Here is a 42,310-nt window from a genome sequence, read left to right as displayed (position 1 = left end):
TTGTGATACCAGAGAAGCAGGGAACATGAAGTGAACGGAACAACTACCAGAGCCGTATGTGCCTCTCACCCGCCGGGAAGGAATGGTCAATCCTCCCCCCGCTTACTCTCCCGGTGCTTCAGCCACAGCCTCACCGCGATCACCCCCACAACCACCAGAATCAGCCACGCCCAGTGCTTAACGTGCTGATCAAAATTGTGCAGCCACGGCCCAATCACCTCGCCGCCGACGTAGCCCAGCGTGGTAAAAATCAGCGCCCAGGCGATCGCGCCAAGAATATTCAGCGGCAGGAAAATTTTTGGCGGCAGGCGGCTCGCGCCAATCAGGATCGGCCCGATAATGCGAAAGCCGTACATAAAGCGCGTCCCAATCACGAACAGATAGGGATGGCGCTGGATGAGCTTCTGGGCGCGGTTGATCTTTTTGCGATGCTTAGAGAAGCGTTTGAGTAGGGTCGGCCCGAATCGCAGCCCCAGGAAGTAGAGCAGCTGGTCGCCAATCATGCCGCCCAGCGCAACGGCGGCCACCACCAGCGGAAAACGCAGCAGCCCCTGATGCGCCGCGACGCCGCCCAGCAGGGTAATGGTTTCCCCCTCCGCCACGCTGCCAACCACCAGCGCCGCGTATCCGTATTGTTCAATCAGACCGTTGATATCCATAAAGTAAGCGTAGTCTCCCTGCGAATGCCTGTACTAATCATATACCCCATGAATAAACATCGCGGCAATCAACGGAAATTTCCCACTGTACAGAAAATAATCTAAAGCCTGCATTATACTTAAGACATCGCTGACGGGCCGACAACAAGGGGGCGCTATGAACCATGTCTGGGGACTTTTCTCCCATCCCGATCGGGAAATGCACGTAATCAGAAGCGAGAACGAAACGGTCGCGCATCACTACACTCACCACGTGCTGCTCATGGCGGCGGTGCCGGTGATTTGCGCATTTATTGGCACAACGCAAATTGGCTGGAACTTCGGTGATGGCACCGTCGTAAAACTCTCCTGGTTTACCGGGCTGTATCTGGCCATCCTGTTCTACGGCGTCATGCTGGCAGGGGGGGCGGTGATGGGGCGCGTTATTCACTGGATGGCGCGTAACTACCCGCAGCGTCCGTCGCTGGCGCACTGTATGGTCTTCGCCGGATACGTCGCGACCCCGCTGTTCTTAAGCGGTATTGTCGCGCTCTATCCCCTGGTCTGGCTGTGCGCGCTGATCGGTACCGTGGCGCTCTTTTACACCGGCTATCTGCTGTATCTGGGCGTCCCGACCTTCCTCAATATCAACAAAGAAGAGGGCCTGAGCTTCTCCAGCTCTACGCTCGCGATCGGCGTGCTGGTGCTGGAGGCGCTACTGGCGCTGACAGTCATTCTTTGGGGTTATGGATATCGCCTCTTTTAAGTTCATTGCATTGCTGGCGTAAATGCCAGCAATGCAGCATCTGTTCACTATTCTTCGCTGGCGACAACGCATTGAGGCGGCTATGATGCCGAAGCCAGCCTGCGTTTACACCTTCCCGCAGGCGGTGTACGTCATTACGTGCGTGAATAATTACCAGAAGCCTCACCATGCTGAAATTCCGAGTTTCTTTACTTAGCCTTGCGCTGATCCTGGGGGCAAACGTTGCCGCGCCAGCGATCGCAAAAACGCCCGCTGCGACCACCGCCGCACAGCCGCAAATTGCCTCCGGCAGTGCGATGATTGTTGATCTGAATACCAACAAGGTGATCTACGCCAGCCACCCGGATCTGGTTCGCCCGATAGCCTCTATTACCAAATTAATGACCGCGATGGTGGTGCTTGACGCGCGACTGCCGCTGGATGAAAAACTGAAGGTCGACATTAGCCATACGCCAGAAATGAAGGGCATTTATTCTCGCGTGCGCCTGAACAGCGAGATCAGCCGTAAAGACATGCTGCTGCTGGCGCTGATGTCCTCAGAGAACCGCGCGGCGGCGAGCCTGGCCCACCACTATCCCGGCGGTTATGACGCGTTTATCCGTGCGATGAACGCGAAGGCCAAATCCCTCGGTATGACCAACACCCGCTACGTCGAGCCAACCGGCCTGTCGATCCATAACGTGTCTACCGCCCGCGACTTGTCGAAGATGCTGATTGCCACTAAGCAGTATCCGCTGATCGGCCAGCTGAGCACCACGCGAGAAGAGATGGCGACCTTCGCGAACCCGGCGTATACCCTGCCGTTTCGCAATACCAACCATCTGGTCTATCGCGAGAACTGGAACATCCAGTTAACCAAGACCGGTTTTACCAACGCGGCGGGTCATTGTCTGGTGATGCGTACCGTGTTCAACGGCAAGCCGGTGGCGCTGGTGGTGATGGATGCCTTCGGCAAATACACCCACTTCGCGGACGCGAGCCGTCTGCGGACCTGGATTGAAACCGGGAAAGTGCAGCCCGTTCCGGCTGCCGCGCTGAGCTATAAAAAGCAGAAAGCCGAGCAGATGGCGACGGCGCAGAACGACTGAGCCGCCTGTTTGTGCCGGGTGGCGGCGTAGCCTTACCCGGCCTACAAATAAAAAAACGGTAACATAAGTTACCGTTTTTTTATTTTCTCCCTCTCCCCGTGGGAGAGGGGCGGGGTGAGGGCACCAGACCGCACAGAACTTATTCCGGCAGCGTCCAGTCACCGTCATTCAGCGGTCGCTGCATAATCAGCGTATCCCGCCAGTCGCCTTTCTTGTATCCCACGCTGCGAAGCTGCCCGACAATCTCGAAGCCGTGCTTTTTATGCAGGCGCAGGGAGCCCGAGTTGTTATGCCCGTCGCCGACCACGGCGATCATCTGTCGCCACTGGCCCTCTTCGCAGCGGGCAATCAGCGCGTTCATTAGCGCCGAGCCAAAGCCGCGCCCGGTGGTGCTGGCATCGACATAGATAGACTCTTCAATGGTGTAGCGATAGGCAGGGCGGGGGCGATAGGGCGTTGCATAGCAATAGCCGACCACGATCCCGCGATACAGCGCAACCAGCCACGGCAACCCCTTGTCCACGACATTTTTCATTCGCTGACGCATCTCGTCAACGGTAGGGGGAACTTCCTCGAAGGAGGCGCGACCGTGCAGCACATGCCAGGCATAGATTGCCGCGATAGCATGCACATCGTCGGGCACGGCATCGCGCACTTCAACTTCGGTTTCGGATAACGTATCAACAGCCGACATGATGTGCTGGCTCCTCGTCTAAAAAAGCCGGAGAAACGTTTCTCCGGCGACAGGCAGTTACTCTAGTACGATTGAGGAGCGCTTAACAATCTCTTAAATATGGCTGTAGGGTTCAATCAGAGGCTTGCATATCCCGCTGCTCGGTCTGCTCGCTCTCTTTCCAGTATTTATGCCGCGTAGTCTTGCCAATTCCGGGATTCATACTGTTTGTAGGGTCATTTTCGCGATAAAAACGCTTAAGCGTTTCCGGGGCTTTATACAGATGCCCGACGTTGTGTTCCGCCGGATATTGTGCACCGCGCGCGTGCAGCAGCTCGAGCATCTGCTCCTTCAGCGCGTGGGCATCCACCCCTTTTTTAACGATGTAATCCTGGTGGAAGACGTAGCACATGAAATGCCCGTAGTAGAGCTTATGCACCAGCTTGCTGTCGATCTCCGGCGGCAGGTGTTCAAACCACTCGGTGTCGTTCCGGCGCAGGGCGATATCCAGCGCCAGAATATCTTCCACCTCATCCGCATGAACCGCCTGGTAACGGATCGCCGCGCCCGCCGCCGCAAAGCGGTGCAGAAAGGCTTTGCTGCCTTCTTCAGGCGTACAGGCAAAGAAATCGCCCTCGGCGGTTTTGAAGAACTCGGTCAGCCAGGCCTGCGCTTCGTCGATGCCGTCCCCGGCCATTTTCAGCAGCAGGTGATGCTCATACTTGTCGCGCCAGGTTTTCATTCGCTCCGGTAAGTGCGCCGGGAAGACGTTGCCCAGCTTCTGCATAAAGCGGTCGGTGAAGTGCGGCTTAAACAGCGGCACCTTTTCCAGCATCGCGTCGGTACGCCCCTTCACGGTAAAGAAGAACGGCATTTTGTCGGTGCCGAGCTTGTCGATCATGAGGAAAGTGTCTTTGCCGTAGCGCTCGGCGATGTCGTAGATATCCCGGTGCATATACTCGCCCGCCACCGGCAGGTGCGTGAACTCGCCGAGGATATGGCGACGAATTTCGGTCAACACCTCCGGCTGATTGGTGCCGATATAAAACACCTGCTGCTTCTTCTCTGCCGGGAAGGTGTCCAGGCGCACCGCGAAGACCGCCAGCTTGCCCGCGCAGCCGGAGGATTCGAACAGGCGATCCGGGTCGGCGTTGTAGCGCGCCGGGGTATCGGCCTCGATGTCGCGCACGCGGGTGATGTAGTCGTGATCGTGGGCGTGGCGGCCGTCGTGCTGAACGTCCGCGTCATTCACGCGGTCATCGTCCAGCTTGCTTAAAATCTGTTCCGGCGTTACGCCGAGGTCAATTCCCAGATGGTTTACCAGCGTCAGCTTGCCGTTTTCATCGATGCGGGCGAAAAGGGACATCTCGGTATAGGCCGGGCCGCGCTGCACCAGCGAGCCGCCGGAGTTATTGCAAATCCCCCCGATGACCGAGGCGCCAATGCAGGAGGAGCCAATGACCGAATGCGGCTCGCGGCCCAGCGGCTTAAGGGCTTTTTCCAGCGAATAGAGCGTGGTGCCGGGGAAGGCGAGAACCTGTTCGCCTTTATCCAGAAGGTGCAGCTTGTCGAGGCGCAGGGTGCTGATAATCACGATGTCACGATCGTAATCGTTGCCGTTCGGCGTGGAGCCCTCGGTCAGGCCGGTATTGGCGGCCTGCATCAGAATAATTTTGTCGGCGGCGACGCAGGCGCTCAGCACGCGCCACAGCTCCAGCAGCGTGCCGGGAAACACCACCGCCAGCGCATCCCCCTGGCCGGAACGAAAGCCCTTGCGGTAGCGGGCGGTTTTCGCCGGGTCGGTAAGCAGGTGAGAGGAGCCAACCAGGCGCGACAGTTCGTGAATAAAAGTATTGTTATCGTCAGTTCGAACAGAAGACATCTTCCACTCCTTGTGGTGGGGCAAATTTCTCGCTGTAAAGCATAGCGCGATTAGCCGTTAAGCGGTCGGGTATTCATCAGAAAAATCAGAGAATAACCCTGCAACGAAAGGAGGGTTTGTGGCACACTGCGCTTTTCGCACGGTCTGGCCGAGATCTTCCGACGGTTATTGATGAGAGAGTAAAAAACATGAAATGGCTTTGTTCTGTGGGTGTCGCCGTCAGCCTGGCGTTACAACCTGCACTGGCAGATGATTTGTTTGGCAATCACCCGCTAACGCCTGAGGCTCGCGACGCGTTCGTCACCGAATTACTCAAAAAGATGACGGTCGATGAGAAGATCGGCCAGCTTCGTCTTATCAGCGTCGGCCCGGATAACCCGAAAGAGGCGATCCGCGAGATGATCAAAGACGGGCAGGTGGGCGCGATCTTTAACACCGTCACCCGCCAGGATATCCGCAAAATGCAGGATCAGGTGATGGAACTGAGCCGCCTGAAAATTCCGCTGTTCTTTGCCTACGACGTGCTGCACGGTCAGCGCACCGTCTTCCCGATTAGCCTCGGCTTAGCCTCCTCCTTTAACCTCGACGCGGTGAAAACCGTCGGGCGCGTGTCTGCCTATGAAGCGGCTGACGACGGCCTGAACATGACCTGGGCGCCGATGGTCGACGTGTCCCGCGACCCGCGCTGGGGCCGCGCCTCGGAAGGCTTCGGTGAAGATACCTACCTCACGTCTACGATGGGTAAAACCATGGTTGAAGCGATGCAGGGCAAAAGCCCGGCGGATCGCTATTCGGTCATGACCAGCGTAAAACACTTCGCGGCCTACGGCGCGGTGGAAGGCGGTAAAGAGTACAACACCGTCGACATGAGCCCGCAGCGCCTGTTCAACGACTACATGCCGCCGTACAAAGCGGGCCTGGATGCGGGCAGCGGCGCGGTAATGGTGGCGCTGAACTCCCTCAACGGCACGCCGGCCACCTCGGATGCCTGGCTGCTGAAAGACGTGCTGCGCGACCAGTGGGGCTTTAAGGGCATCACCGTGTCCGATCACGGCGCTATCAAAGAGCTGATTAAACACGGCACGGCCTCCGACCCGGAAGACGCGGTGCGCGTGGCGCTCAAGTCCGGCATCAACATGAGCATGAGCGACGAGTACTACAGCAAATACCTGCCGGGGCTGGTGAAAAGCGGCAAGGTGACGATGGCGGAGCTGGACGACGCCACCCGCCACGTGCTGAACGTGAAATACGACATGGGCCTGTTCAACGATCCGTACAGCCATCTGGGGCCGAAGGACTCTGACCCGGCGGACACCAACGCCGAAAGCCGCCTGCACCGTAAAGAAGCGCGTGAAGTGGCGCGCGAGAGCCTCGTGCTGCTGAAAAACCGCCTCGACACGCTGCCGCTGAAAAAATCCGCCAGCATTGCCGTGGTCGGCCCGCTGGCGGACAGCAAGCGCGACGTGATGGGAAGCTGGTCGGCGGCGGGCGTGGCGGATCAGTCCGTCACCGTGCTGACCGGGATTAAAAACGCGGTGGGCGAAAATGGCAAAGTGGTGTACGCCAAAGGCGCCAACGTCACCGACGATAAAGACATTGTTACCTTCCTGAACCAGTACGAAGAGGCGGTGAAGGTCGATCCGCGTCCGGCAAAAGAGATGATTGACGAAGCCGTCAGCGCCGCGAAGCAGGCCGACGTGGTGGTGGCCGTGGTCGGCGAAGCGCAGGGCATGGCGCACGAAGCCTCCAGCCGTACCGATATCACTATCCCGCAAAGCCAGCGCGACCTGATTGCCGCGCTGAAAGCCACCGGCAAGCCGCTGGTGCTGGTGCTGATGAACGGCCGTCCGCTGGCGCTGGTGAAAGAAGATCAGCAGGCTGACGCGATTCTGGAAACCTGGTTCGCCGGGACCGAAGGCGGGAACGCCATCGCCGACGTGCTGTTTGGCGACTACAACCCGTCCGGCAAGCTGCCGATGTCCTTCCCGCGCTCTGTCGGGCAGATCCCGGTGTACTACAGCCACCTGAACACCGGTCGTCCGTATAACGCCGACAAGCCGAACAAGTACACCTCGCGCTACTTCGACGAAGCCAACGGCCCGCTGTATCCGTTCGGTTACGGCCTGAGCTACACCACCTTTAAGGTGTCCGACGTGAAAATGTCCGCGCCGACTATGAAGCGTGACGGCAAGGTGACCGCCAGCGTGGACGTCACCAACACCGGCAAGCGCGAAGGGGCGACCGTTATGCAGATGTACGTGCAGGACGTGACAGCCTCGATGAGCCGTCCGGTGAAACAGCTGCGCGGCTTCGAGAAAGTGACCCTCAAGCCGGGTGAAACCAAAACCGTCAGCTTCCCGATTGATATCGATGCGCTGAAGTTCTGGAACCAGCAGATGAAATACGATGCCGAGCCGGGCAAGTTCAACGTGTTTATCGGCGTGGATTCCGCCCGCGTGAATAAAGCAGAGTTCGAACTGCAGTAATCGTCCCACCTCACCATCCCCCGCCAGCCGGGGGATGCGTCTTACCTTATGCTAAAAAGGCATTTTGCCGGGTAAACCCGCTGTTTTAAGCTACGCTTTTGTCTCAAGCCTCTGAAAAAGGCGATAAAAAAATGAGGATAGCGGAATGACGATTAAAACGGGGATAGGGGTTTCTGCGGCGTTGCTGGCGGCGCTGAGCCTGCCGCTTCAGGCCGCGGAGCCGGTCAAAGTGGGATCCAAAATTGATACCGAAGGGGCGCTGCTCGGCAACATTATTTTGCAGGTGCTGGAAAGCCACGGCGTTAAAACAGTCAATAAAGTTCAGCTTGGCACCACGCCCGTGGTGCGCGGGGCAATAACCTCCGGCGAGCTGGATATCTACCCGGAATACACCGGCAACGGTGCGTTCTTCTTCAAAGATGAAAACGATCCGGCCTGGAAAAACGCCAAAGCCGGATACGAGAAGGTCAAAAAGCTCGATGCTGATCAAAACAAGCTGATCTGGCTTACGCCTGCGCCCGCCAACAACACCTGGACCATCGCGGTTCGCAAAGACATTGCCGAAAAGGGCAAGCTGACCTCCCTTGAGGATCTCAGCCGCTATCTGAAAGAGAAGGGTGAATTCAAGCTGGCGGCCTCCGCCGAGTTTATCGAGCGTACCGACGCGCTGCCTGCGTTTGAAAAAGCCTACGACTTCAAGCTCGACCAGAGCCAGCTGCTCTCTCTGGCCGGGGGCGATACCGCGGTGACCATCAAGGCCGCCGCTCAGCAAACGTCCGGCGTGAATGCGGCGATGGCCTACGGAACCGACGGCCCGGTGGCGGCGCTCGGTCTGCAAACCCTGACCGATCCGAAAGGCGTACAGCCGATTTACGCCCCAACCCCGGTGGTGCGGGAAGCGACCCTGAAGGCGTATCCGGAACTCGACGCGTGGCTCAAGCCGGTCTTTGAAAAGCTGGATGAGAAAACGCTGCAGCAGCTTAACGCCAGTATTGCGGTTGAAGGGCTGGATGCCAAAAAAGTGGCAGCCGACTTCCTTAAGCAACAAGGGCTTGTGAAGTAACAGGACAGGATGTGCCGATAAAATGTCATAACCGCGTGCTCCTGCTGCTGGCGATTATCGCCGCGGCAGCCGCTGCGCTGCCGTTTGTTAACGTTGCGCCCAACCGCCTGGTCTCCGGGGAAGGGCGCACGCTCTGGCAGCTCTGGTCATTTACCCCCGCGCTGCTGGCGGGGGTGTTCTTCGCGCTGGTGCTGCTTGCCTTTCGGCAGGGCCAGCTCTCGCGCTGGCTGACGCTCATTCTCTTTGAAGGGCTGTTTATTGCGCTGTTCTGGAGCGCGGGGCTGGCGGCAACGAAAATGGTGTCTGTCGAAAGCCCGCTGGCGCGCACGTCCGTCGGCAGCGGTTTGTGGCTGTGGCTCGCCCTGTGCCTGCTGGCCAGCAGCGACGCCATTCGCCGCCTGACGCAAAATGCCGTCTGGCGCTGGGTGCTGAACGCGCAAATCTGGTGCGTTCCGCTGTTTCTGCTGTTCAGCGGCGAGCTGAACGCGCTTTCGCTGCTAAAAGAGTACGCCAACCGCCAGGAGATTTTTGACAGCGCGCTGGCGCAGCATCTGACGATCCTGTTCGGCACCCTCGTACCGGCGCTGCTCCTCGGCGTGCCGCTGGGGATCTGGTGCTATCGCCATCCCGCCCGGCAGGGGAGCGTTTTCGCCCTGCTGAACGTCATTCAGACCATCCCGTCCGTGGCGCTGTTCGGCCTGCTGATTGCCCCGCTGGCGGGGCTGGTTAAGTCGTTTCCGTTTCTCTCCACGCTCGGCATTGCCGGCACGGGGCTAACCCCCGCGCTCATCGCGCTGGTGCTCTACGCGCTGCTGCCGCTGGTGCGCGGCATGGTGGCGGGGCTGGGGCAGGTTTCCGCAGACGTGCTGGAGAGCGCAAAGGCGATGGGCATGAGCGCCCGGCAGTGCTTCTGGAAGGTGCAGCTGCCCCTTGCGCTTCCCCTGCTGCTGCGAAGCCTTCGGGTTGTGGCGGTACAAACCGTGGGCATGGCGGTGATTGCGGCGCTGATTGGCGCGGGCGGGTTCGGTGCGCTGGTGTTCCAGGGATTGCTCAGCAGCGCCCTTGATTTAGTGCTGTTAGGCGTGGTGCCTGCCATTGCGCTGGCGGTGGTGGTGGATGCGCTGTTTGCCCTGTGGCTCGCGCTGCTCGGGAGAGAAGGACAATGATTGAATTTCACGATGTGAGTAAAAACTTTGCCGGGCTCCCGGCGGTCAGCAACCTGAATCTGCACTTCGAGGAGGGCGAATTCGCCGTGCTGATCGGCACCTCGGGGTCGGGCAAATCCACCACGCTTAAAATGATCAACCGGCTGGTGGAGCACGACAGCGGCCTGATCCGCTTTGCCGGAGAGGAGATCCGCAGCCTTCCGGTGCTGGAGCTGCGCCGCCGGATGGGATACGCCATCCAGTCCATCGGCCTGTTTCCGCACTGGACGGTGGCGCAGAATATCGCCACGGTGCCGCAGCTGGAGAAATGGTCGCGACAAAAAACGAACGCCCGCGTGGACGAACTCATGGCGCTGCTGGGGCTCGATCCCGCCCTGCGCGAGCGCTACCCGCACCAGCTTTCCGGCGGGCAGCAGCAGCGCGTCGGCGTGGCGCGCGCGCTGGCGGCGAATCCGCAGGTGCTGCTTATGGACGAGCCGTTCGGGGCGCTGGATCCGGTGACGCGCAGCGCGCTCCAGGCGGAGATGACGCGCATCCACCGCATCCTCGGGCGCACTATTGTTCTGGTCACCCACGATATTGACGAGGCGCTGCGGCTTGCGGACAGGCTGGTGCTGATGGACAACGGCGAGGTGGTGCAGCAGGGCACGCCGCTGGAGATCCTTACCCGCCCGGCGAACGATTTCGTGCGCGAGTTTTTCGGCCGCAGCGAGCTGGGCGTGCGTTTGCTGTCCCTGCGCACCGTCGGGGACTATATGCGCCGGGAAGGGGCTGCGCTACACGGCGAGCCGCTGCGGGAGCAGATGAATCTGCGCGATGCGCTGTCGGCGTTTGTGGCGCGCCAGTGCGAGGCGCTGCCGGTGGCGGACGCCCAGGGCGCGCCCTGCGGCACGCTCTATTTCCGCGATCTGCTGGCCGGGGAGGTGACGCGTGAAGTGGATGCGTGATCCGCTGCTCTGGCTGGTGCTGCTGTTTATTGCGCTGCTGTTCCTGATGCCCTACAGCGGCGGGCTGTTCAGCTCGCTCTTTCCGGGGCTGCCGCGCCCGGTCTATCAGCAGGAAAGCTTTATTAACCTCACTCTGGCGCACCTCTGGCTGGTGGCCGTGTCCAGCGCCTTCGCCATCGTGCTGGGCGTCGGGGCAGGGATTGCGGTGACGCGTCCGTCCGGGCGGGAGTTTCGTCCGCTGATCGAAACCATCGCCGCCGTCGGCCAGACGTTTCCGCCCGTGGCGGTGCTGGCGATTGCGGTGCCGGTCATCGGTTTTGGTCAGCAGCCTGCGATTATTGCGCTGATTTTGTACGGCGTGCTGCCCATCCTGCAGGGCACGCTGGCCGGAATATCGGCCGTCCCCGCGTCGGTGACGAGCGTGGCGGAAGGGATGGGGATGAGCGCCTGGCAGCGGCTGCGCAACGTGGAGCTGCCGTTGGCCGCACCGGTGATTATCGCGGGGATCCGCACGTCGGTGATTATCAACATCGGTACAGCGACCATCGCGTCGACGGTTGGCGCCAGCACGCTGGGAACGCCGATCATTATCGGCCTAAGCGGATTTAATACGGCCTATATCGTTCAGGGGGCGATTCTGGTGGCGCTGGCCGCTATCGTGGTTGACCGCGGGTTTGAGCGCCTGATGCGCTTGCTCAGCCGACACCGCCGCGAACAATAAACGAGTAGCCTGCCAGCATCACGCCGCCGATCCCGCTGACGGCCATCAGAACAAAAAGGGTAATTACGGCCAGTTTCGTTGCCTTCATCATGTGCTCCTGTTGTTAACGGAACAATTATACGGTGAAGCGCAGCTGTTAATGAACCATTAAATGCCGTTACGGCGCATTCGGGCCAAGGGGATAAACCGGGTAGCCGTGCTCGCGCCATTCCGTGAGCAGCTGCTGCTGCGAGGCCGACGGCACTTCGCCGCACCACACCAGCAGCGTCTGGCCGTCAAAAAATTCCGGGCGCAGCTGGGCAAGCGAGTGCGCCAGCACGTCCACGCGCCAGCCTTTCTGGGTGGCAATCCACGCTTCCAGCCACAGGCGGGTGGTGTCGTGAACGTTCCAGCCCACCACCAGCGCATCTTTGACGTTCTTGTTCCTCGCCGAGGCAAGGCAGACGGAAATGTAGTTGATCAGCACCCCGTCGAGCATGCTCAGCAGCGCCTGCAGGGTGGACTGCTGGCACTGCAGACGGCGGCGTAAGGGAATAAAAAGATGGGTGATCAGGGTTTGCGCAGGGTGATCGCGCCCTTGCTCTTTGATCCACCCGCGCAGGCGCTGCAGGTTACCCGCCTGCAATAGCCGCAGCAGAGTCTCCTGCTGTTCGCGCCAGGCGTGCTGCGTTTCAGGATCGTCCTGGCTCAGCAGCGATTTCACCTTCCCGACCTGAACGCCGTTGTCGATCCAGCTCTTAATCTCGCGGATCCGGTCGATATCCGCTTCGTTGAACAGGCGGTGACCCCCGTCCGTCCTCTGCGGTTTAAGTAATCCGTACCGTCGCTGCCACGCCCGTAGGGTAACGGGATTGATATCACAAAGGAGTGCCACTTCACCGATTGTGTAAAGCGCCATATTCGCCCCCTGGCTTACGCGTCCCCAGCTTAACTGTAGACGGACTTTGTCGAACCAGGAAATATTGGCGACTTTTTGCACAAATTATGCGAAGCATGGGTTATGTTCGGCAAAAGGTGTGATTGCGGACACGAATTACACCTTTTTTGGTGCGCTTCAAAGAAAGTTTAACCGCTTCAGTGTATGTTACGCGTTTTTAGATTGTGCGGTTTATGTATGTACGAGTTTAACCTGGTGTTACTGCTTCTCCAGCAGATGTGCGTGTTCCTGGTCATCGCCTGGTTGATGAGTAAAACCCGCCTGTTTATTCCGCTGATGCAGGTCACCGTCCGGCTGCCGCACAAGCTGCTTTGCTACGTCACCTTCTCCATTTTCTGCATTCTCGGCACCTATCTTGGTCTGCATATCGAAGATTCCATCGCCAACACGCGCGCCATTGGCGCGGTGATGGGCGGGCTGCTCGGCGGCCCGGTGGTCGGCGGGCTTGTCGGGTTAACCGGCGGGTTGCACCGCTACTCGATGGGCGGCATGACGGCGCTCAGCTGCATGATCTCAACCATCGTTGAAGGGCTGCTCGGCGGGCTGGTGCACAGCTACATGATTAAGCGCGGGCGCACCGATAAGGTCTTTAGCCCGCTGACGGCGGGGGCGATCACCTTCGTGGCGGAGCTGGTGCAGATGATGATCATCCTGCTGATCGCCCGCCCGTTCGAGGACGCGCTGCATCTGGTCGGCAGCATTGCCGCGCCGATGATGGTCACCAACACCGTGGGCGCGGCGCTGTTTATGCGCATCCTGCTCGACAAGCGCGCGATGTTTGAAAAATACACCTCGGCGTTTTCCGCCACCGCGCTGAAGGTGGCGGCCTCTACGGAAGGCATTTTGCGCCAGGGGTTCAACGAAGAGAACAGCATGAAGGTCGCCCAGGTGCTGTATCAGGAGCTGGATATCGGCGCGGTGGCGATAACCGATCGCGAGAAATTGCTGGCGTTTACCGGCACCGGGGACGATCACCATCTGCCCGGCAGACCGATTTCGTCCGCCTATACGCTACGCGCCATCGAAACGGGTGAGGTCGTCTACGCCGACGGAAACGAAGTGCCGTACCGCTGCTCGCTGCATCCGCAGTGCAAGCTGGGCTCGACGCTGGTTATCCCCCTGCGCGGTGAAAACCAGCACGTGATGGGCACCATCAAGCTGTACGAAGCGAAAAACCGCCTGTTCAGCTCCATCAACCGCACGCTGGGGGAGGGGATTGCGCAGCTGCTGTCGGCGCAGATTCTGGCCGGGCAATACGAGCGGCAAAAGGCGCTGCTCACCCAGTCGGAGATCAAGCTGCTGCACGCTCAGGTGAACCCGCACTTCCTGTTTAACGCGCTGAATACGCTCAAGGCGGTGATCCGCCGCGACAGCGACCAGGCGGCGCAGCTGGTGCAGTTTTTATCGACGTTCTTTCGCAAGAACCTCAAGCGCCCGTCGGAAATTGTCACCCTGGCCGATGAGGTGGAGCACGTGAACGCCTATCTGCAAATCGAGCAGGCGCGTTTTCAGTCGCGTTTGCAGGTGTCGCTGTCGGTGCCGGACGAGCTGGCGTTCCAGCATCTTCCGGCATTTACCCTACAGCCGATTGTGGAGAACGCCATCAAGCACGGCACGTCGCAGCTGCTGGGAACCGGGGAGATCACCATTTCGGCCAGCCGCTTTAATCACCATCTGGTGCTGGATATTGAAGACAACGCCGGGCTGTATCAGCCGACCGCCTCGGGCGGGTTAGGCATGAGCCTGGTGGATAAACGCCTTCGCGCCCACTTCGGCGACGACTGCGGCATTACCGTGGCCTGCGAGCCGGACAGATTTACCCGCATTACTTTACGATTACCGCTGGAGGAGAACGCATGTTGAAAGTGCTGATTGTTGACGACGAGCCGTTAGCACGGGAAAACCTGCGCATTCTGTTGCAGGAGCAGAGCGACATTGAGGTGGTGGGCGAGTGCGCGAACGCCATTGAAGCCATTGGCGCGGTGCACAAGCTGCGCCCGGACGTGCTGTTCCTCGACATCCAGATGCCGCGCATCAGCGGCCTGGAGATGGTGGGAATGCTCGACCCGGAGCATCGTCCGTACATCGTGTTTCTCACCGCCTTTGACGAGTACGCGGTGAAAGCCTTTGAGGAGAACGCCTTCGATTATCTGCTCAAGCCAATCGAAGAGCAGCGGCTGGAAAAGACGCTCGCCCGCCTGCGCCAGGAGCGCACGGTGCAGGACGTGACCCTGCTGCCGGAAAACCAGCAGCCGCTGAAATTTATTCCCTGCACCGGACACAGCCGCATTTATCTGCTGCAAATGGACGACGTGGCCTTCGTCAGCAGTCGCCTCAGCGGGGTGTTCGTTACCAGCGCGGAGGGCAACGAAGGCTTTACCGAGCTGACGCTGCGCACCCTGGAGAGCCGAACGCCGCTGATCCGCTGTCACCGCCAGTACCTGGTGAACATGGCGCACCTGAAAGAGATCCGCCTGGAGGATAACGGCCAGGCCGAGCTGGTGCTGCGCGCCGGGCAAACCGTCCCGGTCAGCCGTCGCTATCTGAAAAGTTTGAAAGAGGCGATTGGCCTGTAAAACTGGTACACTGCGCGCCATTGCATCACCGACAGTTGAAGGCTCTATGCTTAGTAACGATATTCTCCGTAGCCTGCGCTACACCCTGAAAGCAAACAATAACGACATGGTGCGCATTCTGGCGCTCTCCGACATGGAGTCCACGTCTGCCGGGTTCGATACCTGGATGACGAAAGAGGACGAAGAGGGGTTTGTTCGCTGCCCGGACATTATCCTGTCCGGCTTTTTGAACGGCCTTATCTACCACAAGCGCGGCAAAGACGAGTCTGCGCCCGAGCTGGCTCTGGAGCGTCGGGTGAACAACAACACGGTGCTGAAAAAGCTGCGCATCGCGTTTTCGCTGAAAACCGACGATATTCTGGCAATCATGACCGAGCAGAAATTCCGCGTGTCGATGCCGGAAATCACCGCCATGATGCGCGCGCCGGATCATAAAAATTACCGCGAGTGCGGCGACCAGTTTCTGCGTAATTTTCTGCGCGGGCTGACCCACCGGGTGCATAACCCGAAGGCATAAAGGCGGTAAGGTGCGGCCTGATGCCCTCACCCCGACCCTCTCCCACGGGGAGAGGGAGAAAATAAAATGCCATAAAAAAAGCCGGAGATAATCTCCGGCTTTTTTGTTATTTCACCTGCTGGCCAGGCTTCGCGCCTTCGTCAGGGCTTAACAGGAAGATATCCTTCCCGCCAGGGCCTGCCGCCATCACCATGCCTTCGGAAATGCCGAAGCGCATTTTGCGCGGCGCGAGGTTAGCCACCATCACCGTCTGGCGGCCGATCAGCACCTGCGGATCGGGATACGCGGAACGGATGCCGGAGAAGACGTTGCGCTTCTCACCGCCCAGATCCAGCGTCAGGCGCAGCAGCTTGTCGGAGCCTTCCACGAATTCAGCGTTTTCGATCAGCGCCACGCGCAGGTCAACTTTCGCGAAGTCATCAAAGGTGATGGTTTCCTGAATCGGATCGTCCGCCAGCGGGCCCGTGACCGGCGCCGCCGCCGCTTTCACCTCTTCTTTAGAGGCTTCAACCAGCGCGTCAACCTGCTTCATCTCGATACGGTTGTAGAGCGCCTTGAAGGTGTTCACCTTATGGCCGAGCAGCGGCTGGGAAATGGCGTCCCAGGTCAGTTCGGTATTCAGGAAAGCTTCAGCACGCTCTGCAAGCTGCGGCAGAACCGGCTTCAGGTAGGTCATCAGCACGCGGAATAGGTTAATGCCCATAGAGCAGATAGCCTGCAGATCGGCATCGCGGCCTTCCTGCTTCGCCACCACCCACGGAGCCTGTTCGTCAACGTAGCGGTTTGCCAGGTCGGCCAGCGCCATGATTTCACGCACCGCTTTACCGAATTCGCGCGCTTCCCACGCTTCGCCGATGGTGGCTGCCGCGTCGGTGAAGGTTTTGTACAGCGCCGGGTCAGCCAGCTCGTCTGTCATCACGCCGTCAAAACGTTTGGCGATAAAGCCCGCGTTACGGGACGCCAGGTTCACCACCTTGTTCACGATGTCGGCGTTCACGCGCTGCACGAAATCTTCCAGGTTCAGGTCGATATCGTCGATGCGGGAAGAGAGCTTCGCGGTGTAATAGTAGCGCAGGCTGTCCGCGTCGAAGTGGTTCAGCCAGGTGCTCGCTTTGATGAAAGTACCGCGAGATTTGGACATCTTCGCGCCGTTCACTGTCACGTAGCCGTGAACGAACAGGTTGGTCGGCTTGCGGAAGTTACTGCCTTCCAGCATCGCAGGCCAGAACAGGCTGTGGAAGTAAACGATGTCTTTACCGATGAAGTGATACAGCTCGGCGTCAGAATCTTTTTTCCAGTATTCATCGAAGCTGGTGGTGTCGCCGCGCTTGTCGCACAGGTTCTTGAACGAGCCCATGTAGCCGATTGGCGCATCCAGCCAGACGTAGAAATATTTGCCCGGCGCGTTCGGGATTTCGAAGCCGAAGTACGGCGCATCGCGGGAGATATCCCACTGCTGCAGGCCCGATTCAAACCACTCCTGCATTTTGTTCGCAACCTGCTCCTGCAGCGCGCCGCTGCGGGTCCACGCCTGCAGCATTTCGCTGAAGGACGGCAGGTCGAAGAAGAAGTGCTCGGAGTCGCGCATCACAGGCGTTGCGCCAGACACCACGGATTTAGGGTCGATAAGCTCGGTTGGGCTGTAGGTCGCGCCGCACACTTCGCAGTTATCGCCGTACTGATCCGGCGATTTACATTTCGGGCAGGTGCCTTTAACGAAGCGGTCTGGCAGGAACATGCCTTTTTCCGGATCGTACAGCTGAGAGATGGTGCGGTTTTTAATAAAACCGTTCTCTTTCAGACGGGTGTAGATAAGCTCCGACAGCTCGCGGTTTTCGTCGCTATGCGTGGAGTGATAGTTGTCGTAGCTGATGTCAAAGCCAGCAAAATCCGTCTGATGCTCCTGACTCATTTCGGCAATCATCTGCTCAGGCGAAACGCCCAGCTGCTGGGCTTTCAGCATAATCGGCGTGCCGTGGGCATCGTCCGCGCAGATGAAATTGACCTCGTGGCCGCGCATTCGCTGGTAACGGACCCAGACATCAGCCTGGATATGCTCCAGCATGTGGCCGAGGTGGATTGAGCCGTTGGCGTACGGCAGTGCGCACGTTACCAGAATTTTTTTCGCGACTTGAGTCATAGTAGGCATTACTTCTTTTAACTGTGAAAAGGGTTTTCGATGTTACCCGAAAGGGAATAACTACGCCAAGTGATAAGGGCATTAATCCGTAAATGAATAATTGTCATCTCTGGGGTAAACTTGGTGATTACACGTCTTTCCAGAACAACGACAAAGGAGTCGGGATGAGTTCGCAATCCCAGGCCAAATCACCGGAAGCCTTACGCGCAATGGTCGCCGGAACGCTGGCTAATTTTCAGCATCCAACCCTGAAACACAATCTCACCACGCTGAAAGCGCTGCACCACGTGGCCTGGCTGGACGACACGCTGCACATCGAGCTGCAGATTCCGTTTGTCTGGACAAGCGCCTTCGACGCGCTGAAAGAGCAGACCAGCTCTGAGCTGCTGCGCATCACCGGGGCGAAAGCCATCGACTGGAAGCTCAGCCACAGCATCGCCACGCTGAAGCGCGTGAAGAATCAGCCCGGCGTGAACGGCGTGAAAAATATCATTGCCGTCAGCTCTGGCAAGGGCGGGGTGGGGAAATCCTCTACCGCGGTCAACCTGGCGCTGGCGCTGGCCGCCGAAGGGGCGAAGGTCGGTATTCTTGATGCCGATATCTACGGCCCGTCTATCCCGAATATGCTGGGTGCCGAAAACCAGCGTCCAACCTCGCCGGACGGCACGCACATGGCGCCGATTATGGCTCACGGTCTGGCGACCAACTCCATTGGCTATCTGGTGACGGACGATAACGCCATGGTCTGGCGCGGCCCGATGGCCAGCAAAGCGCTGATGCAGATGCTGCAGGAGACCATGTGGCCGGATCTCGATTATCTGGTGCTGGATATGCCGCCGGGCACCGGTGACATTCAGTTGACCCTGGCGCAAAACATCCCGGTAACGGGTGCGGTCGTGGTCACTACCCCGCAGGACATCGCGCTGATCGACGCCAAAAAAGGCATCGTGATGTTCGAGAAAGTGGAAGTGCCGGTGCTCGGCATCGTCGAAAACATGAGCATGCATATTTGCAGCAACTGCGGTCACCACGAGCCGATCTTCGGCACCGGCGGCGCGGAGAAGCTGGCGGCGCAGTATCGCACTCAGCTGCTCGGCCAGATGCCGCTGCACATCACGCTGCGTGAAGACCTGGACAGCGGCAGGCCAACCGTGGTGAGCCGTCCGGAGAGTGAATTTGCCCAGATGTACCGCCAGCTGGCAGGGCGCGTTGCGGCGCAGCTCTACTGGGAAGGTGAAGTGATCCCGAGCGAAATCGCGTTCCGCGCGGTCTGATTCTCAGCGTGACATTGCCGGGCGGCGGTTTCGCCCGGCAACAGTCAGCACTGTCGCGCAGGTCGGGTGCGTAGACGCCGCCAGGCGTTAGCGCAGTCGATAGTGCATCAAATAGTAATCGCCGTCCGGCGAGCTTCCCGTCGCTTCTATATGCCAGCCGTTGCGCTTATAGAACGCCACTGCACGTTCATTCCTGATCAAACACTTCAGCGCCCCGGTGCTGGTAAACGTTCTGTGAACCTGCTCCAGCAGGGCGTGGCCGACGCCCGCGCTCTGATACTGCGGGTCGACAAACAGATTGTGCAGGAAATTATCATTGGCCCAGACGGAGGCAAACCCCACGCGGTGCCCGTTCTGAACGGCGACCCAGATCTGCTCATCAAGGGTCGCGGCGTCAAAATCCTCGAGCTGCCACTGGGCGCTATCGAGCCAGGGCCAGGCGTCGCGTCGGGCGTGCAGGAACAGCGTGCGCAGGAAAGGGCGATCGCTTTCCTGCCACGGACGAACGGTAATGGGATTAGCGGTGATAGAAGATATCCCCGTTGTAGGCTTTATAAATTTTGCCGTCGGCATCGCCAATCAGGACGTAGTTCTCGCCCATGTAGGTCCAGTGCGTGCCCGCGTCAGGCGCCGGAAGGTTACGCAGCTGATACTGCTTGATGGTGTATTCCGGGGTCTGGTACAGCGCGGGCGCCGTGTCGCCAATCTTGAACTTAGTGAAATCGGCAATGAATTCCTGTTCAGCGTAAGCCTGGATACCTGAAGGTGCCGCTGTCGGCTGAGGCGCGGCAGCCGCGACTCCCGCAACGGACATCAGTGCGCCCAGAATCAGTAATTTACCTTTAGTCATTGTTTCTCCGATTTTTTTTGTTGAGTATCAGGCTGGCCTTCGGTTCCGCGACCAGCAAAAAACAGTCTATCTTATGACTGGCGGTCTGGCCTGGTTAAGAAAAAATGTAACAAATTTTTGTATTTCGTCTTATTCCTGGAGTGTGAAGTGAAGGAGTGGCCTGCAAAGCCATGATGAATTCATCTTTCTTTTTTGTTGTTAAATGATTTTCAGAAATATTGTGTGAAGTGAACTTTTTATTATGGGTTGTGCGCAAGGCGCTTCCCGTGCGGATGATTTCCTTAATTCTTAATGCTTTTATTATTTTGAATGTGTACTGAAATACATCATAAATAAGGGCTGATATCATCTTTACTCAATTTTTTGTTTTGTCGGGTAAAACCCTTGAGGTAACGTGCCTTCTCGCATAGGATGCGGCTTTTACAGGCCGTCAGGTCGCTGTATTTATTTCCTGAGCGGTCGGGCGAATAACCGATGGCTATTACCAATATAAAAATGAAATTAATAAGAATTGCTCTGCTTATGTCAGCCGTATTTATTACGGGCTGCCAAATGGCTCCCGGCCAGCATTTAACGACGGCAGGAAAAAATAAACCGCCGGTGGCTGACGATAAATTCGATCTGAATAAAATGGTCGACATATTTCCCCTTACGCCTTCGGTTATTGAAAGCCTCCGCGCCGCGCCGGTAAAGTCCCAGGCTAACCCCGGCCTGGATGAACAGATAAGGCGCTGGCAATACCGTATCGGGCCCGGGGATGTGCTGATGATTACGGTCTGGGATCACCCGGAACTCACCACGCCCGCGGGCCAGTACCGCAGCGCCAGCGATACCGGGAACTGGGTGGGGTCGGACGGCTCGCTGTTTTATCCCTACGTGGGGAAAATGTTCGTGGCGGGTAAAACCCTGGAGGAGGTGCGCGACATCATCACCGGGCGGCTGGACAAGGTCATCGAAAGCCCGCAGGTGGACGTCAGCATCGCCGCCTTTCGATCCCAAAAAACCTACGTCACCGGGGAAGTGATGAAGTCCGGGCAGCAGCCCATCACCAACATTCCGCTGACGGTCATGGACGCGGTCAACGCGGCGGGCGGGCTTTCTGCCGACGCCGACTGGCGCAACGTGGTGCTAACCCACGAGGGCAAGGATTCACGCTTGTCCCTGTACGCGCTGATGCAGCACGGGGATTTAACGCAGAATCGCCTGCTGTGGCCGGGCGATATCCTGTTTATTCCGCGCAACGACGCCCTGAAGGTGTTTGTGATGGGGGAGGTGATCAAGCAAAGCACCCTCAAAATGGATCGCAGCGGCATGACCCTCGCCGAAGCGCTGGGCCATGCTGGCGGCCTGAATCAGAACATGGCGGACGCCAGCGGGATATTCGTGATCCGCCCGGCACCCCGCGCCAGCGGCAAACGGAAGCTGGCCTCGGTGTACCAGCTCAACGCCCGGGACGCCTCTGCGATGGTGTTGAGCACCGAGTTCCAGCTTGAACCTTACGACATCGTCTATGTCACCACCGCGCCGCTGTCGCGCTGGAACCGCGTGGTAAGCCAGCTGGTGCCGACCATCAGCGGTATTCACGATCTGACCGAAATCGTTCGCTATATCAGGGCATGGCCGCAATGATGATTCAGTCGATACTCGTCGTCTGCACGGGCAACATCTGCCGCTCCCCGATGGGGGCGCGGCTGCTGCAGGCCTGTGTGCCTGCAATCCGGGTCGAATCCGCAGGCATTTGCGGGATCGACGGGCACGCCGCCGACGCGCGCGCCCTTGAGATTTGCCTCCAGCACGGCGTGTCGCTTAAAGGGCACGCGGCGCGCAGGCTGACCCTCTCGATGATGCGCCAGTCCGACCTGATCCTCGCAATGGAAACGGAGCAGCTCAACCGCATCTCCGCAATGGCACCCGAGGTGCGCGGCAAAAGCCTGCTGTTCGGGCGCTGGCTGGACGTGCAGGAAATCCCCGATCCTTACTGTAAAAGTCAGGAAGCTTTTGAATATGTTTTTAGCCTGCTGGTTGGGGCGAGTCAGGAGTGGGCCAGACGGCTCAACAGGTAAAGGATTAACCTATGTTGTCAAAAAATGATTACGCCTATGGCGAATCAACCGAACTCAGGCAGGTGGATCTGGTGCGCATCGCGGCGGAGCTTTTTGACCACCGCCTGTGCATTATGTTCGTCACCCTCTGCTTTGCCTCATTCGGGGTGATGTTTGCGCTCTTCTCAACGCCGCTCTACGTTGCCGATGCCCTGATCCAAATCGAGGATAAGCAGCAAAACAGCCTGCTGAAATCCCTCAACCAGCTTACGCCGGGCTATACGCCAGACTCGGCGGCGGAAATTCAGCTGCTGAAATCACGCATGATCCTCGGAAAAACCATCGAAGACCTCGGGCTGCGCTATCAGGTGACCCAGTCCCGCTTTCCGGTGCTGGGTAACGGCTGGGCGCGGCTGACGGGCGAGGCGCCCGGCATTCTCAGGCTGGACAGGCTCTCATTCTCCTCCGCGTCCACGGGCGACAAAGCCCTGCGCATCGTCGCGGAGGGCAAAGACCGTTTTCGCGTTGAAGGGGAGGGGATAGCGGCTTCCGGCGCCGTCGGGCAGCTGCTGCGAGCGTCGGGCGTCACGCTGCGGGTTAAAGCACTCAGCGCGCCTGCGGGGACGCGCTTTACGGTCAGGCTGCTCTCCCTGCCGCACGCCATCAATGAGCTGAACAAGCGCCTCACCGTCAAGGAGATGGGCAAAGAGAGCGGGATCCTGAGCCTCGCCCTGACCGGGGCAGATCCTGAGCGGATAGCCCACACCCTGGCAAGCATTGCCGACAACTATCTCAAGCAGAATATCGCCCGCCAGGCGGCGCAGGATTCTCAAAGCCTGGCGTTTTTGCAGCGGCAGCTGCCGGGCGTGCGTAGCGATCTGGACGAGGCGGAAAAACGCCTCAACCGCTACCGCAAGCAGCAGGACTCGGTGGATCTGAGCCTTGAGGCAAAGTCGGTGCTGGAGCAAATCGTTAACGTCGATAATCAAATCAACGAGCTGACCTTCCGCGAGGCGGAAATCTCGCAGCACTTTAAAAAAGATCACCCGACCTATCGCGCTCTGAGGGAGAAGCGCCAGACGCTGGAGGGCGAGCGCGGCAGGCTCAACCGGCGGGTGTCCGACATGCCCGCCGTCCAGCAGGAGATCCTGCGCCTGAGCCGCGACGTGGACTCCGGGCGCGCCATTTATCAGCAGCTGCTGACGCGCCAGCAGGAGCTGAACATTTCCCGCTCCAGCACGATCGGCAATGTGCGCATTATCGATGAGGCGCTGACCAGCCCGGACCCCGTTCAGCCGCGGAAGCTGTTGATCGTCGTACTCGCCACGCTGTTCGGGGCGATCGTCTCCGCCGGAAGCGTAATGCTCAGGGCGGGGTTCAGGAAGGGGATTGACTCCCCTGAACAGCTGGAGGCGCAGGGGATGAACGTCTACGCCACGCTGCCCCGCTCGTCCTGGCTGCGGGATAAAACCCGGCTGGCGAAACGGCATTTTTTCAGGAGAACGGAAAAGCACAGAACCACCAACGTGCCGTTCCTGCCCGTCGACCGCCCGCTGGATATTTTTGTGGAGGCCGTGCGCGGGCTGCGAACCAGCCTGCACTTTGCGATGATGGATGCGGAAAACAACATTCTCATGCTCAGCGGGCCGGCGCAAAACTGCGGCAAAACCCTGGTCAGCACCACGCTGGCGGCGCTGGTGGCGCAGGTCGGCGAGCGGGTGCTGCTGGTGGATGCCGACATGCGCAAGGGCTATGTCCATAACATCTTTTCGCTTGGCAACAAGGCGGGCTTGTCGGATGTGCTGTCCGGGAAAGCGTCGTTCCGGGAGGCCATTCAGACCTACGCGGCGGGGCATTTCGACGTCGTGACCTGCGGCCAGGCGCCGCCCAACCCGTCAGAGCTCCTGATGCACGATCGCTTTAAAAAGTTCATGCAGTGGGCAAGCGAGCGCTACGACATGGTGATTATCGACACGCCGCCGATTCTGGCGGTAACCGACGCCGCGCTGGTGGGAAGCCTGGCGGCCTCGACGCTGCTGGTGGCGCGCTACAACGTGACCAGCGTGAAGGAGATGCTGGTCTGCTCGCGACGGCTGCAAAAAATGAACGTCAACATTAAGGGCGTGGTGGTGAATGACGTGGTGAAATCCGCGGTGAACTACTACCGCTCGGGCTACAGCCTGCAGGGTTACGGCGAGAACGCGGCAGAGGGCAAAAAGCGCAGAATTGGAGAAAGGTAATTTGAGTGAGAAACGGGTGCGGGCAGAGGCCCACACCCGTGAGGGCGATTACTTCGCCAGAACTTCCTGTGCGGTACGCTCAACCAGCGACAGCAGGACTTTGATGTCCTCCAGCGTTACGGTTGGGTTCAGCAGCGTCAGCTTCAGGCAGGTAATGCCGTTGTGCTCGGTCACGCCGACGTTAGCGCGACCGGACTCCAGCAGGGCATCGCCAATTTTCTGGTTCAGCAGCGCAACGCCTGCATCATCCATTGGTGACTGTGGACGGAAGCGGAACAGCACGCTTGCCAGCTGCGGCTGCATGACCAGCTCAAGAGCAGACTGCTCTTTCACGTAGGCCGCAACCTGCTGTGCCAGGGTCACACCGTGATCGATGATCGCCGCGTATTGCTCCTGACCCAGTGCTTCCAGGCTCATCCACAGCTTCAGCGCGTCGAAACGGCGCGTGGTTTGCAGAGACTTGGACACCAGGTTCGGCACGCCAGCTTCTTCGTCGAACTCGGAGTTCAGGTAAGCCGCCTGATAGCGCATCAGCTCGTAGTGACGCGCTTCTTTCAGCAGGAACGCGCCGCAGCTGATGGTCTGGAAGAACTGCTTGTGGAAGTCCAGGGTAACGGAATCCACCAGCTCAATGCCGTCCAGATAGTGACGATACTGCTCGGACATCAGCAGCGCGCCGCCCCAGGCCGCGTCCACGTGAACCCAGATGTTCTGCTTCGCCGCCAGTTCAGCAATGGTGCGCAGCGGATCGATAGCGCCTGCGTCAGTGGTGCCCGCAGTGGCAACGATAGCCAGGATCTGCTCACCGTTGGCGTTGCACTGGTCGATTTTCGCGGCCAGATCGTTGACATCCATGCGCGAGAATTCGTCCGTTTTCACCTGCACTACGGACTGGTAGCCCAGACCCATCAGCGCCATGTTTTTCTGCACGGAGAAGTGCGCATTTTCGGAGCACAGCACGCGAATTTTACGCAGATCGCCGACCAGACCGTCCTGCTGAACGGAGTGGCCCTGACGCGCGAAGAACGCGTCACGCGCCAGCATCAGCCCCATCAGGTTGCTCTGGGTTCCGCCGCTGGTGAAGACACCTGCATCGCCAGCCTGATAACCCACGCGGGTACGCAGCCACTCGATCAGTTTGATCTCGATGATGGTTGCGGACGGGCTCTGATCCCAGGAGTCCATACTCTGGTTAGTGGCGTTGATCAGCACTTCCGCCGCCTGGCTGACAACCAGGCTTGGGCAGTGCAGGTGCGCCACACACTGAGGGTGGTGAACGGACAAGCTGTCTTTCAGGAAGAACTCAACGGCGCGTTCAATCGCCGCTTCGTTGCCCAGCCCTTTCGGGTTGAAGTCCAGCTTGATACGGTCGCGCAGCTCTGCGACCGTTTTGCCCTGGTACATCTCAGGCTGTTTCAGCCACTGCATCACCGCCTGAGTGCTTTGCTCAATCGCCTGCTGATAAGCTTCAATGCTCTGCGCAGAGGAGAACAAAATTGGGTTTGAATCAGACATCGTAATCAACCACTCCGGTTACGCCGGGCGAACGCCCGCAGCAAGCAGCGCCTGCTCGAATTTATCCAGGAACACTTTCAGCTCATCGTCGCTGATCAGCAGTGAAGGCAGCAGGCGCAGCACGATACCGTTACGGCCACCGCGTTCCAGAATCAGACCATTTTCGAAGCACTTCTTCTGGATCAGCGCAGACAGTTCGCCGTCGCCCGGGAAGCAGCCCATGTGGTCAGCCGCTTCGTTAGGCTTGACGATCTCAATACCGATCATCATGCCCAGACCGCGAACGTGGCCGATGACAGGATAGCGTTTTGCCATCTCTTTCAGCTGGCCTTTCAGCCATTCGCCCTGCGCGGCAACTTTGCCGGCGATGTTCTGATCTTTCAGGATTTTCAGCGTGGTCAGGCCGGTCGCCATGGCGAGCTGGTTGCCGCGGAAGGTACCGGTGTGGTGGCCTGGCGCCCATGCGTCGAACTGCTTTTTGATACCGAGCACGGCCAGCGGCAGACCGCCACCGACAGCTTTGGACATCACGATGATGTCTGGCTCAATACCCGCGTGTTCGAAGGCGAAGAATTTACCGGTACGGGCAAAGCCAGCCTGAACTTCGTCGAGGATCAGCAGAATGCCGTGTTCCTGAGTCACTTTACGGATGCGCTGCAGCCACTCGGCCGGAGCCGGGTTCACGCCGCCTTCACCCTGAACCGCTTCGAGGATCACGGCTGCCGGTTTGCGCACGCCGCTTTCTACGTCGTTGATCAGGTTGTCGAAGTAGTAGGTCAGCGCTTTCACGCCCGCTTCGCCGCCGATACCCAGCGGGCAGCGGTACTCGTGCGGGTAAGGCATGAACTGAACTTCTGGCATCATGCCGTCAACCGCTTCTTTCGGAGAGAGGTTGCCGGTCACGGACAGTGCGCCGTGGGTCATACCGTGGTAACCACCAGAGAAGCTGATGATACCGCTACGACCGGTCACTTTTTTCGCCAGCTTCAGCGCTGCTTCTACGGCATCAGCACCGGATGGACCGGTAAACTGCAGGCAGTACTCTTTGCCCTGACCAGGCAGCAGAGACAGCAGATATTCGGAGAACGCGTCTTTCAACGGCGTAGTCAGATCCAATGTATGTAACGGCAAGCCGCTGGTAATGACATTTTGGATGCTTTTCAGCACATCAGGATGATTATGTCCAAGCGCGAGGGTGCCTGCGCCTGCTAAACAGTCAAGGTATTCTTTATTATCTGCATCGGTTATCCACACGCCTTCTGCTTTAGTGATCGCTAAAGGCAGCTTGCGCGGATAACTCCTGACGTTAGATTCAAACTCGGCCTGACGGGCCAGATAGGTTTCGTTGCTTTTGTGGGCATCTACGGTGTCAATACGGACTTTATCCGTCATCATATCACTCCTACAACCGCGGCTTCGTTATGCGCCACGATTGAATAAAAAGTTAAAAAACAGATGGGGCCTGGAAAAAACGCCGCCAATATAGAGCCTTTTGCCACGGGGCTCAATGGTTAATTTGTTTACTGTTTTGTTACGCGGCACAGAGGGGAGGGCCTATCCTGAATCCCGGCATAAAGAATGGGGTTTTCGCCCTTTTAAAACAGGCGGTTGCAGCACCTCCGACCTGTCTGTAAATGTGCTCATAAGAGTGTTACAAATCGTGCCTTTTTTTGATCGAAAAGGAGGCATGACGCCCCCTTAAGATGATTATTTCTGCGTAACCTGCAAAATACCGTTGTCGCGACCTTTTGTTTTATTCCAGGAGGCGCCGGTAATACCGTTTTCATCAAGGCTAATTGATATAACAAATCCATTACCGCGGATTTCATAAAAATTAGCATTAATGCGTTTTACGGTTGCCTTCTTGCCATTGACGGTGGCGCTAAAGAAGCCGTTAGAAAGCGTGGCGTTCACCACGTTGGACGAGAAAGACGCTTCCCGCATCGGGTCGTGGACTTTCACTGCCTGCGCGTGCTGCACGGCATTTGCGGCATTTTCTAACGCCTGTTTTTCCGCCGCCGCGTTAATCGCCGAGGTGCGGTTTTGGTCGGCGAGGTAGCAAGCATCGCGGCTGACGCCCTGCGCTTCACACTTCGCCAGACGATCCGCCTGCGTGGTACACCCTGCCAGCGTGGAAAGGGCCATTGCTATCATCATTAACTTTTTCATTGTATGACCTTTAATTTGCAAAACGAGATTAAGAGCCAGGTTATTTACCTGCGGTCAGGAGCATTGATTTATCAGGGTGAAATAAATCACGCCCATAAATATGCCCGTCGCCACCAGGCAAACAGAAACAATTGCGCTATACAGGATTAATTTCATCGAATTAATTTCATTATTACGTTAAAGGAGCGACGTAGGCGCTACGCATTATCCTAAAACAGTTTGCTATCTTGGTTTCTTTAATAGCGACAATGGTAACGGGAGACAACTATCCAGTATTGCGATAGTTGGTATGTTGACTTAGATCACATTTGACAGGGAAAGTAAATGTTGACATTTATTTTTTAAATACTTGATATTTAATGTATTTTTATTGGTTTCGATAAGCGGGTTTTGCTTTAATTCTTCTGAATCAATGATATTAAATGTCAGCATTTAAATAGACGTTGGGAGATGGCTTTGCTGAGAGTTGAACGGTATCACACGGGCAGCTAAACGCTCGGACTTGCTATTACCCGCGGCTTATCTTAGGCTGCCTGCGTTACATCATTTGTGTAATTTGACTCGGGGTGCCCTTCATCAAAGAAGGCTGAGAAATACCCGTATTACCTGATCTGGATAATGCCAGCGTAGGGAAGTCAGATGCCTTCCCGGTCATCGCTTCTTCACGCAAGGCAGGAGCGAAACCATGCAGCCTGACCTGCTCGATTTACACGTTTTACATCAATTCCGCACCCGTTCTCCGCTCACGCACTGCATGACCAACGATGTGGTGCAGACCTTTACCGCCAACGTTTTGCTGGCGCTGGGAGCTTCTCCGGCGATGGTGATTGAGCCCGAAGAGGCCGAGCAATTCGCCGCGCTCGCCGATGCGCTGTTAATCAACGTTGGCACCCTTACCGCGCCGCGGGCGCAGTCGATGCGCCGGGCGATTGAAAGCGCGGTGGCGGCCGGCAAGCCCTGGACGCTCGATCCGGTTGCGGTGGGGGCGCTGGCGTTTCGTATCCGTTTTTGTCATCAGATCCTCGCTCTTAAGCCTGCCGCCGTTCGGGGGAACGCCTCGGAAATTCTCGCGCTGGCGGGGATGAGCGCGGGCGGGCGGGGCGTGGATACGACCGACACCGCCGCCAGCGCGCTGCCTGCCGCGCAGGCATTGGCGCGACAGACCAATGCCATCGTGGTGGTTACCGGCGAGGTGGATTACGTCACCGACGGGCAGCGAACCCGTTCTGTAGCGGGCGGCGATCCGCTGATGACCCGCGTGGTGGGGACGGGATGCGCGCTGTCGGCGGTGGTGGCAGCCAGCTGTTCGCTGCCCGGCGACAGGCTCGACAACGTGGCGGCCGCCTGCGGTTTTATGAAGCGCGCCGGTTCGGCGGCGGTGGCTGAATCGCGCGGGCCGGGCAGCTTTGCCAGCGCCTTCCTCGATGCGCTCTATGCCCTGGAGGCGCACGCATGAAAAGAATCAACGCATTGACCATTGCCGGCACCGATCCCAGCGGCGGGGCGGGCATCCAGGCCGACCTAAAAACCTTCTCGGCGCTCGGCGCATACGGCTGTTCGGTGATTACCGCGCTGGTGGCGCAAAACACCCGCGGCGTGCAGTCGGTGTACCGCATTGAGCCAGACTTTGTTGCCGCCCAGCTCGATTCGGTGTTCAGCGACGTGCGTATCGACACCACGAAGATCGGCATGCTGGCGGAAACGGATATCGTCGAGGCGGTGGCGGAGCGGCTTAGCCGCTATCAGGTGCAGAACGTGGTGCTTGATACCGTGATGCTGGCGAAAAGCGGCGATCCGCTGCTCTCATCGTCTGCGGTGGAGACCCTGCGCAAAAAGCTGCTGCCGCAGGTGGCGCTGATCACGCCGAACCTGCCCGAAGCCGCCGCGCTTCTCGATGCACCCCACGCGCAAAGCGAACGCGAAATGAAAGCGCAGGGCCAGGCGCTGCTGGCAATGGGCTGCGGGGCGGTGCTGATGAAGGGCGGTCATCTGGACGATGCCGAAAGCCCGGACTGGCTCTTCACCCGCGACGGCGAGCGGCGTTTTACCGCGCCGCGCGTGCAGACCAAAAATACCCACGGCACGGGCTGTACGCTCTCCGCGGCGCTAGCGGCCCTGCGTCCGCGCCACGCAAGTTGGGCAGATACCGTCCAGGAGGCCAAAATCTGGCTCTCCCGGGCGCTGGCGAAAGCCGATTCTCTCGAAGTGGGTCACGGTATTGGGCCGGTTCATCATTTTCATGAATGGTGGTAGGCCGTATACTGGCTGTAAACATCAGGCCCGAGAAAAACAGAGATGGAACAAGCGCATACCCGGTTAGTTGAGCAGCTAAACGAACGGATTTCCGCGCCGGACAACACGCCGCTGTACCTTAAGTTTGCCGAAACGGTCAAAAACGCCGTGCGCAGCGGCGTGCTGGAGCATGGCAATATTTTGCCCGGCGAGCGGGATCTGAGTCAGTTAACCGGGGTGTCGCGCATTACCGTGCGTAAAGCGATGCAGGCGCTGGAGGAGGAGGGCGTGGTTACCCGCGCCCGGGGCTACGGCACGCAAATCAATAACATCTTTGAATATTCCCTTAAAGAAGCGCGCGGGTTTTCTCAGCAGGTGGTGCTGCGCGGCAAAACGCCGAACACGCTGTGGGTGAACAAGCGGGTGGTGAAATGCCCGGAAGAGGTGGCTAACCACCTGTCGATCTCGCCGGACAGCGACGTCTTCCTGCTGAAGCGCATTCGCTACGTGGACGATGACGCGGTTTCGATTGAGGAGTCCTGGGTGCCGGTGGGGTTAATCCACGACCCGGACGCGATTGGGATTTCCCTTTACGACTACTTCCGCAGCCAGAATATCTTCCCGCAGCGCACCCGCTCCCGCGTCAGCGCCAGGATGCCGGACAGCGAGTTTCAGGCGCATATTAAAATGGACGATAAAATACCGGTGCTGGTGATCAAGCAGGTCGCGCTTGACCAGCAGCACCGGCCCATTGAGTACAGCATCAGCTACTGCCGCAGCGATCTATACGTCTTTGTGTGCGAGGAGTAGCTCCTCGCGCCGCGGCGCACAGTCGCCGCCCCGGTGGCTCACCACCCAGGCGGCCACCGCATTCCCCAGCCTGACCGACTCCGCCAGACTCCAGCCCGCCGCCAGCCCGGCAAGGGTGCCGCCCGCATGGCTATCGCCCGCGCCGATGGTATCCACCACCGTGGCGGGAAACGCCGGAACGGTGCCCGACGCGTCACCGTCGTACCAGGCCGCGCCGTCTTTGTCGTGGCGCACAATCAGGGCTGAGCCAAAGCGCTGCTGCCACTGCGTACCCAGCGAATCAACCGCCACGCCAAGCCTGTCGGCGGCAATCTGCGCCTCCTGGCGATTCAGCGACACCACGGGCTTACAGGCCATGATCCGCGCCATCAGATCGTCGGGGATATCCGCGATGCGCGGGCCGAAATCGATAAACCCCGTCACGTTGCGAAGACCCTCCAGCCAGCCGGTCAGCAGTGCGCCGCACGGGGACGCCAGCTGATAGCCCGACAGATAGACCAGGCTCTCTGGCGGCACGTCCAGCCCGTCCAGCCAGGATGGCTGCCACTGATTCTCGACGCCGCTGAACGACATAAACGTCCGCTCGCCGTCAGGCTCCACCAGCGCCAGGCACCACCCGTTATCGCCGGTTTCAGCCTCCACGGCGCTGTGCAGATCCTGCTTTGCCATGGCGTTGCGAATAATATCGGCCCACACGCCGTGCCCAACGGGCAGCGCGTTTTGCGCCTCAATACCGAGGCGCTTCAGGGCGATGGCGATATTCAGCGCGCAGCCGCCAATGTTGACGCCCTGCTGCTTAAGTTCGATATCACACCCGCGCCAGGGCAGGGCGTAGGCGTCGGCGATCACGTCAATGACCGCCGCGCCCAGTACCGTGACCGGACGCGTGGCGTGCAGCGTTTCAAGGCGTTGAGCCAAAGAAGTCATAAGCCCTCCCGTTGCTCCCGATAGTGCATCAGCTTCTCACAATAGTGGCCGAAGTCGAGCCGGTTGACGGCGTCAAGATCGGCTTTCAGCCCCGCGTCGATGGCCTGCACGCCGTGCAGCGCGCCGCAGATGGCGGTTGCCATCGCGCCGATGGTGTCCGTGTCACCGCCCAGGTTGGCGCACAGTATCGCGCAGCGGTTCGGATCGGTGCCCGCCAGCTCCACCATCGCAATCGCCGCCGGAACGGACTCAACGGTGCTGGTGCCTGCCCCGACGAGCTGATACACCTGCTCGCTGGCGGACTCCGTGCCGTTGGCCTCGCGCACGGTTTTCAGCGCCAGCTCGATTCGCGCCGCCAGCGACGCGCTAAAGGTGGTGGTCTTCGCCTCCTGCGCGTAGCGGGCAATGCCCGGCAGCGCGTCGACGATGTTCCGCCAGCTTTCGCCGTCGATGGCGCGGGAAATCGCCCAGGCAATCACCACCGCCCCGGCAATGGCGAGGTCGGACTTATGGGTCGGGCTGGAGGCCAGCGCCACCTGCTCAACAAAGTGTTCCAGGCGGGTGGCGGGCAGCAGACAGCCCAGCGGCGAGGCGCGCATCGCCGCGCCGTTGGTCACGCCGTTGTTTTCCAGCTCGCTCACCGGCTTGCCGTCGCGAATGGCGTTCAGCGCGATTTTCGAGGTCGGGCCGAGCACGTTCTTGTTAAAGGCGTCGAAATCCTCCGCCCAGCGCAGAATATGCCGGCCGATGACGTCGGCGTTAATCTCCCCGTCGCATTCGATAAGCGCATCCGCCAGGCAGAGCGCCATTGAGGTGTCATCGGTAAATTCCGCGCGGTTAAAATAGCAGGCGGCATTATTCTCCGCAGGCCCCGGCAGAAAACGGTCAATCCAGCCGAAGTGCGCCTTCACGCGCTTTCTCGGCCACAGCTCCGACGGCATACCCATCGCATCCCCTAACGCCTGCCCGTAAAGAGCACCGAGAATACGTTCTTGTTTCATTTAACTTCCCCTTGTGTCAGCGCGGCATCGCCATCAACCACCTCAATTGCGGTGATCTCTTTATCCGATTCGCGGAAAAACAGCATGAACAGCACGGCAATCACGGCAATCATGATCCCCCCAAATGCCCACATTCCGGCCCAGTTGAAGGTCAGCCCATTCACCGGCTCTTTATATGCGAACATTTTTTCCATCATTACGCCGCCCAGACGGTAGCCCAGCAGGCTGCCAAAGCCCTGACAGCACAGCGTAATCAAGCCCTGCGCGGCGGTACGCATATGCACCGGCGCCTTTTTGTCCACGTAGATGTACGCGGTCACGTAATAGAAGTCATAGCTCACGCCGTGCAGCAAAATGCCGAGGAACAGCAGGGCGTAGGTGAAGTACTGCTCCGCGCCGCCGTAAACGAAGAAACCGTAGCGGATTGCGGCGGTGATCAGACCCAGCAGTAAGACCTTCTTAATACCAAAGCGTTTGGTGAAGAACGGCAGCGCCAGCATAAAGAAGATTTCGGAGAACTGGCCGAGGGTCATCCAGCCGGTGGCGTTTTTCATTCCCACTTCGGTGAGATAGCCGTTGGCAAAGATGTAGTAGAAGGCCAGCGGCATCGCGAACAGGAACGAGCAGAAGAAGAACACGAGGAAGTTTTTGTCGCGCAGCAGGATCAGCGCGTCCAGCCCCAGCATAACCTTGAAATCCAGCTTGCCGGTGCTTTTCGGCGGAGTGTTCGGCAGGAACAGGGCGAACACGCCCAGCAGCGCGGAGCTGGCGGCGGTCATCAGCAGGGGAATGTTGGTATCGGAGATATCGCTGTAACCCATCATCTGCGGCAGGAAGCCGCACGCCAGGCCGGAGGCGATCCAGCCGATGGTACCCATCACGCGAATGCGCGGGAAGTCTGCTTCGACGTCATCCACGTTGGCGAAGGCAATGCTGTTGGTCAGCGCGATAGTCGGCATATAGGTCAGGGAGTAGACCAGCAGCAGCGGGAAGAAGGTGCTGAACTGGGTTTGCTGGGCGGCGAAGTACATCAAAATCGCACCCGCGAACATCAGCACCGCCAGCACCTTTTGCGCGGCAAAGAAGCGGTCGGTCAGCGAGCCTACCAGGATTGGCGAGAGAATGGCGGCGATAGCGGTACAGGCGTAAGACCAGCCGATCTCCCCGGCGGTAAAGCCGCTTTTGCTGAGCCAGAGCCAGAGCGGCACAAACCAGGCGCCCCAGATAAACCATTCAACAAACATCATGAATGACAGTTGGACTTTCGTTTTCATAGTTTAATCCTGCATGTCAGAGAGGGTACGCCTTTAACATACCATTCAATAATACCTTTTAAATACCTTTGGTGTGAATGTTTGATCCCTGTAACATTTCTGTTGTAAATGAATCGAGCCAGCAGATTGTGCTTAAAAAAGTTGCAGACGGTGGAAAATCTGTTAAGTCGGTACCAGGCTTAGTCTGCTCACAAAAATGTGGGTTTGGATAACGCTCCGACATGATGTCGGACATACGGGAGCATCGCTATGACTGATATTGCGCAATTGCTTGGCAAAGACGCCGACAGCCTTTTACAGCATCGCTGTATGACCATTCCAGCCGACCAGCTTTACCTGCCCGGCCACGACTACGTTGACCGCGTAATGATTGATAACAACCGCCCGCCTGCGGTGCTGCGAAACATGCAGACGCTTTACAACACCGGGCGACTGGGCGGCACCGGGTATCTCTCTATTCTGCCGGTGGACCAGGGCGTTGAGCACTCTGCGGGCGCCTCGTTTGCGGCGAATCCGCTCTATTTCGATCCAAAGAATATCGTCGAGCTGGCGATTGAAGCCGGCTGTAACTGCGTGGCCTCAACCTACGGCGTGCTGGCCTCCGTGTCCCGCCGCTACGCGCACCGCATTCCGTTCCTCGTCAAGCTTAACCACAACGAAACCCTAAGCTACCCGACCGAATACGACCAGACGCTGTACGCCAGCGTCGAGCAGGCGTTCAACATGGGCGCGGTGGCGGTGGGGGCGACCATCTATTTCGGCTCCGAACAGTCTCGCCGCCAGATCGAAGAGATCTCCGCCGCCTTCGAGCGCGCGCACGAGCTGGGCATGGTGACGGTGCTGTGGGCTTACCTGCGTAACGAAGCCTTCAAAAAAGACGGCGTGGATTACCACGTCTCCGCCGATTTAACCGGGCAGGCAAACCACCTGGCAGCCACCATTGGCGCGGATATCGTGAAGCAGAAAATGGCCGAAAACAACGGCGGCTATAAGGCGGTGAACTTCGGCTACACCGACGACCGCGTGTACAGCAAGCTCACCAGCGATAACCCTATCGACCTGGTGCGCTACCAGCTGGCGAACTGCTACATGGGCCGCGCGGGGCTCATCAACTCCGGCGGCGCGGCGGGCGGTGATACCGACCTGTCCGACGCGGTGCGCACGGCGGTGATCAACAAACGTGCGGGCGGCATGGGGCTGATCCTTGGCCGCAAGGCGTTTAAAAAATCGATGGCCGACGGCGTGAAGCTGATTAATGCGGTTCAGGATGTGTATCTGGATAGCAAGGTGACGATTGCATAGTCCTGGTTGCTTCCCTCTTCCTTTGGGAGAGGGATCCTCTGTCTTTTTTCGAAGCGACAGATTTTTGTCATGAAAGTAAAAAGGCTACAGCAACACCCTGTTCCGGCCGAAAATCGCCGAAGCGTTTCCGGAAGGCCGGGGCGAGGCGCAGGGACGCGCCGAGAGGGCATAGCCTGCAGGGATGCAGGCTGGTGCCCGACCCGAAAGCCTGAAGGAATAAGCTGAGGGCACCGCGAAGCGGCGATTTTCTTGCCGGGAGCCAGGGTGGTCAGGGAGGCGGCGGCGAGCCTCCCTGACACGTTCACAAGTATTGTGGTAACAGAGAAGCAGGGAACGTAAGGTGAACGGAACCACCTCCAAAGCCGTATGTTCCCCTCACCCTAACCCTCTCCCCAAAGGGGCGAGGGAATTACTGCGTGCGAACGTTATTTCTGAGGATCACCTCACCTGTGGATGAGGGCATCAAGCCCAAAACCCATTTCGAAACTCAATTTCATTTCATCCGAACATCCGTCCCGATCCACCTCACACTTCCGCTTCCTTTTGTGAAAACTGTCACTCCTTGCCGTGCATATGCACAAAAAATCACCGATGCTTAGCGGAATTTGTCTAAGGCAGCGGACGAATTTTGCGCTTAAAGTTAGTTTCGAAACGCCTTTTCAAATTATAAATCGCGCTGACCCTCTGCAGCGTAAGGACTGATAATGAAAATAGAATCTGTAAACGTCACCGTCTTCCAGTACCCGACGCGCCGCGTGTCCGACAGTGCCGGGCATTCGCATCCGGGGCCGGAGAGCATGGCAAAAATGGCGATGCTGACCATTACGGCAGAAGACGGCACCAAAGGGTATTCCTTTGCACCGCCGGAAGTGGTGCGTCCCTTTGTGGTGAATACCTTCTTTCGTAAGGTGCTGGTCGGCCAGGACGCGTTCAACCGCGAACGTATCTGGCAGGATCTGGCGCACTGGCAGCGCGGCAGCGCCCATCAGCTGACCGAGCGGGCGCTGGGCTTTGTGGAACAAGCGCTGTGGGATCTCATTGGCCGCAGGCTCAACCTGCCGGTGTGGAAACTGCTCGGCGGCTACCGCGACAAGGTTCCGGCCTACGGCAGCACCATGTGCGGCGATGACCTGCCGGGCGGGCTCTCCACCCCGGAGGAGTACGCCAGCTTTGCCGAAACGCTGGTGGCGCGGGGCTATAAGGCCATCAAGCTGCACACCTGGATGCCGCCCGTCTCCTTCGCGCCGAACCCGAAAATGGACGTTAAAGCCTGCGCCGCGGTGCGCGAAGCGGTCGGGCCGGATATCGACCTGATGATCGACGGCTATCACTGGTACAGCCGCACCGAGGCGCTGTGGATCGGCAAAGAGCTTGAAAAACTCAACTTCGCCTGGTTCGAAGAGCCGATGGAAGAAGAGAGCATGGCCTCTTACGCCTGGCTTGCGGAAAACCTGTCCATTCCGATTATCGGGCCGGAGAGCCTCGGCGGAAAACACCACAGCCGCGCGGACTGGGTGAAGGCCGGAGCCTGCGACATTCTGCGCGCGGGCGCGAACGGCGTGGGCGGCATTTCACCGACCCTGAAGGTGGCGAACCTGGCGGAGTCGTTCGGGATGGACTGCGAAGTCCACGGCAACGGCGCGGCGAGCCTTGCGGTTATCGGCGCCATCAAAAACTGCCGCTGGTACGAGCGCGGCCTGCTGCACCCGTTCCTCGACTACGACCAGCCGGCGGCGTACCTCAACAGCCTTATCGATCCGATGGATGAACACGGCATGGTCAGCCTGCCGACCCGCCCGGGACTGGGCGAAGACATTAATTTTGCATATATCGAAGCCAATACCGTCAGCCACGACTGACAGATAAAAACGTACCCTACAGGCGATATATCCATGAAACGAACTCCCGTGACGGGAGCGTGCCTGCTCGCGCTCTCGCTGATGATGGGGAGCGGCGCGGCGCTGGCAAAAACGCCGCCCGATCAGCTCATCATCGGCATGAATATGAACAACCTCCTGACCCTCGATCCGGCGGCGATGACCGGCAACGAGGTGGTCGGCATTGTGGTCAATCTCTACGATTCGCTGGTGGAGCTTGATCCGAACAACCTCACCAACGTGCGGCCCGCGCTGGCGACGTCCTGGGACATCGCCCCGGACGGCAAAACCCTGACGTTTCACCTGCGCGACGACGTGACGTTCCACTCCGGCAACCCGATGACCGCAGAGGACGTGGTCTGGTCGATGCGCCGCCTGCTGCACCTGAACCTTGCCCAGGCGTCGGTGTGGAAATCCTACGGATTTTCAAAGAGCAATATCGATAGGCAGGTCAGCGCCCCGGACGCTTACACCGTGCAAATCGTTCTGCCTAAGCCTAACGATCCGCAGCTGGTGATTTACTCCCTGGGCGCGCTGGGCAACCTCGGGGTGCTCGACAGCAAAACGGTGCAACAGCACGCGGTCAGCGGCGACTGGGGCAACCGCTGGCTCACCACGAACGAAGCCGGATCGGGGCCGTTTATGCTCGACACCTGGCAGGCCAAAGACGTGCTGCGAATGCAGCGCAACCCGCACTACTGGCGCGAAGAGGCGAAGATGAGCCGCGTGGTGCTGCGTCATTTTCAGGAGTCGCAAACCCTGCGCCTGATGATTGAAAAGGGCGATCTTGATATCGCCAACAGTATGGCGGTGGCGGACATTAACGCCCTGCGCAAAGATCCGCAGCTCACCGTGGAGGCCGTGCAAAAAGGCACGGTCTACTACGTGGCGATGAGCATGAAAGAGGCCCACTTCGCCAACCCGAAGGTGCGCGAGGCGGTGCGTTATCTGATTGACTATCAGGGCATCAATAAAGCGCTGATGCCGGGCTACGGCGTGCTGCACCAGCGGCCCATTAAAGCCGGTATGCCGTCCACGCTCCCGGATCCGGGCTACAGGCTGGATATCCCGCGCGCCAAAAAGCTGCTGGCGGAGGCGGGCTACCCGGACGGATTTGATACCACGCTGCGGGTGCTGGCGGATCAGCCTTTCCTCAATATCGCCATTGCCGTGCAGTCGACGCTGATGCAGGCGGGGATCAACGCCAAAATCATCACCGGCACCGGGAACCAGATTTACGGCGCGATGCGCGAGCGTAAGTTCGACATGCTGGTGGGGCGCGGCGGAAGCGGGGTAGAGCCGCACCCGCACTCCAGCCTGCGCGCGCTGGTCTATAACCCGGACAACAGCGACGGCGCGCGGCTGACCAACTTCCAGGGCTGGCGCACCAGCTTCTACGACAGGCCGCTCAACGAGATGATCGATAAAGCCCTGCTGGAGCGCGATCCGCAAAAGCAGATCGCCGACTACCAGCAGATCCAGGTGCGCTACGATGCGCTGATCCCGGCGATGATCCCGCTCTCGCAGATGGTGGATTCGGTGGTGGTGCGTAACGAGGTCAAAAACTTCCAGTCGCACCCGTCGGCAACCACCTTCCTGCGCGACGTCTATAAAACCGGAGGTGAACAATGAGCGTGGCAATCCTCGCGCCCGGCTCCCGCGCCCGGCGCTTCTCAACGCGGCTCACGCAGGTGGCGATCACGCTGTTTGGCCTGCTGCTGTTGACCTTTTTCATTGGCCGCGTGATGCCGGTTGACCCGGTGCTGGCGATTGTCGGTCCGGATGCCGATCACAGCACCTATCAGCAGGTTTATCACCAGCTGGGCTTCGACCAGTCTCTGCTGACCCAGTTCGGTATTTACCTCAGCAACCTGCTGCACGGCGACCTGGGCAACGCGCTGCTGACCGGCAAGCCGGTGACCGCCGATATCCTGCGCGTCTTCCCGGCGACGCTGGAACTGGCGACGATGGCGATTATCGTCGGCGCCGGTCTGGGCATTCCGCTGGGGGTTCTGGCGGCGGCGCGGCGCAACAGCCTGTCCGATTACGCGGTGCGCATTATCAGCCTCGCGGGCTACTCCACGCCGATCTTCTGGGTCGGGATGATGGGGCTACTGCTGTTCTACGCCTGGCTCGGCTGGGTGGGCGGCGCGGGGCGGCTGGATCTGGGGCTGGAGGGATTAGTGCCGCGCCGTACCGGGCTGATGACCGTCGATGCGCTGCTGGCGGGCAATGGGGCGGTGTTCTGGAACGCCATCAACCATCTGGTGCTGCCCGCGTCGCTGCTCGGCTTTCACTCGCTGGCCTACATCAGCCGCATGACCCGCAGCTTTATGCTGGCGCAGCTCTCCCAGGAGTTCATCATCACCGCGCGGGTCAAGGGCCTGACCGAGCGGCAGGTCATCTGGAACCACGCGTTTCGCAACATCCTCGTGCAGCTCCTGACGGTCGTCGCGCTGGCGTACGGTTCGCTGCTGGAAGGGGCGGTGCTGATTGAAACCGTCTTCTCCTGGCCGGGCTTTGGCTCGTATCTCACCGGCAGCCTGCTGCTGGGGGACATGAACGCGGTCATGGGCTGCGTGCTGCTGGTCGGGATCATCTTTGTGATGCTCAACCTGCTCTCCGACATGCTGTATCAACTCTTTGATCCGAGGACAAAATCATGACCGTTTCTCTGGATTCGCCGCTGGGGGCGGGGCAGTCCGACAGCCGCCAGCGTATCAAACGCACGCTGGGACGCGCCGCCGGGTTTGTCGGCAAAATGGCGCGCAACCCGCTCACCGCGATTGGCGGCGGGATTATCCTGCTGCTGTTAATTGTCGCCGCGTTTGCGCCGCTGATAGCGCCCTACAGCCCGCTGGTGCAGGACCTGAACAACGCTCTGGCGGCGCCGAACGCGCAGCACTGGTTCGGCACCGACGAGTTTGGCCGCGATATCTTCAGCCGCCTGGTGTACGGCTCGCGGATCACGCTTTACATCGTGCTGCTGGTGTCGGTCACCGTGGGCCCGCTGGGGCTGCTGCTGGGCGTGACCGCAGGCTATTTTGGCGGCAGGGTGGATGCGGTGCTGATGCGCGTCACCGATATCTTTATCTCCTTCCCGAGCCTGGTGCTGGCGCTGGCGTTCGTGGCGGCGCTCGGGCCGGGGCTGGAGCACGTGGTGATTGCCATCACGCTCACCGCCTGGCCGCCGATTGCCCGCCTGGCGCGCGCCGAAACCCTCTCGCTGCGCCAGGCGGATTTTATCTCTGCCGTGCGTTTGCAGGGGGCTTCTCCCGCCCGCGTGTTGTGGCGCCACATCGTGCCGCTGTGCCTGCCGTCGGTGATTATCCGCATCACCATGAACATGGCGGGGATCATTCTGACCGCCGCCGGGCTGGGCTTCCTCGGCCTCGGCGCGCAGCCGCCGGAGCCGGAGTGGGGGGCGATGATCTCCAGCGGCCGCACCTACATGATGGAGTGCTGGTGGGTGGTGACTATTCCGGGGCTGGCGATATTGATCAACAGCCTGGCGTTCAACTTCTTAGGAGATGGCCTACGTGACATCCTCGATCCCCGCAGCGAATAACCCCCTGCTCGACGTGCGCGATCTCCACGTCGATTTTATCAACGGCGGCGCGGTGACCCACGCCGTGCGCGGCGTCTCTTTCCAGCTCGGACACGAGAAGCTGGCGATCGTCGGCGAATCCGGCTCGGGGAAATCCACCGTCGGGCGGGCGCTGCTGCGCCTGCACCCGGCGAAAGCGCAAATCAGCGCCGCGCGAATGCAGTTTGGCGACGTGGATTTGCAAAACGTCAGCGAGGCGCAGATGCGCGCCATCCGCGGCAAGCGCATCTCGATGATTATGCAGGACCCGAAATACTCGCTGAACCCGGTGGTGTGCGTGGGCGACCAGATTGCCGAAGCCTGGCTGACGCACCATCCCGGACGTAAGGCCGAGGCGAAAACCAAAGTGCTGGAGATGCTCGACGTGGTGCGCATTCGCCAGCCGGAGCGCGTGTATCACCTCTATCCGCACGAGATTTCCGGCGGGCAGGGGCAGCGCATCATGATTGCCATGATGCTGATAACCGACCCGGAGCTGGTGATTGCCGATGAACCCACCTCGGCGCTGGACGTGTCGGTGCGTTTGCAGGTGCTGGGGCTGCTGGACGATTTAGTGCAGTCCCGCGGGCTGGGGCTGATTTTCATCAGCCACGACATCAACCTGGTGCGCAGCTTCTGCGACCGGGTGCTGGTGATGTACGCCGGGCGCGTGGTGGAGTCTATCGCCGCGAGGGATCTGCACAACGCGCAGCACCCCTACACGCAGGGCTTGATCAGCGCGCTGCCGGAAATCAACCGTCGCCGTCCGACGCTGCCGGTGCTGCAGCGCCAGGCCAGCTGGCTTACCCAGTAAGGAGCAGAGATGATCGAGATTAACCACCTCAACCTGGCGTTTGGCGAAGGCGAGAAGCGCAATCAGGTGCTGCACGACGTGAACATCAGCGTGAAGGCCGGGGAGATTTACGGGCTGGTGGGGGAGTCCGGCTCGGGTAAAACCACGGTGCTGAAGTGTCTGGCCGGGCTGTTCACCCACTGGGAGGGCGAGCTGGCGATTGACGGCCAGCCGCTGGAAAAGCGCCTCAGCCGGGAACGCTGCCGTCGGGTGCAGATGGTCTTTCAGGACCCCTACGGCTCGCTTCATCCGCGCCACACCGTCGGCGATATTCTGGAGGAGCCGCTGCACATTCACGGCATTAAAGACCGGGATCGGCGTGTCCATGCCCTGCTCGATAAGGTGGGGCTCAGCCGGGCGTTTCGCGATCGCTACCCGCACCAGCTTTCGGGCGGGCAGCGCCAGCGCGTGGCGATTGCCCGGGCGCTGATCCTGGCGCCGCAGGTGCTGCTGCTGGACGAACCCACCTCGGCGCTGGACGTGTCGGTGCAGGCGGAGATCCTCAACCTGCTGGCAGAGCTGCAGCGCGAGTCGAACCTCACCTACCTGATGGTGACCCACGACTTAGGCGTGATTGCGCACCTGTGCCAGAAGGTGGCGGTGATGCAGTACGGCAAAATCCTCGAAAGCCTGACCGTGGACGAGCTGGTCGCCGGGCAGGCCAAAATGGACTATACGCAGATGCTGGTTAACGCCAGCCAGCAGTATTCCCGCGAGATGGCGCGGGAAGTGGCGGCGTATTAGGGTTGTGCGGTTTT

The 42,310-nt window shown here is 59.3% G+C and carries 38 protein-coding genes and 1 riboswitch; of the genes, 24 read left to right on the top strand and 14 right to left on the bottom strand.

Going from position 1 to position 42,310, the window contains the following annotated elements; genetic code table 11:
• Positions 1 to 86 precede the first annotated feature (86 nt).
• Positions 87 to 659: a DedA family protein gene (locus tag AB6V08_RS21665; RefSeq protein ID WP_368544855.1), complete on the bottom strand. Its 573-nt coding sequence runs from the start codon at positions 657 to 659 to the stop codon at positions 87 to 89.
• 157 nt (positions 660 to 816) lie between these two features.
• On the opposite strand from AB6V08_RS21665, the gene AB6V08_RS21660 reads away from it, so the two are divergent.
• The gene (locus tag AB6V08_RS21660; protein ID WP_368544854.1) at positions 817 to 1,404 is read left to right on the top strand and encodes a Yip1 family protein; all 588 of its coding nucleotides are present in this window, start codon (positions 817 to 819) and stop codon (positions 1,402 to 1,404) included.
• A gap of 167 nt (positions 1,405 to 1,571) precedes the next feature.
• A complete protein-coding gene (gene pbpG, locus AB6V08_RS21655) occupies positions 1,572 to 2,492 on the top strand; it encodes a D-alanyl-D-alanine endopeptidase (protein WP_368544853.1) in 921 nt (306 codons plus the stop codon).
• 139 nt (positions 2,493 to 2,631) lie between these two features.
• Here pbpG and AB6V08_RS21650 read toward each other — a convergent pair whose 3' ends face one another.
• Positions 2,632 to 3,186 (bottom strand): N-acetyltransferase family protein, encoded by a 555-nt coding sequence (locus AB6V08_RS21650; RefSeq protein WP_368544852.1) that lies wholly within the window; start codon positions 3,184 to 3,186, stop codon positions 2,632 to 2,634.
• Between the two features lie 112 nt (positions 3,187 to 3,298).
• Entirely contained in the window at positions 3,299 to 5,047 is a 1,749-nt protein-coding gene (gene dld, locus AB6V08_RS21645; RefSeq protein WP_368544851.1) for a D-lactate dehydrogenase, read from the bottom strand.
• Between the two features lie 188 nt (positions 5,048 to 5,235).
• Here dld and bglX point away from each other — a divergent pair, with 188 nt between their 5' ends.
• From bglX to AB6V08_RS21620, 5 genes are all read left to right on the top strand, one after another.
• On the top strand, positions 5,236 to 7,533 hold the full coding sequence (gene bglX, locus AB6V08_RS21640; protein WP_368544850.1) for a beta-glucosidase BglX: 2,298 nt from the start codon (positions 5,236 to 5,238) through the stop codon (positions 7,531 to 7,533).
• Between the two features lie 145 nt (positions 7,534 to 7,678).
• A complete protein-coding gene (osmF, locus tag AB6V08_RS21635) occupies positions 7,679 to 8,596 on the top strand; it encodes a glycine betaine ABC transporter substrate-binding protein OsmF (protein ID WP_368544849.1) in 918 nt (305 codons plus the stop codon).
• Positions 8,597 to 8,607: 11 nt separating this feature from the next.
• Positions 8,608 to 9,762, top strand: a complete 1,155-nt coding sequence (locus AB6V08_RS21630) for an ABC transporter permease (RefSeq protein WP_368544848.1) — start codon at positions 8,608 to 8,610, stop codon at positions 9,760 to 9,762.
• Positions 9,759 to 10,709 (top strand): ABC transporter ATP-binding protein, encoded by a 951-nt coding sequence (locus AB6V08_RS21625; RefSeq protein WP_368544847.1) that lies wholly within the window; start codon positions 9,759 to 9,761, stop codon positions 10,707 to 10,709. The genes AB6V08_RS21630 and AB6V08_RS21625 overlap by 4 nt, the downstream gene beginning before the upstream one ends.
• On the top strand, positions 10,693 to 11,430 hold the full coding sequence (locus AB6V08_RS21620; protein ID WP_368544846.1) for an ABC transporter permease: 738 nt from the start codon (positions 10,693 to 10,695) through the stop codon (positions 11,428 to 11,430). Before AB6V08_RS21625 ends, AB6V08_RS21620 begins: the two co-directional genes overlap by 17 nt.
• Here the strand turns inward: AB6V08_RS21620 and AB6V08_RS21615 are convergent.
• Positions 11,405 to 11,518, bottom strand: coding sequence for a protein YohO (locus tag AB6V08_RS21615; protein ID WP_010433613.1), 114 nt, complete (start codon positions 11,516 to 11,518; stop codon positions 11,405 to 11,407). The two genes, AB6V08_RS21620 and AB6V08_RS21615, sit on opposite strands and share 26 nt — an antisense overlap.
• Before the next feature lie 69 nt (positions 11,519 to 11,587).
• Positions 11,588 to 12,328, bottom strand: coding sequence for an HTH-type transcriptional regulator MlrA (gene mlrA, locus AB6V08_RS21610; protein WP_368544845.1), 741 nt, complete (start codon positions 12,326 to 12,328; stop codon positions 11,588 to 11,590).
• A gap of 216 nt (positions 12,329 to 12,544) precedes the next feature.
• Here mlrA and AB6V08_RS21605 point away from each other — a divergent pair, with 216 nt between their 5' ends.
• From AB6V08_RS21605 to AB6V08_RS21595, 3 genes are read left to right on the top strand one after another with little or no spacing between them, the layout of a single operon-like run.
• Positions 12,545 to 14,230 carry a LytS/YhcK type 5TM receptor domain-containing protein gene (locus AB6V08_RS21605; RefSeq protein WP_368544844.1) on the top strand — a complete coding sequence of 562 codons (1,686 nt, stop codon included), beginning with the start codon at positions 12,545 to 12,547 and terminating at the stop codon, positions 14,228 to 14,230.
• Complete coding sequence (gene btsR, locus AB6V08_RS21600) at positions 14,224 to 14,943, top strand: two-component system response regulator BtsR (protein WP_368544843.1); 720 nt, start codon at positions 14,224 to 14,226, stop codon at positions 14,941 to 14,943. The genes AB6V08_RS21605 and btsR overlap by 7 nt, the downstream gene beginning before the upstream one ends.
• Before the next feature lie 46 nt (positions 14,944 to 14,989).
• Positions 14,990 to 15,460: a DUF1456 family protein gene (locus AB6V08_RS21595; protein WP_368544842.1), complete on the top strand. Its 471-nt coding sequence runs from the start codon at positions 14,990 to 14,992 to the stop codon at positions 15,458 to 15,460.
• Positions 15,461 to 15,566: 106 nt separating this feature from the next.
• Here the strand turns inward: AB6V08_RS21595 and metG are convergent, their stop codons facing one another.
• Positions 15,567 to 17,600, bottom strand: a complete 2,034-nt coding sequence (metG, locus tag AB6V08_RS21590; RefSeq protein ID WP_368544841.1) for a methionine--tRNA ligase — start codon at positions 17,598 to 17,600, stop codon at positions 15,567 to 15,569.
• A gap of 164 nt (positions 17,601 to 17,764) precedes the next feature.
• Here metG and apbC point away from each other — a divergent pair, with 164 nt between their 5' ends.
• Positions 17,765 to 18,874, top strand: a complete 1,110-nt coding sequence (apbC, locus tag AB6V08_RS21585; protein ID WP_368544840.1) for an iron-sulfur cluster carrier protein ApbC — start codon at positions 17,765 to 17,767, stop codon at positions 18,872 to 18,874.
• Between the two features lie 87 nt (positions 18,875 to 18,961).
• Here apbC and AB6V08_RS21580 read toward each other — a convergent pair whose 3' ends face one another.
• Both AB6V08_RS21580 and AB6V08_RS21575 read right to left on the bottom strand, forming a co-directional pair.
• Positions 18,962 to 19,447: a GNAT family N-acetyltransferase gene (locus tag AB6V08_RS21580; protein ID WP_368544839.1), complete on the bottom strand. Its 486-nt coding sequence runs from the start codon at positions 19,445 to 19,447 to the stop codon at positions 18,962 to 18,964.
• Positions 19,392 to 19,724 (bottom strand): RcnB family protein, encoded by a 333-nt coding sequence (locus tag AB6V08_RS21575; RefSeq protein WP_368544838.1) that lies wholly within the window; start codon positions 19,722 to 19,724, stop codon positions 19,392 to 19,394. The genes AB6V08_RS21580 and AB6V08_RS21575 overlap by 56 nt, the downstream gene beginning before the upstream one ends.
• Positions 19,725 to 20,219: 495 nt before the next feature.
• Here AB6V08_RS21575 and AB6V08_RS21570 point away from each other — a divergent pair, with 495 nt between their 5' ends.
• The 3 genes from AB6V08_RS21570 to AB6V08_RS21560 are packed head-to-tail and all read left to right on the top strand — an operon-like array spanning position 20,220 to position 24,006.
• Positions 20,220 to 21,353, top strand: coding sequence for a polysaccharide export protein (locus AB6V08_RS21570; protein WP_368544837.1), 1,134 nt, complete (start codon positions 20,220 to 20,222; stop codon positions 21,351 to 21,353).
• Positions 21,341 to 21,787, top strand: a complete 447-nt coding sequence (locus tag AB6V08_RS21565) for an arsenate reductase/protein-tyrosine-phosphatase family protein (protein WP_368544836.1) — start codon at positions 21,341 to 21,343, stop codon at positions 21,785 to 21,787. The genes AB6V08_RS21570 and AB6V08_RS21565 overlap by 13 nt, the downstream gene beginning before the upstream one ends.
• Positions 21,788 to 21,798: 11 nt before the next feature.
• The gene (locus AB6V08_RS21560; RefSeq protein WP_368544835.1) at positions 21,799 to 24,006 is read left to right on the top strand and encodes a polysaccharide biosynthesis tyrosine autokinase; all 2,208 of its coding nucleotides are present in this window, start codon (positions 21,799 to 21,801) and stop codon (positions 24,004 to 24,006) included.
• A 48-nt stretch (positions 24,007 to 24,054) separates the two neighbouring features.
• On the opposite strand, the gene AB6V08_RS21555 is transcribed toward AB6V08_RS21560, so the two are convergent.
• From AB6V08_RS21555 to AB6V08_RS21545, 3 genes are all read right to left on the bottom strand, one after another.
• Positions 24,055 to 25,521: an aspartate aminotransferase family protein gene (locus AB6V08_RS21555; RefSeq protein WP_368544834.1), complete on the bottom strand. Its 1,467-nt coding sequence runs from the start codon at positions 25,519 to 25,521 to the stop codon at positions 24,055 to 24,057.
• 18 nt (positions 25,522 to 25,539) lie between these two features.
• Complete coding sequence (locus AB6V08_RS21550) at positions 25,540 to 26,916, bottom strand: diaminobutyrate--2-oxoglutarate transaminase (RefSeq protein ID WP_368544833.1); 1,377 nt, start codon at positions 26,914 to 26,916, stop codon at positions 25,540 to 25,542.
• Positions 26,917 to 27,228: 312 nt separating this feature from the next.
• The gene (locus tag AB6V08_RS21545) at positions 27,229 to 27,690 is read right to left on the bottom strand and encodes a hypothetical protein (RefSeq protein WP_368544832.1); all 462 of its coding nucleotides are present in this window, start codon (positions 27,688 to 27,690) and stop codon (positions 27,229 to 27,231) included.
• Positions 27,691 to 28,242: 552 nt separating this feature from the next.
• A riboswitch (TPP riboswitch) is annotated at positions 28,243 to 28,340 on the top strand.
• A 35-nt stretch (positions 28,341 to 28,375) separates the two neighbouring features.
• On the opposite strand from AB6V08_RS21545, the gene thiM reads away from it, so the two are divergent.
• The 3 genes from thiM to AB6V08_RS21530 are packed head-to-tail and all read left to right on the top strand — an operon-like array spanning position 28,376 to position 30,732.
• Positions 28,376 to 29,146 carry a hydroxyethylthiazole kinase gene (gene thiM, locus AB6V08_RS21540; RefSeq protein WP_368544831.1) on the top strand — a complete coding sequence of 257 codons (771 nt, stop codon included), beginning with the start codon at positions 28,376 to 28,378 and terminating at the stop codon, positions 29,144 to 29,146.
• Positions 29,143 to 29,943, top strand: coding sequence for a bifunctional hydroxymethylpyrimidine kinase/phosphomethylpyrimidine kinase (gene thiD / locus AB6V08_RS21535; protein WP_368544830.1), 801 nt, complete (start codon positions 29,143 to 29,145; stop codon positions 29,941 to 29,943). Before thiM ends, thiD begins: the two co-directional genes overlap by 4 nt.
• A gap of 42 nt (positions 29,944 to 29,985) precedes the next feature.
• On the top strand, positions 29,986 to 30,732 hold the full coding sequence (locus AB6V08_RS21530; protein ID WP_368544829.1) for a GntR family transcriptional regulator: 747 nt from the start codon (positions 29,986 to 29,988) through the stop codon (positions 30,730 to 30,732).
• Here the strand turns inward: AB6V08_RS21530 and AB6V08_RS21525 are convergent.
• Genes AB6V08_RS21525 through AB6V08_RS21515 form a run of 3 tightly spaced genes read right to left on the bottom strand, consistent with a single transcriptional unit; the run spans position 30,706 to position 33,934 of the window.
• Positions 30,706 to 31,659 (bottom strand): PfkB family carbohydrate kinase, encoded by a 954-nt coding sequence (locus tag AB6V08_RS21525; RefSeq protein WP_368544828.1) that lies wholly within the window; start codon positions 31,657 to 31,659, stop codon positions 30,706 to 30,708. The two genes, AB6V08_RS21530 and AB6V08_RS21525, sit on opposite strands and share 27 nt — an antisense overlap.
• A complete protein-coding gene (locus tag AB6V08_RS21520) occupies positions 31,656 to 32,660 on the bottom strand; it encodes an ADP-ribosylglycohydrolase family protein (RefSeq protein ID WP_368544827.1) in 1,005 nt (334 codons plus the stop codon). Before AB6V08_RS21520 ends, AB6V08_RS21525 begins: the two co-directional genes overlap by 4 nt.
• Positions 32,657 to 33,934, bottom strand: coding sequence for a nucleoside permease (locus AB6V08_RS21515; protein ID WP_368544826.1), 1,278 nt, complete (start codon positions 33,932 to 33,934; stop codon positions 32,657 to 32,659). The genes AB6V08_RS21520 and AB6V08_RS21515 overlap by 4 nt, the downstream gene beginning before the upstream one ends.
• Before the next feature lie 249 nt (positions 33,935 to 34,183).
• On the opposite strand from AB6V08_RS21515, the gene fbaB reads away from it, so the two are divergent.
• The 7 genes from fbaB to AB6V08_RS21480 all read left to right on the top strand — a co-directional run bounded on the left by fbaB (position 34,184) and on the right by AB6V08_RS21480 (position 42,296).
• Complete coding sequence (gene fbaB / locus AB6V08_RS21510; RefSeq protein ID WP_368544825.1) at positions 34,184 to 35,236, top strand: class I fructose-bisphosphate aldolase; 1,053 nt, start codon at positions 34,184 to 34,186, stop codon at positions 35,234 to 35,236.
• A 704-nt stretch (positions 35,237 to 35,940) separates the two neighbouring features.
• Positions 35,941 to 37,095, top strand: a complete 1,155-nt coding sequence (locus tag AB6V08_RS21505; RefSeq protein ID WP_368544824.1) for a mandelate racemase family protein — start codon at positions 35,941 to 35,943, stop codon at positions 37,093 to 37,095.
• 33 nt (positions 37,096 to 37,128) lie between these two features.
• Positions 37,129 to 38,745 (top strand): ABC transporter substrate-binding protein, encoded by a 1,617-nt coding sequence (locus AB6V08_RS21500; RefSeq protein WP_368544823.1) that lies wholly within the window; start codon positions 37,129 to 37,131, stop codon positions 38,743 to 38,745.
• Entirely contained in the window at positions 38,742 to 39,779 is a 1,038-nt protein-coding gene (locus AB6V08_RS21495; protein ID WP_368544822.1) for an ABC transporter permease, read from the top strand. The genes AB6V08_RS21500 and AB6V08_RS21495 overlap by 4 nt, the downstream gene beginning before the upstream one ends.
• The gene (locus AB6V08_RS21490; protein ID WP_368544821.1) at positions 39,776 to 40,681 is read left to right on the top strand and encodes an ABC transporter permease; all 906 of its coding nucleotides are present in this window, start codon (positions 39,776 to 39,778) and stop codon (positions 40,679 to 40,681) included. The genes AB6V08_RS21495 and AB6V08_RS21490 overlap by 4 nt, the downstream gene beginning before the upstream one ends.
• Entirely contained in the window at positions 40,653 to 41,513 is an 861-nt protein-coding gene (locus AB6V08_RS21485; protein WP_368544820.1) for an ABC transporter ATP-binding protein, read from the top strand. Before AB6V08_RS21490 ends, AB6V08_RS21485 begins: the two co-directional genes overlap by 29 nt.
• 9 nt (positions 41,514 to 41,522) lie before the next feature.
• The gene (locus AB6V08_RS21480; RefSeq protein WP_368544819.1) at positions 41,523 to 42,296 is read left to right on the top strand and encodes an ABC transporter ATP-binding protein; all 774 of its coding nucleotides are present in this window, start codon (positions 41,523 to 41,525) and stop codon (positions 42,294 to 42,296) included.
• Positions 42,297 to 42,310 lie beyond the last annotated feature (14 nt).

The organism is Enterobacter soli, from assembly GCF_964208575.1.
Taxonomy (GTDB): domain Bacteria; phylum Pseudomonadota; class Gammaproteobacteria; order Enterobacterales; family Enterobacteriaceae; genus Enterobacter; species Enterobacter soli_A.
This window is presented reverse-complemented; position numbering and strand designations above follow the sequence as displayed.

Coding starts and splice junctions, on each gene's coding strand:
- AB6V08_RS21665 (WP_368544855.1), bottom strand. CDS start 659: ATGGATATCAACGGTCTGATTGAACAATACGGATACGCGGCGCTGGTG.
- AB6V08_RS21660 (WP_368544854.1), top strand. CDS start 817: ATGAACCATGTCTGGGGACTTTTCTCCCATCCCGATCGGGAAATGCAC.
- pbpG (WP_368544853.1), top strand. CDS start 1,572: ATGCTGAAATTCCGAGTTTCTTTACTTAGCCTTGCGCTGATCCTGGGG.
- AB6V08_RS21650 (WP_368544852.1), bottom strand. CDS start 3,186: ATGTCGGCTGTTGATACGTTATCCGAAACCGAAGTTGAAGTGCGCGAT.
- dld (WP_368544851.1), bottom strand. CDS start 5,047: ATGTCTTCTGTTCGAACTGACGATAACAATACTTTTATTCACGAACTG.
- bglX (WP_368544850.1), top strand. CDS start 5,236: ATGAAATGGCTTTGTTCTGTGGGTGTCGCCGTCAGCCTGGCGTTACAA.
- osmF (WP_368544849.1), top strand. CDS start 7,679: ATGACGATTAAAACGGGGATAGGGGTTTCTGCGGCGTTGCTGGCGGCG.
- AB6V08_RS21625 (WP_368544847.1), top strand. CDS start 9,759: ATGATTGAATTTCACGATGTGAGTAAAAACTTTGCCGGGCTCCCGGCG.
- AB6V08_RS21615 (WP_010433613.1), bottom strand. CDS start 11,518: ATGAAGGCAACGAAACTGGCCGTAATTACCCTTTTTGTTCTGATGGCC.
- mlrA (WP_368544845.1), bottom strand. CDS start 12,328: ATGGCGCTTTACACAATCGGTGAAGTGGCACTCCTTTGTGATATCAAT.
- AB6V08_RS21605 (WP_368544844.1), top strand. CDS start 12,545: ATGTACGAGTTTAACCTGGTGTTACTGCTTCTCCAGCAGATGTGCGTG.
- btsR (WP_368544843.1), top strand. CDS start 14,224: ATGTTGAAAGTGCTGATTGTTGACGACGAGCCGTTAGCACGGGAAAAC.
- AB6V08_RS21595 (WP_368544842.1), top strand. CDS start 14,990: ATGCTTAGTAACGATATTCTCCGTAGCCTGCGCTACACCCTGAAAGCA.
- metG (WP_368544841.1), bottom strand. CDS start 17,600: ATGACTCAAGTCGCGAAAAAAATTCTGGTAACGTGCGCACTGCCGTAC.
- apbC (WP_368544840.1), top strand. CDS start 17,765: ATGAGTTCGCAATCCCAGGCCAAATCACCGGAAGCCTTACGCGCAATG.
- AB6V08_RS21580 (WP_368544839.1), bottom strand. CDS start 19,447: ATGCCGACGGCAAAATTTATAAAGCCTACAACGGGGATATCTTCTATC.
- AB6V08_RS21575 (WP_368544838.1), bottom strand. CDS start 19,724: ATGACTAAAGGTAAATTACTGATTCTGGGCGCACTGATGTCCGTTGCG.
- AB6V08_RS21570 (WP_368544837.1), top strand. CDS start 20,220: ATGAAATTAATAAGAATTGCTCTGCTTATGTCAGCCGTATTTATTACG.
- AB6V08_RS21565 (WP_368544836.1), top strand. CDS start 21,341: ATGGCCGCAATGATGATTCAGTCGATACTCGTCGTCTGCACGGGCAAC.
- AB6V08_RS21560 (WP_368544835.1), top strand. CDS start 21,799: ATGTTGTCAAAAAATGATTACGCCTATGGCGAATCAACCGAACTCAGG.
- AB6V08_RS21555 (WP_368544834.1), bottom strand. CDS start 25,521: ATGTCTGATTCAAACCCAATTTTGTTCTCCTCTGCGCAGAGCATTGAA.
- AB6V08_RS21550 (WP_368544833.1), bottom strand. CDS start 26,916: ATGATGACGGATAAAGTCCGTATTGACACCGTAGATGCCCACAAAAGC.
- AB6V08_RS21545 (WP_368544832.1), bottom strand. CDS start 27,690: ATGAAAAAGTTAATGATGATAGCAATGGCCCTTTCCACGCTGGCAGGG.
- thiM (WP_368544831.1), top strand. CDS start 28,376: ATGCAGCCTGACCTGCTCGATTTACACGTTTTACATCAATTCCGCACC.
- thiD (WP_368544830.1), top strand. CDS start 29,143: ATGAAAAGAATCAACGCATTGACCATTGCCGGCACCGATCCCAGCGGC.
- AB6V08_RS21530 (WP_368544829.1), top strand. CDS start 29,986: ATGGAACAAGCGCATACCCGGTTAGTTGAGCAGCTAAACGAACGGATT.
- AB6V08_RS21525 (WP_368544828.1), bottom strand. CDS start 31,659: ATGACTTCTTTGGCTCAACGCCTTGAAACGCTGCACGCCACGCGTCCG.
- AB6V08_RS21520 (WP_368544827.1), bottom strand. CDS start 32,660: ATGAAACAAGAACGTATTCTCGGTGCTCTTTACGGGCAGGCGTTAGGG.
- AB6V08_RS21515 (WP_368544826.1), bottom strand. CDS start 33,934: ATGAAAACGAAAGTCCAACTGTCATTCATGATGTTTGTTGAATGGTTT.
- fbaB (WP_368544825.1), top strand. CDS start 34,184: ATGACTGATATTGCGCAATTGCTTGGCAAAGACGCCGACAGCCTTTTA.
- AB6V08_RS21505 (WP_368544824.1), top strand. CDS start 35,941: ATGAAAATAGAATCTGTAAACGTCACCGTCTTCCAGTACCCGACGCGC.
- AB6V08_RS21500 (WP_368544823.1), top strand. CDS start 37,129: ATGAAACGAACTCCCGTGACGGGAGCGTGCCTGCTCGCGCTCTCGCTG.
- AB6V08_RS21495 (WP_368544822.1), top strand. CDS start 38,742: ATGAGCGTGGCAATCCTCGCGCCCGGCTCCCGCGCCCGGCGCTTCTCA.
- AB6V08_RS21490 (WP_368544821.1), top strand. CDS start 39,776: ATGACCGTTTCTCTGGATTCGCCGCTGGGGGCGGGGCAGTCCGACAGC.
- AB6V08_RS21480 (WP_368544819.1), top strand. CDS start 41,523: ATGATCGAGATTAACCACCTCAACCTGGCGTTTGGCGAAGGCGAGAAG.